The sequence below is a fragment of the Arsenicicoccus bolidensis DSM 15745 genome (assembly GCF_000426385.1).
GTDB lineage: Bacteria > Actinomycetota > Actinomycetes > Actinomycetales > Dermatophilaceae > Arsenicicoccus > Arsenicicoccus bolidensis.
This window is the reverse complement of the sequence record NZ_AUFG01000001.1, coordinates 57,391-114,227: the sequence shown is the minus strand read 5'-3', so window position 1 is coordinate 114,227 and position 56,837 is coordinate 57,391. Positions and strand designations below refer to the sequence as shown.

Genomic DNA, 56,837 nt, shown 5'->3' with positions numbered 1-56,837 from the left:
GCAGGTCTGGTCACCGTCCTGCGCGGCTTCGGTGATGACCGGTCCGGTGAGGCTCTGGTCCTCGCCCCCGAGCCGCTCGAGCAGGTCGTGGGCCACCGGGGAGTTGGCGAGCAGGAGGCTGCGCGCCTCGCGGACCAGGGCGTTGCCGGAGGCGTACTGCTCCCAGCAGCCGCGGTTGCCGCACTCGCACCGGTGGCCGCCGGGCACGACCATCATGTGGCCGTACTCCCCCGCCACGCCGTAGCGACCGCGCTGGACCTGGCCGTCCATCACGAGCGCCCCACCGATGCCGGTGCCGAGCGTGATCATCATGAGGTGGGTCTCGCCGCGCCCGGCGCCGAACCGGTGCTCGGCCCACCCGGCGGCGTTGGCGTCGTTGTCGACGTAGACCGGGACGGGCACCCGGGTCGACAGCCGCTCCTGGAGGGGCTCGTTGCGCCAGGACAGGTGGGGCGCGAACAGGATGGTGGCCCGGTCGGCCGAGACCCAGCCCGCCGCGCCGACCCCCACCGCCACCACGTCCTCGCGGGCCGTCTGGCCCAGCAGGTCCTCGATGACCCCGACGATGGTGTCCTCGACGACGTCCGGGCTCTTGCTGCGGTGCGGGGTGTCGCGGCGCGCTCGGGCCACGATGGCGCCCTGCTCGTCGAGCACGCCCCCGGCGACCTTGGTCCCGCCGATGTCGATCCCGATGGCGAGATCGCTCACGCGTCCGCCCCCGCACCGTCGTAGACCTCGGCGGCGATCGCGGCGGCACCGATCATGCCGGCGTCGTTGCCCAGGGCCGCGGGGACGAACCTGGCCACCGGGCGGTGACCCCGCGCGGTCAGCTGACGGCCGTAGGCATGACGGGCCGGGTCGAGCAGGAGGTCGCCCGCCTCGACGACGCCGCCACCGATCACGATCATGTCGGGGTCGAGGATCGCCGTCATGCTCGCGCAGCCCTCGCCCAGCCAGTGGCCCAGGTCCTCGAGCAGCTCGATGCAGGCCAGGTCGCCCTTCTTGGCGAGCTCGGTGATCGCCTGGCCCTTGAGGTCCTTGGGCCGTCCTCCGCACGCCTCGCGCAGGCGGGCCGCGTGGGGGGTGCCCGAGGACACGAGCTCCTTCGCCGAGCGGAGCAGGGCGCTGCCGCTGGCGTACATCTCCCAGCAGCCGCGGTTGCCGCACCCGCACTGCGGTCCGTCGACCACCACCCGCATGTGGCCGATCTCCGCCGCGAAGCCGTAGGCCCCCCGCAGCAGCCGCTGGTCGACCACGATGCCGCCGCCGATGCCCGTGCCGACGGTGACCAGCAGCATGTCGTCGCTGTCCCGCCCCGCGCCGAACTGGAACTCCCCCCACGCCGCCGCGTTGGCGTCGTTGTCCAGGATGACCGGGTAGTCGATGAGCGACTCCATGCGCTGCTTCATCGGCTCGTCCTGCATGCCCAGGTTGGTGCCGTAGACGACGTGCGCCCCGGACTTGTCCACGAACCCGGCCACCGCCATGCCCACACCCTTGACGTCCTGGTGCTGGGCCAGCTCGCGGACGAGGTCCGCCGACGCGCTCGCGACGGACTCGGCGCTCGGGATCCCCGTCTCGCGGCGGGCTCGAGCGAGGACCTTGCCGTCCTCGTCCACCAGGGCGCCGGCGATCTTGGTGCCGCCGACGTCCAGACCGATCGTGGTCATGCTCGCTCCTCGTCCGTCCGTGCCTGCAGATGCTCGTCAGTATGCCGTCTGGCCGCCGCCGCGACCCCCCGGAGCGATCGCCCCAGCGCCTCCATCCCGCGCCCCACCTCGTCGATCAGCTCCGGCGCCAGGGTGTGGGCGAGGCGGCTGGCCCGGCATACGGGGCAGGTGTCCGCCGCGTGCTGGGGCGAGGTGGTCCGGTGCGGGTGCTCGCCCTCGTCCGCCGGGTCGTCATCGGGGTCGCCGTCGTGCGACCGGTCCCCTTCGCCTTCTCGCTCGTCGTCCCCCGGGTCGTCGTCCGCGTGATCCTGGTCCGCATGGTCGGTCCACTCTGGCTCCGGCCTGGTCGGCGCGCGACCGAGATCCAGGGTGTCCTGCAGCAGCGCCTTGAGCCGCCGCGACTCCTCGTCGACGGAACCGGCGACCTCGTCGGTCACCCCCATCAGCCGCGGACGCGGGCGGCGAGACCCTGCAGCGCGCCCTCGACGATGCGCTTCTCGGCGGCCCGCTTCATGGCGCCCAGCATCGGCACCTTGACGTCCACGCCGAGGGCGTAGGTCACCCTGGTGCCACCGTCCACGGGCTCGAGGACGTAGGACCCGTCCATCGCCTTGAGCACCCCGCCCTCGACGAGGTGCCACGAGACCGTCCCGGCGCCCTCCTCGTCGACGTCCCAGTCGTAGGCGAGGGTGTAGGTGTCCTTGACCGGCCCGGCCTCCAGCGCGAACCGCACCTGCTCGGCCCAGCCGTCGTCCTCGGACAGGATCTGCACCGACCGGATCTCGGGCGTCCACGCGGGATAGGACGCGACGTCGGCGACGACGTCGAGGACGGCTGCCGGCGAGGCGGCGATGACGGTGCTGGACTCGGTGCGCTGGGCCATGCGCCCACCCTAGCCAGGGCCGAGGCGGGATGACGATCGGTGACGACCGCCGTCGGTCGAGGGACTGGCCCCTCCTGCTGAAAGCCGCTGGGACGGCGGTGGGTGCCACGAGCTGGACGTGTGGGTCCGGCCACATCCCGCGCCCCGAGACCGGCACGGTGACTACTCTCCGGTAGGTCCGGCCGCCTGTAGCCTGCATCCGGTCCGACCCGAGCCAAGGAGCAGCACGTGGACGCCACCAGCACGCCCATCATCGTCCCCGCGCCCACCGAGGGGAACCTCGCGGGCCTCGTGACGCGCAACGCGGCGCGGCACCCCGACCGCGTGGTGTTCGGGCGCCAGGTCGGCGATGCCTGGCAGGACGTCACGTCCGCGCAGTGGCGCGACGAGGTCTGGGCGCTCGCCAAGGGCTTCGTGGCCGCGGGCGTCGAGCCGGGCGAGCGGGTCGGGATCCTGTCCAGCACGCGCTACGAGTGGACGCTGACGGACTTCGCGCTCTGGACCGCCGGCGCGGTGGGGGTCCCGGTCTACGAGACCAGCTCCGCCGAGCAGATCGCGTGGATCCTCGAGGACTCCGGCGCCTCGGCGGTCGTCGTCGAGAAGCCTCAGCACACGGCCTCGGTGGCCGCTGTCCGCGACCGGCTTCCCGGTCTGCACCACGTGTGGACGATCGACGACGGCGGGCTCGACGAGCTGGTCGCCGCCGGCCACGAGGTCGCGGACGAGGTCGTCGAGGAGCGTGCGAACCTGGCCGGGCCGTCGGACCTGGCCACGATCATCTACACGTCCGGCACGACAGGCCGCCCCAAGGGCGCCGAGCTCACGCACTCCAACTTCATGGCCCTGTCCGACAACACCCGGCACTACCTCCCGGAGGTCGTCACCGACGACGCCTCGACCATCATGTTCCTGCCCCTCGCGCACGTCTTCGGTCGCCTCATCCAGGTGCTCGTGGTGGACTATGGCCTCCGGATGGGCCACACCGCGTCGATCAAGAACCTCATGGCGGACCTGGCGTCCTTCCGTCCGACCTTCCTGCTCGTCGTGCCCCGCGTCCTTGAGAAGGTCTACGTCGGTGCCGAGAGCAAGGCCGAGGCGGGCAGCACCCACAAGATCTTCCACGCCGCCGCCCGCGTCGCCATCGCCCACAGCCGCGCGACCGACCAGGGCCGCGTCCCCGTCGCCCTGCGCCTCCAGCACGCGCTGTACGACCGCCTCGTCTACGCCAAGCTGCGGGACGCCATGGGCGGCCGGGTCCGGTACGTCGTGTCGGGCGGCGCGCCGCTCGGACCGCGGCTGGCCCACTTCTTCCGCGGCATCGGCGTCACGGTGCTCGAGGGCTACGGCCTCACCGAGACGACGGCGCCCATGAGCGTCAACGACGTGCCCGGCCTCAAGATCGGCACCGTCGGTCGACCCATGCCCGGCGTGGAGTGCCGCGTCGCCGAGGACGGCGAGCTGCTCACCCGCGGCGTCAACGTCTTCCGCGGCTACCACGGCAACCACGAGGCCACGGCCGAGGCCTTCGTCGACGGGTGGTTCCGCACCGGAGACCTCGGATCGATCGACGACAGCGGTCACGTCCGGATCACCGGGCGCAAGAAGGAGATCATCGTCACCGCCGGCGGCAAGAACGTCGTGCCCGGCGTCCTGGAGGACCGGCTGCGGTCCAACCCCGTCGTGTCGCAGTGCGTGGTGGTCGGCGAGAAGCGCCCCTTCGTCGGGGCGCTGGTCACGCTCGACGAGGAGATGTGGCCGGGGTGGGCCGCGCGCCACGGCCTCGGGGAGGTGGACTTCGCCGACGCCCCTGCTCACCCGCGGGTGCGCAAGGAGATCGAGGCCGCCGTCGCGCACGCCAACGAGGCCGTCTCGCGGGCCGAGTCGATCCGGGAGTTCGCCGTGCTCGACCAGGACTTCACGGAGGCGAACGGCTATCTCACCCCGTCGCTCAAGGTGAAGCGCCACCTCGTCCTGCGCGACTTCGCGCCGACGATCGATGCGATGTATGGCGGGCCCGTCTCCGACGAGTGAGCCCAGGCGCACGATCGGCGACAGCCACGCTCGCCAACGCACGCCCATGCATCCAGGATCCCCAGCGCACGCCCCGGCACCAGGCTCGCTCCCCACCACCCTCGCCCGGACCCGCACGCGGCTCAGCGCGCGAGGCGTCGCAGATCCTCCTGCCACCCGGCGAGCAGGGTCGACTCGGTGAGCCCGATCCGCCCCAGGGCGTCGCTCGGCGTGCTCCCGGTCCCCATCTCGCGATACAGCCGGCGCAGCGCGTCCTCTCCTCGGGCGCGGGCCAACCAGTCGACCAGCAACCAGGCCTCGTCGTAGGCCGTACCCGATGCCACGTCGCTGAACCTCTCGTCCTCCGGCAGGCGCGTCGGCAGGGTCCCGCGGGCCACGGCCGCCATCAGCTCGGGCGCCGCCCTGCGGGGATCCACCTGCAGTCCCGCGTAGGACGTGTGCACCGCGTAGCCCTCGCTCAGCCACTCCGGCACGGGGTGGGTGGTCGTGGCCCGCACCGCCAGGTGGGTCAGCTCGTGAGTGAGGACGATCCGTCGTCCCTGACGCGTCGACGACGCCCAGGCGAGAGGATTGACCACGATCTTGTCGCCACGGGCGACGCTGCCGGTCTCGAGCATCCCGTAGGTCACCGCGGCGACCCCCGACGTGTCTTTGCCCACCCGCCCGGTGAGGGCCGCGAACTCCGAGCTCGTCGCGGGCAGCAGGACGGCGGGGAGGTGGGACAGGGCGCCCCAGGCATGCTCCACGTGCTCGCGGGCCGGCGCCAGGTCGACTGCCACCTCGTCGAGCCGCTCCGCGGGGGCGTTGCCCGCCACCACGCCCGCCGGGTTGCGGCGCACCTGCAGGCCGGACAGGTCGAAGGCCTGTCGCACCGTGCCCGGGCCCGCGTCGTCCACCACCACCCACCCGCCGCCGTGACGGCGGACCGTCAGCTCCAGGGTGAACGGGGCGGGCCGGGCATCGACGCCCGGCAGGCGCCAGGCACCGACCACGTCGACCCGGGCAGCCTGGTCACCGACGGAGCCGTCCGGGCGCACGGCGGGGCCCGGCAGGAATCGCTCTGCGCGGAGCGTGAGCTCACGGACCTGCAGGGACCGCAACGCGCTCAGCAGGGCCTGCTGCCGCTGCCTCAGGCCGGCGGCCGAGGGATCCAGGTCGGCCAGCCAGGCCGACTCGTCGCGGGCTCGGGCCGCGGCGGCCCGACGGTCCAGCACCTGCTGCACCCCGGCCAACGGCTCAGACCTCGCCGTCTCGGATCCCGTTGCCGTCTCGGATCCCGTCGCCGTCTCGGATCCCGTCGCCGTCTCGGATCCCGTTGCCGTCACGGATCCCGCCGCGGGCTCGGATCCTGTTGCCGACCGCGACCCTGCCGAGGTCGGACGCGGCACCCGCTCAGGTGCCCCAGCCGGCGCCAGGAGGACCCAGGTCAGGCCGGCGGCCATCACGATGCAGACGGCCACGACGAAACCGAGCACGACGGGCCACCAGCGGGACGTCGGTCCGTGGCTCGTCACGGCGTCACCCTAGTCCGCGGCTCAGCCCGCGCGGGCGCCCGACAGCGGGACCGAGCGGACGGTGGACACCGGCTCGCGCCGCGCGTAGAGCCCTCGAGCCTGGTCACGGCTCACGAGCCCAGCGCCGACGAACTGCGCCACCACGGCGTGCTCGCGCGGGTCCAGCGGCACCGCTGGTCCCTCGACGAGGGCGCTGACCATGCAGTCGCGGCAGGCGTCGCCACGAACGGGGCAGGTGCGGCACTCCAGCAGCATGAGTGACTCCTCGTGTCGGTGGGACCGGAGGGTCCCGATGTCCAGAACGCTAGGTGCCACCACTGACAGACCCCCTGGGGGCCAGCGTGTCGACGGCCCCCCGCGGGGGCTTGTCGGTGGTCGCCCCTAGGGTCGTCGCCATGAGCTCGACCTCCACCCTCCTCGCCGGATCCGCCGTCCAGGGCACCTTCGACGAGCTGGGCCCCACCCTCGCGGACACGACCTTCGTCGTCGTCGACCTCGAGACGACCGGTGGCAGCCCGGCCACCTCCGCGATCACCGAGATCGGCGCGGTCAAGGTCCGCGGCGGGGTGGAGCTGGGCGAGTTCCAGACACTGGTCAACCCCCACGCACACATCCCCGCGTTCATCTCGGTCCTCACCGGCATCACCGACGCCATGGTCGCCGAGGCGCCCGCCATCGGGCAGGTCCTGCCGTCCTTCCTGGAGTTCGCCCGCGGCAGCGTGCTCGTCGCGCACAACGCCCGCTTCGACGTCGGCTTCCTGCGGGCCGCGGCGGAGCGGTCCGGCCTGGACTGGCCGGCCTTCCGCGTGCTCGACACCGTGCACCTGGCCCGCCAGCTGGTGCCCCGCGACGAGGCGCCCAACCACAAGCTCGCCACGCTCGCCGCCCTGTTCTCCTCCCGCACCACCCCCGACCACCGGGCGCTGCACGACGCCAAGGCCACCGTCGACGTGCTGCACGAGCTCGTCGGTCGCGTCGGCAACCAGGGCGTCCACACCCTCGACGAGCTGTTGACCTTCACGTCGCGCGTGTCCCCCGCCCAGCGGCGCAAGCGCCACCTCGCCGAGGGGTTGCCGTCACGACCGGGGGTCTATGTCTTCAAGGACGCCCAGGGCCGGCCCCTCTACGTCGGCACGTCGCAGGACATCCGGTCCCGGGTCCGGTCCTACTTCACCGCGTCCGAGCGACGCACGCGGATGGCGGAGATGGTCGCGATCGCGGAGTCGGTCACGCCCATCGTCTGCGGCACCCGGCTCGAGGCCCAGGTCCGCGAGCTGCGACTGATCGCCTCGCACCAGCCCCGCTACAACCGACGATCGCGCCACCCGGACCGCGGCGTCTGGATCAAGCTGACCGACGAACCCTTCCCCAGGCTGTCCCTCGTGCGGCAGGTGCGCGACGACGGCGCGACCTACTCCGGCCCGTACTCCTCGCGGCTGTCTGCCGAGGCCGCGGTCGCCGCGGTCCACGACGCGGTCCCGCTGCGCCAGTGCACCCCGCGGCTGAGCCTGCGCCCCCGCAGCACGGCGTGCGCCCTGGCCGAGATGGGGCGTTGCGGCGCCCCCTGCACCGGCGCCCAGTCGGTCGACGACTATGCCGCGGTGGCCGGTCGCGTCCGCGACATGCTCGAGGGAGACTGCCGCGCGGTCGTGGGCGCGCTCCACGCCCGCATGGCCGACCTGTCCGGCGAGGACCGCTTCGAGGAGGCGGGGGTCGTCCGTGACCGGCTGCTCGCCCTCGTGCGCGGAGCCGGCAAGGCGCAACGGCTGGCTCCGTTGCGCACCACGCCAGAGCTCGTGGCGGCCCGGCGGGCTCCCGGGGGCGGGTGGGAGGTCGTGTGCATCCGTCACGGCCGGCTGGCCGGGACCGTCGTCACCCCTCCCGGGGCCGATCCGATGCCGCACGTCGAGGCCCTGCGTGCCTCCGCCGAGCACGTCCCCACGCCGACTGTGGGCCACCATGGCGCGGCGACGGCCGAGGAGACCGAGCTGCTCCTGCGCTGGCTCGAGAGCGACGGCGTGCGACTCGTCGCTCTGGACGGGTCGTGGAGCTGCCCCGTCCACGGGGCCCAGCGGGAGCACGCCCGCCTGGAGCCGCTCGTGGCCGCCGCCACCGACCCGGGGTTCGACGCCTGGCCGACTCGGGGCGCGACGTCCCACGGGCACGACCGTCCCGGGGGACGGTCTCCCGCGTCGCCCACTAGGGTGGGCTCGTGATCTCAGCCATCGTCCTCATCAACGCCGACGTCGACCGCATCCCCGAGGTGGCCCAGGCCATCGCGGAGCTGGAGGGAGTCACCGAGGTCTACTCCGTGACCGGGGACGTCGACCTGATCGCCATGGTGCGGGTGCGTCAGCACGACGACTTCGCCGACGTGATCGCCGATCGACTCAACAAGGTCGACGGTGTCGTCGGCACCCAGACCCACATCGCCTTCCGCACCTACTCGCGGCACGACCTCGAGGCTGCCTTCAGCCTCGGGTTCGACGGCTGAGTTCACCCCACGCCTCAGGTCCAGCGGCTGAGCGCTGCCCGTTGCCCAGAAGGGAGGTTCGATCTCAGGCTGAGGTCGAGGTGATCCAGCGCTGCAGCACCCGAGCGGCATGACCCTCGTCGATCGCCCGCCGGGCACGCTCCACCCCGTCAGCCACCAGGGCGACGAACGCGTCGTGGTCCGCCGCGCCACCGCCGTCCCGCGCACCAGCGACCGCCAGCCCCAGGCCGGCGTTGAGCAGGACCGCGTCGCGGACCGGACCGGTCTCGCCCTCCAGGAGGCGGCGCACGACACCAGCGTTGTGCTCGGCGTCGTCGCCGACGAGCGTCGAGAGGTCGTGCAGGTCGAAGCCCAGCTCGCGCGGGTCGAGCGTGCGCTCGACGATCCCGCCGTCCACGACCCACCACACCGAGGTCGTGGTCGACACCGTGACCTCGTCCAGGCCGTCGTCGCCGCGGAACACGGCGGCGTCCGTCCCGCGTCCCGCGAAGACGCCGGCCATGAGGGGCGCCATACGGGCGTCGGCGCAGCCGACCACCGCATAGGTGGGCCGGGCCGGGTTGGTCAGCGGGCCCAGGAAGTTGAATGCCGTCCCGATCCCCAGCTCGCTGCGCGCCACCGCGGCGTGCGCCATCGAGGGGTGGAACGAGCGAGCGAAGCAGAAGGTGATCCCGGCCTCGTCCGCCACCTCGGCGACCCGCTCGGACGGCAGCGTCAGCGCGACCCCCAGCGCCTCCAGGACGTCGGCCGAGCCGGACTTGGAGGAGGCCGCACGGTTGCCGTGCTTGACGACGCGCACACCGGCCCCCGCGATGACCAACGAGGACATCGTCGAGATGTTGACCGTGTTGGCGCGGTCGCCCCCGGTCCCGACGATGTCGAGAGACGGGCCCGGCACGGACAGCGGACGCGCGTGCGCGAGCATCTCGTCCGCGAGGCCGCGGAGCTCCTCGGCGGTCTCGCCCTTGACCCGCAGCGCCATGAGCAGGCCCGCGGTCTGGGCCGGAGTGGCCTCGCCCGACATGATCTGTCCCATCGCCCACCGGGCCTCGCCCAGCGACAGGTGACGCCCCTCGACCAGGCTGCTCAGCACCGTGGGCCAGGTGAGGGATGCGGCGTCCGGCATGATCTCCGTCACGCGGGGGTGCGGTCGCGACGCACCAGCTCGCAGACGCCGGTGGCCAGGGCCAGCGGGTCCAACGGGTGCGGCACGGCGAGGTCGGCCTGGGACCAGGCGGCCAGCCAGCTGTCCTGAGGGCGACCGGTGAGCACGAGGATGGGCGGGCAGCCGTAGATCTCGTTCTTCATCTGCCGGGCCAGGCCCATGCCCCCGACCTTGCCGGCCTCCCCGTCGAGGATCAGCAGGTCGAACTGACCGTTCTCGGTGTCGCGCAGGGCCATCTCGCCGGTCGCCACCTCGTGCCAGGCCTCGATCACGACGTCCTTGGCCGGACGCTTGCCGACCCCCAGGCGGACCTTGTCACGCGTCGTGACGTCGTCGGAGTAGAGCAGGACGCGAAGCCCCCGGGGGGCGTCGGTGCCGCTGGACGAAGCAGTGTGGCTCGCGGTCATGCGGCCGATCTTAGCGGCCCCCGCGAGACCCGCCAGACAGGGTTATCAGGGTGTTCTCACGCTCCCGACTCTCCGGAGATCGCCTGCCGTTGGGCAAGTCCCATGTTTTTGGGGCAAGATAGCGCCGTGTCGACTGCATCCGCTGTGCACCACAGCTCCCCCAGCCATGCCGCGCTCGGCCCGGCGACCCGGCCCAACCTCGCCTCGGTGGGCACCATCGTCTGGCTCTCCAGCGAGCTCATGTTCTTCGCGGGCCTGTTCGCGATGTACTTCACGATCCGCGGGGTCGTCCCGGAGCAGTGGGCCGCGGAGACCCCCAAGCACAACGTGCTGTTCGCGGCGGTCAACACGCTGATCCTCGTGATCTCCTCGGTCTGGTGCCAGCTCGGCGTGTGGAAGGCGGAGGCCGGTCAGCCGGCCCGAACCGGGTCGCTGCTGGACGTCAAGCGCTGGGGCATGCGCGAGTGGTACGTCCTCACCTACATCTTCGGTGCGGTGTTCGTCTCCGGCCAGGCCTGGGAGTACGCCAAGCTGGCCAGCGAGGGCATCACCTTGAACTCCAACGGCTACGGCTCGGTCTTCTACATGACCACCGGGTTCCACGCCATCCACGTCACGGGTGGTCTGATCGCCTTCCTGCTGATCATCGCCCGCAGCTTCACCACGCGGCGCTACACCCACGCGCAGGCCACCGGGGCGATCGTCACCTCCTACTACTGGCACTTCGTCGACGTCGTGTGGATCGCCCTGTTCGCGGTGATCTACATCCTCAAGTGACCACGACCCGCCCCACGCAGACCGACACACCCAGCAGCACCCGCCCCTTGACCGTCGACGACAGGACCCTTTCGTGAACGCGTTGGCCGCCCGGCGCAGGCACCCCGCCACACTGTTCGTGCTCCTCCTGGCCATGCTCCTCGTGGTGGGGACGGCCTACGCCGTCGCCAAGCCGCAGGACGCCACGGCCACGGCCAGCGCCTCCACCGCCCAGGATGTCGAGGAGGGCAAGAAGCTCTTCCTCGCCAACTGCGCCAGCTGCCACGGCCTCAACGCCGAGGGTGGACCCGACGCGCCGACGCTCGCGGGCGTGGGAGCGGCGGCGGTCGACTTCCAGGTCGGCACCGGTCGTATGCCGATGGCGGCCCCCGCGGTCCAGGCCCCCCGCAACACGCCGAAGTTCTCCGAGGAGCAGATCCGCCAGATGAGCGCCTACGTGGCCTCGCTCGGCGCCGGACCCGCGATCCCCTCTGAGGAGTTCACCGAGGGCGGCGGCAACGCGGCCGAGGGCGGCGAGATCTACCGCGTCAACTGCGCCATGTGCCACAACGCCGTGGGCTCCGGCGGTGCCCTGACGCGCGGCAAGTGGGCGCCCACCCTGCGCGGCGTCGAGGGCAAGCACATCTACGAGGCGATGCAGACCGGCCCGCAGTCGATGCCGGTGTTCAACGACGCGAACCTCAGCCCCGAGGCCAAGCGCGACGTCATCACCTTCCTCAAGGCCATGGACGAGGACAAGAACCCTGGCGGCGCCGCCCTGGGCAACCTCGGCCCGGTCCCCGAGGGGCTGCTCGCCTGGACCCTCGGCATCGGCCTGATGATCCTCGCCGCGGTGTGGCTCGGCAAGAAGGCGGCCTGAGCGATGAGCACCAGCGACCAGTCCAACCACTCCGTTCCTGATGGGGCATCGCATCGCATGACTGACTCCAACGACTTCGGCAAGGATGCCGTGCGTCTCGACCAGGGCGACGTCGTCGGCCAGGGCGGGATCCCCGACCGTTTCCAGAACCCCGGACTCCCCCCGCACGTCGAGCGGCTGGCGGACCGGGACCCTGCTGCCGCCCGGCGCGCCGAGCGCCAGGTCGCGACGATGTTCCTGCTGTCGATCCTCGGCACGCTGGCCTTCATCGTGCTGTACTTCGTGATCCCGCAGCACAGCTACGTCGGCATCCCGTTCCTGGGCAACGTGCTCGCGCTCCACCTGGCGCTCGGTCTGACCCTCGCCATCAGCCTCTTCTTCATCGGCGCGGGCGCCGTGCACTGGGCCAAGACGCTCATGCCCGACCACGAGGTCGTCGAGGAGCGTCACGAGCTCCGCAGCTCCCCCGAGGAGCGGGCGGGCTTCGCGCAGGCCCTCACCGAGGGTGGGGAGGCCGCTCAGCTCAACCGTCGTCCGCTGATCAAGGCGACGCTGGGCGGTGCGCTCGGCCTGTTCGCCATCCCCCTGGTCCTCCCCGTGCTCGGTGGCCTCGGCCCCGTCCCGGGCAACGACCTGTCCACGACCTTCTGGGACCAGAAGCACTGGCCCAAGGGCCGTCGGCCGCGCCTGATGCGCGACCCCCAGAACCTCCCCATCCGGGCGGACGAGGTCACGATCGGCTCGGTCTACCACGTGCTCCCCGAGGGCATCGAGAAGTCCGAGCACCCGCTCAACGAGAAGGGCAAGGCCGCGGTCCTGCTCATGCGTCTCGACCCCGACGACATCTTGGTCAAGAAGGAACGTGACTGGGGCTACCAGGGCATCGTGGCGTACTCCAAGATCTGCACCCACGTGGGGTGCCCGGTGGGCCTCTACGAGCAGCAGACCCACCACCTGCTCTGCCCCTGCCACCAGTCGACCTTCGACGTCACGCAGGACTGCAAGGTGATCTTCGGCCCGGCGCACCGCCCGCTGCCGCAGCTCAAGATCACGGTGGACGACGAGGGCTACCTCGTCGCCGACTCTGGATTCGCCGAGGCAGTGGGCCCGAGCTTCTGGGAGCGTGGCTGATGAGCAGCAGCACTCGATCGACCAACGACCTGAGGACCGACGACATCCGCGAGGTCCGCACGGCGCGCAAGCCCGGTGGCCTGGCCGGTGTCGGTGGCTGGGTCGACGACCGCACCGGCGCCGCCAAGGGCGTCCGCTACATGATGAGCAAGGTCTTCCCGGACCACTGGTCGTTCATGCTCGGCGAGGTCGCGATGTACTCCATGATCATCTGCCTGATCACCGGAGTCTTCCTGACCATGTGGTTCGTCCCGAGCGCCGGCCACGTGGAGTACAACGGGTCCTACGTCCCGCTCAAGGGCATCCACATGTCCGAGGCCTACCGCTCGACGCTGGACATCTCGTTCGACGTCCGCGGCGGTCTGCTCATCCGTCAGATCCACCACTGGGCGGCCCTGATCTTCGTGGTCGCGCTGGTCGTCCACATGTTCCGGGTGTTCTTCACCGGCGCCTTCCGCAAGCCGCGTGAGATCAACTGGGTCATCGGCGCGCTCATGGCCATGCTCGCGCTGGTCGAGGGCTTCGCCGGCTACTCCCTCCCCGACGACCTGCTGTCGGGCACGGGTCTGCGCGCCGCGCAGGGCTTCATGCTGACCATCCCGGTCATCGGCTCCTACTTCGTCTACTTCCTCTTCGGCGGCACCTTCCCCGGCGAGGCGATCATCCCCCGGCTCTTCGCCGCCCACGTGCTCCTGCTCCCGGCGATCCTCGTCGGTCTGCTGGCCGCGCACCTGATCCTGGTGATGGTCCACAAGCACACGCAGTACCCCGGGCCGGGCCGCACCAACGACAACGTCGTGGGCTACCCGCTGATGCCGGTCTACACCGCCAAGGCGGGCGGGTTCTTCTTCATCGTCTTCGGCATCACCGCCCTCATCTCGAGCCTGTTCTCGATCAACGCGATCTGGAACTACGGTCCCTACGACCCGACCCAGGTGACCGCGGGCTCGCAGCCTGACTGGTACATGGGCTTCGCCGACGGAGCCCTGCGGCTCATGCCCGGCTGGACCGAGGTCACGATCGGCGGCTACACGCTGACCTACGGCGTGCTCATCGGCTCGCTGCTGCTGCTGCCCCTCGTCTACGTCCTGCTCGGTGCCTACCCGTTCTTCGAGCGCTGGATCACCGGCGACAACCGAGAGCACCACCTGCTGCAGCGTCCCCGCAACGCCCCGACCCGCACGGCGATCGGCATGGCCGCCATCACGGCCTACACCGTCCTGTGGGCGGCCGCGGGCAACGACCTGATCGCTACCCACCTGCATCTGTCGATCAACGACATCACGCGCTTCCTGCAGGCCAGCTTCATCTTCCTGCCCTTCATCGTGTTCTGGGTCACCAAGCGCGTCTGCATCTCGCTGCAGCGCCGCGACCGCGACCTGGTGCTCCACGGACGCGAGACCGGTCGGATCATCCGGGACGCAGACGGCAGGTTCACGGAGAAGCACGAGGACATCGACGAGTACACCCGGTGGAACCTTGTCCAGCACGAGGCGCACCGTCCCCTCGAGCTCGGCGACGCCACCGATGCTCACGGCATCCCGCGGCCGGGAACGACCTCGGACAAGCGTCGCGCACGCCTGTCGCGCTTCTTCTTCGAGGACGACATCCAGCCTGTCACCCCGCGCGACGTCGCCGCCGCGCACCACGACGGGCACGGCCATGAGGCGATCGAGGGTCAGCGCACCGCCGAGGTCGAGCGGCACTGACGCCGGAGCCGTCGTACCGACACCGACGAATCCGTTAGATGGGCGTTCTCCCCCGGGAGGACGCCCATCTCGTCGTCTGGGTCCGCTGAGCCCGTTGGGTCCGCTGAGCCTGCAGGGCAGACCGCTCGCTGCCGGGCGCCTGCGGACGGACCATGCCTGCTCGGGCCGGGAGGCACCAGCCGTCAGGCGGACGTGGGAGGCTGGTGCCATGCCCGTGACCGTGGACGACGCGACCTTCGACGCGGCTGTCGGGGATGCGCTCGACGACGTGCCGCAGGAGCTGATGGCCCTGCTCGACAACGTCGTCTTCCTGGTCGAGGACGAGCCCCCGGAGGACCTCGGCGACCTGCTGGGCCTCTACGAGGGCACGCCGCTGACGGAGCGTGGCTGGGGTCTCGGGGGCATGCTGCCGGACCGGATCTACCTCTACCGCGGGCCGCTTTCCCGCCTGTGCGAGGACCTCGAGGATCTGCGGGACGAGGTCACCGTGACGGTCGTGCACGAGATCGCCCATCACTTCGGCATCGACGACGAGCGTCTCCACGCGATGGGCTGGGGCTGACAGGGGGCGTCGGCCGAGGACATCCAGGCCGTATGCCGGGAGCCCACCCGGCACCTCGGTTCAGCGCAGGGCGCTCTGCTGCTGCCACTGCGGCCAGGAGTACTGCCAGACCCCGATGCCCTCGGTGGGCTTGAACGGGCGGTCCGAGCCGGTGAACTGCACGACGTCGCCCACCATGGAGCTCTCGAACATCCAACGCGCGTCGTCCAGACCCATGTTGGTGCAGCCGTGCGAGACGTTGCGCCTGCCCTGGGCCCACTGCGACCAGGGGGCCGCGTGGAGGAACTCCCCCGTCCACGTGATCCGCATGTTCCACTTCGTGTCGAGCTTGTAGTACTCCGGGTTGCCCTTGGGGATGCCGACGGTGGCGGAGTCCATCGTCATCGCGCCGACCTTCTCCATGATGACCTTGGTCCCCGACCGGGTGATGAAGCCGGGCTTGCCGGTGGTGACGGGGATGTTCTTGACCTGCTGCCCGTCCCGCACGACCGTCATATGATGCGTCTTCATGTCGACCGTGCTCACCTGCGAGCGGCCGATCGTGAAGGTCTTGGTGTCGTTCCTCCCGACATACTTGCCCTCACCCGTCTGCAGCCCGGCGAGCCGGGCGTCCATGGTGACCTTGGTCCCCGGAATCCAGTAGTCCTTGGGCCGCCACATCAGCTGTCGGTCGTCGAGCCATCCCCAGGATCCCTCGACGGCCGGCTCGGTGGTGACCTTCATGCTGCGCTCCACCTCGGCTCGCTGCTGGGGCGTCTTGACCGACGAGGCGAACTGCACGATGGCCGGCATGCCGACGCCGACCGTGTCGTCGGAGGGCAGCAGCGTGTACTTCGCGGTCGTCTCGGGCTTGAGCGTCCGGAAGGACGACGTCGCGGTCTGCGACCGCCCGTCGGCGAGGGTGACGACCGAGCGTACGGAGTAGGCCGAGTCCAGGCCGAGACGGCCGGCAGGCGTCCACACCCCGTCCTTGACCGTGCCGGGAACCTTGGCTCCCTTGTCGTCGGTCACGACGACATCGGTGACGGTGCCACCCGAGGCGGCGACCTTGACGGGGGACCCAGGCTCGATGCCGCGTGCCCGGTCGGCCGGCGTCACCGTCACCGTGGCAGGCGCAGAGCTGGGCCGCGCGGTCGTGGAGGACGCTGCAGGGGTCTGTGAGGCGCTCGGGGTCGCGGACCGTGCCGCGGGACCCCCCGATGCGGTCTGGCCCCCGGAACAGCCCGCCAGGGCCGTCAGTGCCGTCATAGCCGTGGTGACTGCGAGAGCTGTCGTCGCGTTGGCGCGCGTCGTCCGGAACATGCGTGGATCTCCCCCTGAGTGAACGTCCTGGATCCCGGTCCAGGCTAGTCGAACAAATGTGACCGAGAGTGACCAACGGTCACACGGTGGCCGGATCGTGACCGGGACACCGCTGCTGTGCGACCGCTCGACCAGACACATCGAGCGCGCGCACGGGCCCCGAGGACATGACGTCCCCGGGGCCCGGCAGGTTGCACGTGGTCAGACCGCGTGCTCCCCGTGGAAGAACTCGAACACCCAGCCGATGAGGCCGATGATCCCAAGGCCCGCGGCCAGCAGGAAGAACCACCAACCGACGGCGATGCCCATGAACATCAGGGCAGCCGCACCGGCCAGCATGATCGGCCACCAGGACTTGGGCGCGAAGAAGCCGTAGTCACCCTCGGCGTCGGCGATCTCCCCGCGCGGGTTGTCCTCGGGACCGACCGCAGGCAGGCGCTTGGCCGTGGCGTGGATGTAGAAGGCCGACATCCACATCTCGGGCACGAGCAGCAGCAGCGCCACGACCCCCACCGGCTCCGACCAGCTGGTCACGAAGCCGTAGATGATGCCCACCGGCAGGAAGAAGACGCCCAGGATGGTGAAGAGCTTGACGGCGGTGCGCATCAGTGGCGGTCCTCTCGGTGCGCGGCGGTGGAGGTCGAACCATCACGTCGGCCGGAGTCCGCGCCGAGACGCTGCATGGTGGCCGGGTCGGCCTGCGGGTGGGCACCCTCGGAGTCCGGGTGGTGCAGGTCCCACGCGGGACGCTCGGAGCGGATCCGCGGGATGCTGTCGAAGTTGTGCCGCGGCGGCGGGCAGGACGTGGCCCACTCCAGCGAGGCGCCGTAGCCCCACGGGTCGTCGACCAGGACCTTGGGCGCGGTGCGCGCGGTGTGCCAGACGTTGTAGAGGAAGGGCAGCATCGACAGGCTCAGGATGACGGCGAAGACCGTCGAGACCTGGTTGAAGAAGGTGAAGCCGTCCTCGGGCAGGTAGTCCGCGTAGCGGCGCGGCATGCCCTCGACACCCAGCCAGTGCTGGATGAGGAAGGTGCCGTGGAAGCCGATGAAGAGCATCCAGAAGTGGATCTTGCCGAGGCGCTCGTCGAGCATCTTGCCGGTGAACTTGGGCCACCAGAAGTAGAAGCCGGCGAACATCGCGAAGACGACCGTGCCGAACACCGTGTAGTGGAAGTGCGCCACGACGAAGTAGGAGTCCGAGAGGTGGAAGTCCATGGCCGGGCTGGCGAGGATGACGCCGGTCAGGCCGCCGAAGCAGAAGGTGACGATGAAGCCGATCGCCCAGATCATGGGCGTCTCGAAGGTGAGCGAGCCGCCCCACATCGTGCCGATCCAGTTGAAGAACTTCACCCCGGTCGGGACGGCGATGAGCATCGTCATCACCGAGAAGAAGGGCAGCAGGACCTGGCCGGTGACGTACATGTGGTGGGCCCACACCGACATCGAGAGCGCGGCGATGGCCACGGTCGCGAAGATCAGGGTCTTGTAGCCGAAGATCGGCTTGCGCGAGAAGACCGGGATGACCTCGCTGATGATGCCGAAGAACGGCAGGGCGATGATGTAGACCTCGGGGTGGCCGAAGAACCAGAAGAGGTGCTGCCACAGCACGGGGCCGCCGTTGTCCGGCGAGAAGATGAACGAGCCGAACTTGCGGTCCGCGCCGAGCGCGAACAGCGCGGCGGCCAGGACCGGGAAGACCATGATGACCAGCAGCGAGGTCACGAGGATCGTCCACGTGAACACCGACATGCGGAACATCGTCATGCCCGGCGCGCGCATGCACAGGATCGTGGTGATGAAGTTGACGGCACCCAGGATCGTGCCGAAGCCACCGAGCGCCAGGCCGAAGACCCACAGGTCGCCGCCGAGGCCGGGGCTGTAGCTCGCGTCCGACAGCGGCGCGTAGGCGAACCAGCCGAAGGAGGCGGCACCGTTGGGGGTCAGGAAGCCGAACGCCGCGACGAGCCCGCCGAAGAGGTACATCCAGTAGGCCAGGGCGTTGAGCCGCGGGAAGGCGACGTCCGGGGCCCCGATCTGCAGCGGGACCAGCGCGTTGGCGAAGCCGGCGAACAGCGGGGTCGCGAACAGCAGCAGCATGATCGTGCCGTGCATGGTGAAGAGCTGGTTGAACTGCTCCTTGTTGTCCACGATCTGCAGCCCGGGGCCGAACAGCTCGAGGCGGATCAGCAGGGCGAGCAGCCCGCCGATCATGAAGAACGCGACGGACGTCACGAAGTACATGTTGCCGATCAGCTTGTGATCGGTGGTGGTCAGCACGTTGGCGATCTGCGTGCCGATCGACTTTTTGCGTCGCTCGTCACGGATCTGCCGGGGCGTCTGCGGCTCACGGGTCGTGGTTGCGGTAGCCATCAGTTGCTGCTCCCCTGCGTCGTCGGGATCTTGGCCTGCTCGGCCGGCTCGAGCTTCTCGCGGTTGAGACCGTTGGGCAGCTGGCCGGTGCGCCCCGAAGCCTTGAGGTTGGCGATGTGCTTGTCGTAGTCCGCCTGGGAGACGACCTTGACGTTGAACAGCATCTCCGAGTGGTAGGTGCCGCAGAGCTCGGCGCACTTGCCCTTGTAGTCACCGATCCGGTTGGGGACGACCTGGAACTTGTTGACCCGCCCGGGGATCATGTCGAGCTTCTGCTGGAAGGCCGGCACCCAGAACGAGTGGATGACGTCGCGGCTGGTGAGGACGAACTCGACCCGCTTGTCGACGGGCAGGACCAGGGTGGGGAGCGCGGCCTCGGCGCCGGGCTTGCCGTCGAGCTTGGCCTGCTTGCCGGCCTCGTAGGTGTTGGCCTCGACGTAGTTGAAGTCCCAGCTCCACTGCTTGCCCACGACGTTGACCGTGACGTCGGGCTTCTTGCTGGTGTCCAAGAGGGCCGCCTCGTCCCGAGCGGTGTAGAAGAACAGAACGCCCACCATGAGGATCGGCACGACGGTGTAGAAGATCTCCACGGGCACGTTGTAGCGCAGCTGGGCCGGGTAGCCCGTGTCGGTCTTCTTGCGCTTGAAGGCGACCATGCAGTAGATGGTCAGCCCCCACACCACGCAGCCGACGGCCAGGGCGGTGATCCAGGTCCAGACCCACAGGCTCTCGATGCGCTCGGTGGAGACGGTGGCTCCGCGAGGCAGGAAACCGCGCTGCGCGGCCTCGCTGCAGCCGCTCAACAACGTGGTCAGGACCGCGAGACCCAGGCCGCCCGTCAGGAGACGGGAGCGCTTGGTTGCTCGCGATGAGTCATTGTGCCTGCGCAACAGACGCACCTTCCGACATGGTGAAGCACTCATACAGGGGACAGACAACTCGAACCCTACCCTGTGAGTGGCCTAGATCGCCTCCCCGCACACGCCGCGTGGACCCGTTGCTCGGCAACTCGTGATGTGAGTCGCGCCGCACCTGCTCCGACCCCGGATCTCGGGGTGGCTCAGCGCCATACGGCCGGCAGGGGGCTCCGCAGGAGCCGGGGCAGGCGAGCCAGGTAGGCCGCCCGCGGGACCTCCGTGATCCCCAGCCCGGCGAGGTGGGCGGTGCTCCACTGCACGTCGACCAGGCGGTCCCCGCCGGACGCGCGGACGTCGTCCAGGTCGGCGACCAGCAGGTCCACGAGTCCGACGAGAGCGACCTTGGACGCGTCCCTCGTCCGGTGGAACATCGACTCCCCCGCGAACAGGCCCCCGACCGCGATGCCGTACAACCCGCCGACGAGGTCGCCCCCGTCCCACGCCTCGACGCTGTGCGCCCAGCCGAGCCCGTGCAGCTCGGAGTAGGCGCGGGCCACGGCCGGCGTGATCCACCTCCCCGAGCGGGAGGGATCGGCGCAGCCGGCGACGACCTCGTCGAAGGCGGTGTTGACGCGCACCTCGAGGCGCCGGCAGGAACGGCGCAGGGAGCGGCTGACCCGCAGGTCACCCAGCTCGAGGACGCCGCGCGGGTCCGGGGACCACCAGCCGAGCGGCCCTCGCCCGCCCTCCCCCAGACCCATGGGAAAGATGCCGGTGCGGTAGGCAGCAAGGAGCGTCCCGGGGCTCAGGTCGGCGCCGACGCCCACGACGTCCTCCCCCGGCTCGGCGCCGTCCAGCGTGAGGTGCCAGGGGCTCGGCGGCGGCTCGACCGGCGGGGTCACCTCAGCGTGACCGCAGCGGCCAGCTCGTCCGCGGCATCCTGGCCGTAGACGTCCGCCAGCCGGGCGTAGAAGCCCTCGTGGTCGAGGTGGTACTCCTGGGTGCCGGTGGTCTCGAGGACGTGCGTGGCGAGCATGGAGCCCAGCTGGGCCGACCGCTCGTGCCCCAGGCCGGCCGCGACGCCTGCGAGGAAGCCCGCCCGGAAGGCGTCGCCGACGCCGGTGGGGTCGACGACCGTCTCGGTGAGCGCCGCCGCCACCCGCACGGGCTCCTGGCCACGGGCGATGATCTCGGCGCCGTCCTTGCCGCGCGTCGTCACGCGGACACGCACCCGGTCGGTGATCTCGTCGACCGTCCACCCGGTCTTCTGCGCGGCCAGGTGCAGCTCGTACTCGTTGGTGAACAGGTAGTCCGCCCCGTCGATCAGCCCCCGGATGGCGGGGCCGTCCATGAAGGCCAGCTGCTGGGACGGGTCGGCGGCGAAGGGGACGCCGAGCTCGCGGCACTGCTGTGTGTGCCGGGTCATCCGCGCGGGGTCGCTGGGGGCGATGACCACCAGGTCGACCTGCCCGAGCTCGCGGACGACCTGGGCCAGGTCGATGCGGTTTCCCTCGTTCATCGCTCCGGCGTAGAACGTCGCCATCTGGGCCAGGTCGCGGTCGGTCGTGCACACGAAGCGCGCCGTGTGCTGGTCCTGCGAGCGGTGGACGTGGTCGCAGTCGACCCCGTGGTCCACCAGCCAGGTCTGGTAGTCGGCGAAGTCCTTGCCCACCGCGTCGACGAGGACCGGGCGCTGCCCCAGGGCGGCGAGGCCGAAGGAGATGTTGGCACCCACACCTCCGCGCCGGATGTCGAGGCTGTCGGCCAGGAAGGAGACCGAGATCTTGTCCAGCTGCTCCACGAGCAGGGAGTCGGCGAAGCGGCCTTCGAAGGTCATGAGGTGGTCGGTCGCGATGGACCCGGTGACGAGGATCTGCACGCGCCGACCCTACCGGAGCAACGCGAGAGGGGCGGCCCCGCGAGATCGCGGTGCCGCCCCTCTCGGGCGCTCGACGTGCTGGTGGTGCTGTGCCGCTGGTGGTGCTGCGGATCGCGGCTCAGCTGAAGGAGTCGCCGCAGGCGCAGCTGCTGCCCGCGTTGGGGTTGTCGATGGTGAACCCCTGCTTCTCGATCGTGTCGGCGAAGTCGATCGACGCGCCGTCCAGGTAGGGGGCGCTCATCCGGTCCACCACGACGCCGACACCGTCGAAGTCGCGGACGAGGTCACCGTCGAGGGTGCGCTCGTCGAAGTAGAGCTGGTAGATGAGGCCGGAGCAGCCACCGGGCTGCACGCCGACGCGCAGCCGGAGGTCGTCGCGGCCCTCCTGCTCGAGCAGGCTCTTGACCTTGACGGCGGCGACGTCGGTCAGCTGCACCCCGTGCGTGGCAGCGTCGACCGAGTCAGCGCGCGTCTGGGTGTCGTCCTGAAGACTCATGAGCAGTCTCCTCCATGGTTCGGGATCCCCCGCACAGGTCGGCGGGATACGAACAACAACCTTCGCACACGGCTCCGTGTTCCCGGAAATGGCGCGCGGACGAGATGCGGGGGCGCGACGGCGGAGGACTGCCGGGTGTCGGCCGGGCGTCAGCCGGGCGGCGTGGTGCCGGGGGCCGATGCGCTCGGCGGGGCGGGCGACCAGGTGCGGGCCACCCGCTCGGCGCGTGCGGTGAGGCTGCCCGCGGGATCCGCCATCGCCCGGGGGACGGCGGTGATCGAGTCGGCGACGGGATAGATGCCCGTCACGCCGATCGCCGCGCACTCCCGGCGCCCGACCAGGCTCTGACCCGGTATGACGACCACCGGCCGCGCGTGGCGCAGCGCCGTCTCGCCCAGCACGGCGGGCACCCGGCCGCGCAGGCTCGCCCAGTCCAGCCGGCCCTCCCCCGTCACCACCAGGTCGCAGGCGGCCACGGCATCGTCGAGGTCGAGCGCGGCGGCGAGGACCTCGCCCACCGGCTGCACCGTCCCGCCGAGGACGAGCACGGCATAGCCGATCCCCCCGCCCGCACCTGCACCCGCCAGCTTGTCCACACGATGACGTCGGCCGGTGAGCAGGTCGGTCGGGCCCGGGACGACACGTCCGACGGCGTCGACGAGAGCTCCGAGCCTCCGCTCGAGCGCCTGGGCCTGCTCAGGGGTCGCCCCTCGAGACGGTCCCTGCTGGGCCGAGGTGCCCTGGAGCCCGAGCAGGGGCAGCTCGTCCGGCGTGGCCACGACGAGCTCGACCTTGGCCTCGATCAGAGATCGACGGAGGTCGCCGAGCCAGTCCAAACCCTCGACCTCGTGCTGAGGTTCAGCTGGTAGACCATCGTCGGGAGACGGTCGACCGGCGAGGGCGCACCACAGGCCATAGCCACCGTCGTTGCACAGCAGGTCCCGGACACCGATCACCACCGAGGTCGCGCCGGCCGCGATGGCTTCGCGCACGAGCTGCCCCACACCGTGGGACGAGGTGCGCCAGGGGTCACGGCTCTCGGCCGGCAGGAGGGCGGGGCCGCAGGCCTGGGCGGCCTCGACATACGCGACCGTCCCTCTCGGGCCGTCGAGCAGCAGCACGACCCCCGGCACCTCCCCACCCAGCGGGCCCCGCACCGTGGTGGCGAGCGTCCTGGCCCCGGGCAGGCTGCTCAGTACGTCGACGAAGCCCTCGCCGCCGTCCGACAGCGGCAGGGTCTGGACCTGGTCGTGCGGCGCGGCACGACGCCAGCCCTGCGCGATCGCGTCCGCGGCCAGTGCGGCCGTCAGGGTGCCGCGGTAGGCGGTCGGGGCGACGAGGATCCTCACCGGCGCTCGGTCTCCCCGCCCTCCGGGACCGTGACCTGGTCAGACCCCCGGGCCCCCTCCACGATCTCGACGTCGCCGTCGGCGTCCACGTCGTCATGACCGAAGGGATCCGCGTCGACGCCCGGCATCCAGGTCAGTCCGGGGACGTTCCAGCCGTTCGCCTTGAGCATCCGCTTGCCCTTGCGGGCCCAGCGCCCCTCCAGCCGGTCGACGTACAACGTCCCGTTGAGGTGGTCGTACTCGTGCTGCATGCACCGGGCGAACCAGCCGGTCGCGTCCCACTCGAGCCGGTTGCCGTCGACGTCCTGCCCGATGACGTGCGCGCGCAGCGGCCGGACGAGGGGGAAGGACTCGCCGGGGACCGAGAGGCAGCCCTCGGCGTCCTCGTGCGGGTCCGGGTCCTCGGACGGCTTGCCGGAGGTCGTGACCACGGGGTTGACCACCACCCCGCGGTGCGGCACACCGTCGTCGTTGGCCATCTCGTAGGTGAAGATCCGCAGCCCCACACCGATCTGGGGGGCCGCGAGGCCCACGCCGTTGGCGGCGTCCATCGTGGCGTACATGTCCTCGACGAGCTCCCGGAGGGCGTCGTCGAACTCGGTCACCGCCTCCGCGCGACGGTGCAGCACGGGCTCGCCGTAGATGACGACGGGACGGACGGACATGCGAGGACTCCTTCGGCAGGGCGATCGGCAGGTCGAGCCTACCGTCGGGCGAGGGGGCGTCCGTGAGCCGTGCGGCCAGGGGCCTCGTGGGCCGATAGGCTGACCCTCGTGCTAGGACGCAAGAAGACCGAGGCCGCGACCCTCGAGCAGCTCGAGGAGCAGGCCCACACGGACCGCCCCGGGGCCAAGAACCGCCCCACGCCCAAGCGGCGCGAGGCCGAGGCCGCCCGGCGGCGACCGCTGATCGAGACGGACCGCAAGGCCGCCGCGCAGCGCGACCGCGCCGTGTCCCGGGAGGAGCGCGCCAAGCAGCAGCAGGCCATGATGCGCGGCGAGGAGTGGGCCCTGCTCCCCCGCGACCGGGGCGTGGCGCGCCGCTACATGCGCGACTACATCGACGCGCGGTGGAACATCGCGGAGTTCACGATGCCCGCGCTGATCGTGGCGATGATCCTGTCGCTGCTGGTGGGGCAGCTCAAGAACCCCGGCCTCATCACGGCGGTCATGGTCCTGACCTATGGCGTCATCCTGCTGGGCATCGTCGAGCAGACCATCGTGCACTACGCGATGAAGCGGAAGTTCGCGGCGACCCACCCGGGCGAGATCTGGCCCCCGCGCGCCGGTTTCTACTCCGGGATGCGCGCCTTCCAGCTGCGCCCGACGCGCGTGCCCCGTGCGCAGGTCAAGCGGGGCGAGAAGCCCCGGTGACCGAGGCGGGCTTCGGCGCCGGTCGCGACCACTGGCTCGACCGCCAAGGGCTGCTGCGCAACGTCGTGCGCCAGGAGCTCGTCCGCCGCCAGCTCGAGGTTCACCTCGCTATGCCCCCGGCGAGCGTCCTCGACGTGGGCGCCGGCCAGGGGACGCAGGCGATCCACCTCGCCCGCCAGGGCTACGAGGTCGTGGCCGTGGAGCCCGACCCCCAGATGCGCGCTGCCTGCGAGGCTGCCCTCGCCGCCGAGCCGGCGGCCGTCCGCGGCCGGATGGCTGTCCTGGACGGCTCGCTCGAGACCCTGGACACCATGGCGGCCCTCGAGGGCCGCACCTTCGACGCCGTGCTCTGCCACGGCGTCCTCATGTATGTCGATGACCCCAACCCCGCCCTCCGTGCGCTGGGACGCCGGGTCCACGTGGACGGCATCGTGTCCGTGGTCGCGCGCAACGCCGGAGCCATGGCCTGGCGACATGTGCTGCGCGGCGACTTCGCCCAGGCGCGCACGGTGCTGGACGAGGTGGACCGGTCAGGGTGGGACCGGCGCGACCCGCGCTACACCAACGAGCTCGGTGTCGACTGCCGGGCCGACTCGCTGGAGCGGCTCGGCGCGTTCTTCGGCGGGATCCGGTGCTCCTTGGAGTACTGGTACGGCCTCCGGACGTTCACCGATGGCGTGGCGGTCGACACCCCGGTTCCCGAGGACCCGGCCGAGCTCGCCGAGATCCTGGCGGTGGAGGAGCGCCTCGGCCGCACCGAGCCGTATCGCCGGATGGGCACGCTGATGCATCTCGTGGGGCGTCGCGGCGAGGGCCGCGGGCCGGTGCTCTAGACCTGGGCTGGACCTGCTCAGGACCTGGTCAGGACCTGGTCAGGACCGGCGCTGGACCACAGCGAGCATCGCTCGTCGATCCCGCTACCTGCTCTGGAGCTCGGCGAAGGCCAGCGGCTCGCGCGTGACGGCGTAGGTCGCGAAGTAGAGCTTGGTGATCCGTCCGTCGGCGTCGCGGACGAGCTCCAGGCGTTCGCCGCGCTCGCGTCCCTCGACCGCTCGGTAGAGATCGCGGTCGACCTGCTCGTAGCGCGTGTCGTCGAGGGCGCCGCGAGACCCCGGCATCGTGGACCACAGGGCGTCCCCCCGGATCTCGAAGTCCAGGGGCGAGCCCTCGCTCCACCACCGCCCCAGCAGCTCGCCACGCTCGTCGTCCTGCCGCGACGGCGTCCACACGCAGGGCGTGGTGGGCTCGTGGTCCAGCAGGGCGCACAGCAGGTCGGTCGCGAGGCCGAGGGGTGCCGGACCGGACGTCGCGTTGGCGAAGACCACGGCCCCCACCCGGTCGCGGGGCCGGAAGCGCAGGCCGGTCAGGAAGCCGGGCATGGCGCCACCGTGACCGGCAAAGACGCGCTCGCCCCGGCGGAAGAGTCCGAAGCCCAGCCCTTGGCCCGTGGTCCAGTCGTCGGGGTCGGCCATGATCACCGGGCTGCACATCTCGGTGACCGTCTCCGGGTCCAGGACGTCGAACCGCCCCGGGTCGGAGCAGAACGCGGCGTAGCGACCCAGGTCGGCGACGGTGGACCACAGGCCGCCGAGCGGGGCGGTCGAGCGCAGGTCGATCACCGGCTCGAGGGTCGCCGTGCGCGCGTGCGGGTGGATCTGGTAGCCGTGCGCCCGGTCCTGCTCGTCCGGCACGAGACCGGTGCGCGTCATACCGAGCGGGTCGAGCACGACCTCGCGCACGACGTCCTGCCAGGGTCGCTCCTCGACCCGGGCGATCACCTGCCCGAGCAGCGCGTAGGCGAGGTTGGAGTAGTGGAAGGCCCGCTGCGGGGGCAGGACGCGCTCGGCGCGGACCAGGTCACGCAGGAGCCCGTCCTCGTCGGGGGCCTCGAAGGACTCCCACAGGTGGCCGGCGGGCTCGCGCTGCAGGCCGGAGGCGTGGGCAAGCAGCGACCGCAGCGTCAGGTCGCCGAACGGCGTGCCGGGCAGCAGGTCGTCGAGCGTGTCCTCGACCGACAGCCGGCCCCGGTCGCGCAGCGCCATGATGGTGACGGCGCTGAAGGTCTTGGTGACCGACCCGATGAGGTACTGGGTGTCGTCGACGGCGTTGCGCGCGGGGGCGCCCCGATCACCGTCCTCGGCGCCGCGGACGAGCTCCCCGTCCAGCCGGGCCGAGCCCACGTGCGTCGACCACACCAGGCGCCCGTCCCGCACCACCCCGGCGCTCACGCCGGGGCTGCGCCACTCGTGCTGCGCCGTGCCGACCAGGTGCTGCAGGGAGCGGGCCAGGTCGGCGGGCAGCGGGTCGGCCACCGTCACTCCCCCATCGCCTGCAGCGACATGGGTCCGTAGACGACGTCCTCGCCGCGCAGCAGCGTCACCGCGTCGACGCCCGCGGCCTTGACGTCCTCCCACTCCTGGGCGAACCACGCCTCGGCCTCGCCCTGGCTGGGAAAGGTCAGCGCCGGCAGCGCCTCGGAGGTCGTCGGGCGGCCCTCGGCGTCGAGGTAGGACCAGGTGTAGGCGTCGTTGCTCATGGCGCCAACCCTAGTCCGGGCGGTGGCACGGTGGGCGCTCAGGACAGTGCGGCGACGTCTCCGACGACGGTGACCGCCGGGGGCACCAGACCCTCCGGCACACCGTCGGCGGCGAGGGCTGCCAGGGTGGTGCGAACGGTGCGCATCGAGGGCAGCCCGCCGTCCATGACGCAGGCGACGGGCGTCCGGTCGTCACGGCCGGCGGCCAGGAGCGCCACGGCGATCCGCGGCAGCGTCTCCACGCCCATGAGGACGACGATCGTCGTGCCGGCGCGCGCGAGGGCGTCCCAGTCGACGGTGCTGCGCGGGTCGTCGGGGGCCGCGTGCCCGCTGACGACGGTGAAGCCCTGCACCGTCCCGCGGTTGGTGACCGGGATGCCGGCGAGCTCGGGGACGGACACGGCCGACGTGACGCCGGGGACCACCTCGACCGGCACGCCGGCCTCGCGGCAGGCCAGGACCTCCTCGTAGCCGCGCCCGAACACGAACGAGTCCCCACCCTTGAACCGCACCACGCGTCGTCCGCGCAGGGCGTGCTCCACCAGGACGCGGTTGATCTCCTCCTGCGGCGTGAAGCGGCCGCGGGGGATCTTTGACACGTCCACGACCTCGACGTGCGCGGGGAGGTCGGCGAGCAGGCTCACCGGCGCGAGGCGGTCCGTGACGACGACGTCGGCTGCCCAGAGGGCGTCATACCCGCGTCTGGTGAGCAGTCCGGGGTCGCCGGGGCCGCCGCCCACGAGGACCACCGAGCCGGCGCGCTCCCCGGCCTCCTGCCCGGTCGCCTGCCCGTCCGTCTCCAGGCCGTATGCCAGGATGCCCGCCACGGCGGCGAGCTGCAGCACGTCCGGCCCCTCGGACCGCTCCGCGGGGGTGCGGGCGTCGACGACCAGGCGCGAGGCGGCCACGACCTCGGCCTCGGTCACGTCCGCACCGCGCGCGACGAGGCCGCGGTCGACCAGGTCCTCGAGCGCAGGGACGAGCTCGTGCGCGACGACCGTGACGTCGGCGCCCCGCTCGCGCAGCTGGACGACCTCGGCCAAGGCCCCGGCCCCCCCACCGGCCACGAGGACCGGGACGCCGGCGAGCCGCCAGCCCGGTGCGGTCATGCGTGGGCCTCGACGTCCGCCACGTCCCGTCCGGCCTCGGCGTCCTTGCCGCTCACCCCGGCGGACTCGAAGGTCGCGACCTCGGTGAGCATGCGGACGGCGAGCTGGACGTGCGGGACCGCGAGGGCGGCGCCGGTGCCCTCCCCGAGCCGCAGGTCGAGGTCGACGAGGGCCTCGAGCCCGAGGGTCGACAGCGCGGCCAGGATGCCGGGCTCGACGCCGGCGTGCCCCGCGACGAGGTAGTCGACGCAGTCGGGAGCGAGGGCCTGGGCCACCAGCGCGGCGGAGCAGACGATGACGCCGTCGAGGATCACGGGGGTGCGCTGCGCCGCGGCGGCGAGCAGGAAGCCGACGATCGCGGCGTGCTCCAGGCCTCCCACGGCCGCGAGGGCCGCGACGGGGTCCTCGCTGGTCGCGCCGTTGGTGCGGATGGCGCGCTCGACGACGGCGACCTTGGCGGCGCGGCCGGCCTCGTCCAGCCCGGCGCCACGACCGGTGACCTCCTCGGGCGCGCGCCCGGTGAAGACCGAGATCAGCGCGGCGGCCGGGGTCGTGTTGCCGATGCCGACCTCGCCCGCCAGGAGCAGGCGGTTGCCCTGGGCGACCAGGTCGCGGGCGACGTCGATGCCGACCTCGATGGCCTCGTGGACCTGCTCCAGGGTCATGGCCGGGCCCTGCGTCATGTCGGCGGTGCCGCGGGCGACCTTGCGCACGAGCAGGCCGGGCATGGCGGGCAGGTCAGTGGCCAGGCCCACGTCGATCACGTCGACCTCGGCACCGACCTGGCGGGTGGCCGCGTTGCACACCGCCCCGCCGGTCGCGATGTTGGCCGCCATCTGCACGGAGACCTCCTGCGGCCAGGGCGAGACGCTGTGGGCCTGCACCCCGTGGTCGCCGGCGAAGACCGCCAGGGCCACGGGGGACGGCGGTGCCGGAGGCCAGGTGCCGCACGCCGCCGCGACGCGTTCGCCGGTGGACTCCAGCAGCCCCATCGCCCCGGGGGGCTTGGTCAGCTGCGCCTGGCGCTCCTGCGCCCTCGCGAGGACCGCGGCGTCGGCAGGCGTGATGGCGGCGATCGTCTCGTCGAGCAGGGACACGGGAGCTCCTCCGGGAAGGGTGCGGGTGGACCAGTTCTCATCATGCACGGCCCACGCGAGCGGCCGGCGGCGGGCCCAGCCCGTCGTCTGAAGCTCGGGGGCGGGCGGGAACGCGCTGACGTGGCCGACGCACAGGTAGGCCACGACCTCCAGGTGCTCGGGCAGGCCCAGCTCGCGGGCCAGCTCGTGCGGGTCGAAGAAGCTCACCCAGCCCACGCCGAGACCCTCGGCGCGGGCGGCGAGCCAGAAGTTCTGGGCCGCGGTGGCCGTGGAGAAGCTCGTCATCCGGGGGTCGGCGTGGCGTCCGATGGTGTGCGGGCCGCCGCGCGTGGGGTCGCAGGTGATGACGACGTTGAGCGGGGTCTGGCAGATGGCCTCGATCTTGAGCCCGTCGAACATCCGTTGCCGCTCGCTCGGCAGGCTCGCGGCGAACCGGTCGCGCTGCCGCTGGGCGAGGCGCTGGATGCGCCGTCGTCGCTCCTCGTCGCGAACCAGCACGAAGTCCCACGGCTGGCTGAACCCGACGCTCGGCGCCATGTGCGCGGCGGCGAGCACCCGCGTCAGGGCTGCGTCGTCGATCGGGTCCATGGTGAACGTCGAGCGGATGTCCCGTCGCTCGCGGATGACGTCGTAGACGGCGCTGCGTCGCGCGTCGTCGAAGGCGTTGGTGCTCATGGGATCTCCTCCAGGACGGCCCGTATGCCGCCCGCCAGCTCGGACACGGGGCCGGCGTCTCGCGCGGCGAACCGCAGCCAGGTGTCGTCGAGCCCCCGGAAGGTGTCGCCTCGTCGCACGGCGATCCCCTTGGCCCGCAGTCCTTCTCGCAGGGCGGCGGCGCGGGGGTGCTGGGCGAGGACGAACGGTCCGTCGGGATCGACGGGCACGTGCAGACCTCGCGCGCGCAGCGTGTCGGCGAGGTGGGCGGCGTTGCGGCGCAGGCGCTCTCGCTGCGCGTCGCGGAAGTCGCGGCCCTGCGGGGTGCAGACGGCGAGCACGGCGGCGAGGGCGAGCGAGCTCACCGACCAGTGCGGCTGGTGGTCGCGCAGCCGACGGACGACGTCCGGCGAGCTCACGACGTAGCCCGCCCTCAGGCCGGCCAGCCCGTAGGTCTTGGTGAGGCTGCCGGTCACGATGATCGGCCTGGTCCGGTCGCCGCTGGTATGGCCGGAGCTGGTCAGGCCGGCGTTGGTCAGGTCGGCGTTGGAATGGCCGGCGCTGGTCAGGGGGGCGTTGGTCCTGTGGGTGCCGGACGCCGCGTCCCGCACCAGCGTCTGCGTCGGGTCCGTGGCGACGTCGAGGAAGGCCTCGTCCACGAGCAGGACGCGATCGGGCGGGGTGGTGGCGGGATCCACCAGGCGGAGCAGCTCGGCGCGTGGGTGCAGCCGTGAGGTGGGGTTGGTCGGGTTGCCGACGACGACGAGGTCGGGCGCCACCGGGCTCGCTGCGGAGCCGCATCCCGCCTCGATCGCGGCCGGGTCGAGCGCCCAGCGGTCGGCCCGGTCGAGCAGGTGGGCGGTGAACGCCGACCCGGCGTGCAGCAGCGCCTGCCCGGGCTCGGTGAACTGCGGCTCGACGACGAGTGGTGCGCGCCATCGCGTGAGGTGGGCGACGAGGGTGAAGGCCTCGGCGGACCCGTTGGTCAGGAGCACGCACTCGGTGGGCACCCCGAGCTCGGCCGCCAGGGCCGCGGTCGCCGGCGCGGCGTCGGGATAGGCGGCCAGGCGCGGGATCTCGCGGGCGATCGCCTCGGCGAGGAACGCCGGCGGCTGGTCCACGGCCACGTTGACGGCCAGGTCCAGGCGGGCGCCGCGCGCGTCGACGTCGCCGTGATGGCCAGCTGCGGGGTGCGGGGGCTGGTCGGGGGTCGTCATGGTGCGTCCACCAGCGCACCGGTGAGCCGGCCCACGAAGGAGCGGGCCAGGTGCGGCTGCCCGGCCCAGTGGACGTGCAGGTAGGACGCGTGCACGCTCCCCTGCACGACCCCCTCGGCCCGGTGGCCGCCGTCGCGGTCGGCCCACGCCCACGCCGGCGCGTGGTCGGTGTCGCCGGACACGACCTGCGTGCGGTGGAACTCGTGGCCCGTGACCCGGGCGCCGGCCGGTCCGAGGACCGAGTCGGTCAGCGCCACCGCCGACCGGTAGCCGAGCGTGAGACGGTGGCCGAACTCCGCGTGCGTCGGCAGGACGCCGGCCATCCGGTGCCCGTCGAGGGTCTGCCCGAGATAGAGCAGTCCGGCGCACTCGGCGCTCACCGGCGCTCCTGCCTCGGCCAGCTCCCGGATGGACCGCAGCAGAGGCACGTTGGCGGCGAGCTCGAGCGCGTGGACCTCGGGGAAGCCGCCCCCGATGACCAGTCCCGACACGCCAGAGGGCAGCTCGGCGTCCACGAGCGGGTCGAAGACCTCCACCGCCAGCCCGGCGGCGGCGAGGAGCTCGGTGGTCTCGGCATACCCGAAGGTGAAGGCCCGTCCACCGGCGACCGCGACGCGTCCTCGCGACCCGGCCGGCGCGGCCAGGGGGCCGAGCGCGTCGGACGGCGACCAGGGCTCCCCCTCGAGATCCGGTGCGGCACCAGCGATCTCGAGGAAGGCGTCGAGGTCCACGTGCGCGCTCACCATGTCGGCGAGGGCGTCGACGGCGGCCGCGGCCTCCGGCGAACGTTCGGCGGCGGGGACCAGTCCGAGGTGCCGCGACGGGACCACGACCTCGGGGACGCGGGGCACGCAGCCGATGACCGGGATCCCCGTCTCCTCGATGCCGTCCCGCGCCTCGGCCTCGTGACGCGGCGAGGCGATGTTGTTGAGGATGACGCCGGCGATGCGCACCGCGGGGTCGAACCGTGAGTAGCCCAGGACCGTCGCGCCCACCGAGCGCGACGTGTGCGCGCCGTCCACGACGAGGACGACGGGCGAGGCGGTGAGCGTCGCGATGTGGGCCGTCGACGCGAATCCCCGTGCGCCCAGCTGGCCGTCGAAGAGCCCCATGACGCCCTCGACCACCGCCACGTCCGCCAGGGTCGGGACCGTCGCGCCGTGCAGCAGCAGCGGCACCACGCGGTCGACGCCCTGCAGGTGCGGGTCGAGGTTGCGCCCGACCCGACCGCACGCGGCCGCGTGATAGCCCGGGTCGATGTAGTCGGGACCCACCTTGTGCGGCGACACCTGGATCCCCTTGCGGGACAGGGCAGCCAGCATGCCCGTGGTGATCATCGTCTTGCCGCTGCCCGACCCGGGGGCGGCGATCACCACGCGGGGCAGCCGCGTCGACGGGGCTACCACTCGATGCCTCGCTGGCCCTTCTGCCCGGCGTCCATGGGGTGCTTGACCTTGGTCATCTCGGTGACCAGGTCGGCGGCCTCGACGAGCCGGGGGTCGGCGTCGCGACCCGTGATGATGACGTGCTGGTGGCCGGGTCGGTCCCGCAGCGTGGCGACGACCTCGTCGACGTCGACCCAGCCCCACTTCATGGGATAGGTGAACTCGTCGAGGACGTAGACGTCGTGCGCCTCGGCGGCGATGCGACGCTGGATCTCGCGCCAGCCCTCGAGCGCGGCCTGGGCGTGGTCCTCGTCGGAGCCCGCCTTGCGGGTCCAGCTCCAGCCCTCGCCCATCTTGTGCCACTCGACCGGGCCGCCCTCGCCGGTCTGCTCGTGGAGGCGGCCGAGGGCCTTGAGGGCGTTCTCCTCACCGACCTTCCACTTGGCGCTCTTGACGAACTGGAAGACCCCGACCCGCCAGCCCTGGTTCCAGCCGCGCAGTGCGAGCCCGAAGGCCGCGGTGGACTTGCCCTTCATCTCGCCGGTGTGCACGACCACGAGCGGTCGGTTGCGGCGCTGTCTCGTGGTGAGGCCGTCCTGCGGGACGGTGGTGGGGACTCCCTGGGGCATCAGGCCACGCTCCTCGGGGCTCGGGTCACCCTGGTGGAGAGGCGGTCTCGGTGTCGGACGGCGCCGGCCAGCTCCTCGGCCGCCACGCCCTGCAGGTCGATCAGCTCGGCGCGCAGGTGCCCGGCGAGCTCGCGAGCCAGCCCCAGGCGGAAGCCCGCCCGCGTCTGCTCGCAGTCCACGACCACGCTGGCGATCCCCGCGTGGGCGATGCCGTCGGCCACCCGGTGGGCTCGTGGGATCGCCTGGCGCCCACCGGAGCTCGCGCGTCCGTCGGTGAGCACGACCAGCAGCGCACGACGGTGGGGGTCCTTGGCGTGCTCGCGGCGCACCACCTCGTAGGCGCTCTGCAGCCCCTCGGCCAGCGGGGTCCGCCCCCCGGTCGGCACCCGTGCGAGCAGTCGCTCGGCCAGCTCGACGCTCGTGGTCGGGGGCAGCACGAGGTCGGCCCGCGCTCCGGCGAAGGTCACGACCGCCACCTTGTCGCGTCGTTGGTAGGCATCGAGCAGCAGCGACACGCACGCCGTCTTGACCTCGCGGATGCGCTGGGCCGCGCCCATCGAGCCGGACGTGTCGACGACGAAGACGACGAGGTTGCCCTCCTTGCCCCGGCGCACGCTGCGGCGCAGGTCGCTCGGGCGCACCCCCAGCGGGTCGCCCACGGCCCGTGCCGTCGTCGCGCGGGACGCGGCCCTGAGCACCGTCGCGGTCAGCGAGATCCCTTGTCCCCGTGGGTCGTCGGGCGCCACGGCGCGCACGTGGCGCCCGGTCGTCGTGTCGGCCGTCGAGCGTCGGCCTGCCACACCGGTGCCCGCGGTGGGCAGGGTGAGCAGCCTTGCGCGGTATGCCGATCCGGCCCGCTCCCCCGTCGTGCCGCGGCCACGCGCCGGGCCGCCGGACGCGCCGTCGTCGTCTGCCTGCTGGTCCGCTCCCGTGGCGTCACCGCTCGGATCCTGGCGGTTGGGCGGGATGGGGGCGTCGTCGCCGGGCCCGTCATCCGTCGGGACCTGACCGGTCGGCGGAGGGGTCTCGGCGCCGGATCCCCCGTCGAGGTCGCCGTCCCGGGAGCCGTCTCCGTCGGCAGCATCGACCTCGGCACCATCGTCGTCGGCACCATCGTCGTCGGCTCCACCGCCGTCCCCACCACCGTCGCCGCCGCCGTCAGGCCCGTCGTCGTCACCGTCCGGCTCGGGGAGGTTGTCGTCGAGGATGTCCTCGAGGTCGTGGTCCCCACCGTCGTCGAAGGGGTTGCGCCGCTTGCGGTGCGGCAGCGCGAGGCGGGCGGCCACGCGGATGTCCTCCGCGCCGACCTCGTCGTGCCCGCACCAGGCCGCGTGGGCGACCGCCGTGCGCGCCGTGACCAGGTCGCCGCGCATGCCGTCGACGTCGAAGGCCGCGCAGATGGCGGCGATCCGCTCGATGGCCTGGTCCCCGAGACGGACGTGGGGCAGGCGGTCCTGCGCCGCCGCGATCCGGTCGGCGAGGGCGGCCTCGCGGTCGGCATACGTGCCGATGAAGCTCACGGGAGAGTCCTCGTAGGCCATGCGGCGCCGCACGACCTCGACGCGGACGCGGGGGTCGCGCGAGGCGGTGACGTCGACGGCCAGCCCGAAGCGGTCGAGCAGCTGGGGACGCAGCTCGCCCTCCTCGGGGTTCATGGTGCCGACGAGGACGAATCGCGCTGCGTGCGAGACGGACACGCCCTCGCGCTCGATGCGGGCGCGCCCCATCGCGGCCGAGTCCAGGAGGGTGTCGACGAGGTGGTCCGGCAGGAGGTTGACCTCGTCGACGTAGAGCACGCCGCGGTGCGCCTGCGCCAGCAGACCGGGGTCGAAGGCGACCTGGCCGCTCGCGAGGAGGCGGTCGAGGTGCAGCGACCCGACCACCCGGTCCTCGGACGCGCCGACGGGCAGCTCGACCAGGCGGACGGGCCGCGTGATCGCGCCGTCGCCGTGCAGCGCGACGTCCGGGCACCCGGCGTCGGGAGCGGTGGGGTCGCACGAGAACCGGTCGCCCGCAACGACCTTCACGGGGGGCAGCACCGAGGCGAGGGCGCGCACCATGGTGGACTTGGCGGTGCCCTTCTCGCCGCGGACGAGGACGCCGCCGATGGACGGCGAGACGGCGGACAGGCAGAGGGCCAGGCCCATGTCGTCCATCCCGACGACGGCGCTGAACGGGAAGGCCTGGGTGTCGACGGCCGTCATCGCGCGGCCCCGGCCGCGTCCTCGAGGTCACCCTCGGCGTCGAGGTAGGCCGCGCGCAGCTCGGCCAGCACCTCCGGGTCGGGTGACTCCCACAGCCCGCGCTCGACCGCCTCCAGCAGCCGCTCGGTCATGCCGTGCAGCGCCCACGGGTTGGCCTCCGCGAGGAACGCGCGGTTGGTCTCGTCGAGGACGTACTCCTTGGTGAGGCGGTCGTACATCCAGTCGGCAACCACACCGGTCGTGGCGTCGTAGCCGAACAGGTAGTCGACGGTCGCCGCCATCTCGAAGGCGCCCTTGTAGCCGTGCTGCCGCATCGCGGACATCCACTTGGGGTTGACCACGCGGGCGCGGAACACGCGTGAGGTCTCCTCGACCAGGGTGCGCGTCGCGACGTGCTCGGGGCGGGTCGAGTCGCCGATGTAGGCCTCGGGGCTGTCCCCGGTGATGGAACGGACGTGCGCGACCATCCCGCCGTGGAACTGGAAGTAGTCGTCGCTGTCGGCGATGTCGTGCTCGCGGGTGTCGACGTTCTTGGCGGCCACGCGGATCCGGCGATACGCCGAGCGCATCTCGTCGCGCGCCGGGACGCCCTCGAGCTCGCGGCCGTAGGCGTAGCCGCCCCACACCTCGTAGACCTCGGCGAGGTCCGCGTCGGTGCGCCAGTCGCGCGAGTCGATCAGCTGCAGCAGACCGGCGCCGTAGGTCCCCGGGCGCGACCCGAAGATGCGCGTCGTCGCCTTGCGGTGCTCGGTGCCGCTCGCGAGGTCGGCCTGGACGTGCGCGCGCACGTAGTTGTCGCTCTCACCCTCCTCCAGGGACGCGGCCAGCTGCACCGCGTCGTCGAGCAGCCCCACGGCGTGCGGGAAGGCGTCGCGGAAGAACCCGGAGATGCGCAGCGTGACGTCGACGCGGGGGCGTCCGAGCTCCTCGAGCGGGACGGCCTCGAGACCCGTGATGCGGCGCGAGGCGTCGTCCCACACGGGGCGGATCCCCATGAGAGCCATGGCTTCTCCGATGTCGTCGCCGGCGGTGCGCATGGCGGACGTCCCCCACAGGGACAGTCCGACGGAGGCGGGGAACTCGCCCTTGTCCTGCTCGTAGCGCCGCACCAGCGAGTCCGCGAGGGACACCCCGGTCTCGTAGGCGAGACGGCTCGGGATGGCCCGCGGGTCGACGGAGTAGAAGTTGCGGCCGGTCGGCAGCACGTTGACCAGGCCGCGCAGCGGGGACCCTGACGGGCCGCTCGGGATGAACCCGCCGTCCAGGGCATGCAGGACGGCGTCGAGCTCGCCGGCGGTGCCCGCGACCCGCGGCACGACCTCCTCGACGGCAAAGGTCAGGACGGCTCGTATGGCGTCGCGATCGGCCCCCGGGCGCTCCGGCATCTCCGCGAGCACGGCGTCGACGGCGTCCGCGGTCCAGCCGCGAGCCTCCATGCCCTCCACCAGGGCTCGCGCGGCGGCCTCGACGTCGTCGGTCTCGCCGCGCTTCTTGGCGGACTCGTCCAGGCCGAGGGCGGTGCGCAGCCCGGGCAGGTGCTGGTTGCCGCCCCAGATCTGGGTGGCCTGGAGCATGGCGAGGACGAGCGAGACGCGGGCCTCGCCGACGGGCTCCTGCCCGAGGACGTGCAGGCCGCCGCGGATCTGGACGTCCTTGATCTCGCAGAGCCAGCCGTCGACGTGCAGCACGAACTCGTCGAAGGCGTCGGTGTCGTCGAGCTCCGGCCGGTCCGTCAGGCCGAGGTCGTGGTCCAGGCGGGCGGCCTGGATGAGGGTCCAGATCTGCTGGCGCACGGCCGGCGCCTTGGCCGGGTCCATGGCCGAGACGGTGGCGTACTCGTCGAGGAGCTGCTCGAGGCGGGCGATGTCGCCATACGAGTCGGCTCTGGTCATGGGCGGGACCAGGTGGTCGACGAGCGTGGCGTGCCCGCGGCGCTTGGCCTGGGTGCCCTCGCCGGGGTCGTTGACGAGGAAGGGGTAGACGAACGGGAGGTCGCCCAGCACTGCGTCGGGCGCGCAGTCGGCCGACAGGGCCGCGCCCTTGCCGGGCAGCCACTCGAGGTTGCCGTGCTTGCCGACGTGGACGATGGCGTGCGCGCCGAATCCGCCGTCGCTCTGGTCGGCCTCGAGCCAGCGGTAGGCCGCGACGTAGTGGTGGGACGGCGCGAGGTCGGGGTCGTGGTAGATCGCGATCGGGTTCTCCCCGAAGCCGCGCGGAGGCTGGACGAGGACCACGACGTTGCCGGCCTGCAGCCCCGCGTAGACGAGATCCCCCTGGTCCCCGGCGTCGTCGCTGCGCCCCCTGCGAGCGGAGCGCGGTGCGCGCGAGGTGTCGAGGTACATCTCGCCGGGCGCCTCGCCCCACGCCTCGGTCACGGCGGCGCGGAAGTCCTCGTGCAGCCCGGCGAACCAGCGGTGGTAGTCAGAGGCCTTGACGCGCAAGGGGTTCGACGCGAGCTCGTCCTCGGTCAACCAGGCCTGGTCGTAGCCGCCGCGCGCGATGATCGCCTTGATCAGGTCGTCGCCGTTGCCGGACTCGAGACCCGGCAGGGATCCCTCGCGCGCGAGCGGGCCGATGTCCCAACCACCCTCGTGCAGGCGACGCAGCAGGGCCAGCGTCGACGCCGGGGTGTCGAGGCCGACGGCGTTGCCGATGCGGGCGTGCTTGGTGGGATAGGCGGAGAGGACGACGGCGAGCCGCCGCTCCCCCACCGGGACGTGACGCAGGCGGGCGTGGGCGTGGGCGATGCCCGCGACGCGGCGGCAGCGCTCCGGGTCGGCGACGTAGGTGGGCAGGCCATCCTCGTCGATCTCCTTGAAGGAGAACGGGACCGTGATGAGTCGCCCGTCGAACTCCGGCACCGCGACCTGGGTCGCCGCGTCCAGAGGCGTCGTGCCGTCGGCGTTGTCCACCCACTCCGCCCGGCTGCTCGTGAGGCACAGCCCCTGGATCACCGGCACGTCGAGGTCGGCGAGCGCGCCTGCGTGCCAGGCACCTTCGTCGCCGCCGGCCTGGGCCGCGGCCGGGGTGGTCCCACCCGCCGCGAGGACGGTCGTGATGACCGCGTCCGCCTGGCGCAGGGTCCGCATGAGCTCGGGCTCCGGAGCGCGCAGGGAGGCGACATACAGCGGGAGCGGGCGCGAGCCCGCAGCCTCGAGGGCCTCGGCCAGGTCACGCACGAAGGTCGTGTTGCCGCTCGTCTGGTGCGCCCGGTAGTAGAGGACGGCCACGCACGGCCGGTCGTCACCCTCGGGAGCCTCCAGCGCGACGGTGTCGTCGAGCGGCCCCCAGGACGGCGCGGGCTCGGGCTGCGCGAACCCGTGCCCCGTCAGCAGGATCGTGTCCGACAGGAACGAGCCCAGCTCGGCCAGGTTGGTGGCGCCGCCGTGCGCGAGGTAGGCGTGGGCCTGCGCCGCCACCCCGGCGGGGACCGTCGAGGCCGACATGAGCTCGGCGTCGGGGGCCTGCTCACCCGTCAGCACCACGACGGGTCGGGAGCCGGCCAGCAGGTGGTCCAGGCCCTCCTCCCAGGCGCGGCGGCCTCCGAGGAGACGCACGACCACCAGGTCGGTGCCGTCCAGCAGCTCGTCGAGCTCGTGCATCGAGACGCGGTTGGGGTTGGCATAGCGCCAGGTCACGGGGCCGTCGGCCGCTCGTGCGCTCCGCAGGTCGGTGTCCGACGTGGACAGCAACGCCAGCATGGGGTCCTCTCCCGGGTGTCCTCGCCCGTGGGTGGCGGAGACGGCGGGAGTTCCTGGCTCACGGACCGCGGGGAGCACCCGGGTCCGCACACAGTGGCGGGACCGCGCCGGAGTCGCACCGGCTTCCTCCGCTGATGCCGTCAGCGGTGTGGCCGAGACGGTCGTCCCGGCTGGTCCGGAGCCTAGCAGCCCGTATGACGACGCCCGGGGCCCCGCCACCCCGCTCACGGGGCGTGGCTCCCCGGTCACTATGCTCGACGACCATGGTGACCACAGGCTCTGCCGTCCCACCCGTCCTCGAGCGTCACTCCGTGCCGGACAAGTGCCCCGGGGCGCTGCGGATGTTCGAGGCGTCGGACGGAAAGATCGCGCGCGTCCGCCTCGCCGGATCACCCATGACGGTCGAGCAGGCCCGCCTGGTCGGCGAGCTTGCTGACGAGCTCGGCGACGGGCACGTGCTCTTCACCACCCGCGCCAACGTTCAGATGCGCGGTCTCGACGAGGCGCAGGCAGGCGAGTTCCCCTCTCGCGTCGAGCCGGCCGGGCTCCTGCCCTCTCGCACCCACGAGCGGACCCGCAACATCGTCGTCAGCCCGATGACCGGCATCGACGGTCGGGCCGACGTCATCCCGGTCGCCCGCGCGCTCGACCAGGCCATCTGTGCCGCACCGGAGCTCGTCGGCCTGGCCGGTCGCTTCCTCGTCGGTCTGGACGACGGCACCGGGGACGTCGCCTCGCTGCCGCTCGACCTCACGGCCCAGGTCCACCACGACCAGCTCGTCCTCGCCCTGGGCTCGGGCCGCGACGAGAACACCTATGCCGTGGGCCCGCTCGCCGACCCGGCCACCGTGGCAGCCACGCTCGCCGACGTCTGCCGCACCTGGCTGGCGGTGCGCGCTGACCACGGCGAGGAGGTCTGGAACGTCGACGACCTCGGCGCCGACGCTCGCGACGACCTGCACGACCGGGTCGGCGGCACGCTGGGGCACGCGGACCACGCGGTGCGGCGTGCCTCGCAGCAGCCGCGGCTCGCAGGTGCCGTCCCTGACGGCGACGGCGGGGTCGCGGTGCTCGCCAAGGCTCCGATGGCCGCGATCTCCACCGCTGGGTGGCGGGCCGCCTGCGACGTGGCCGAGCACGGCGACGGGCAGCTGCGCGTGACGCCGTGGCACGCGATCGTCATACGAGGTGTGCCTGGTCACGAGGCTCCGTCCCTGCTCGCGGCGCTGGCCGGGACCGGGTGGGCCACCGACCCGACCAACCCCTGGCTGGACGTGCACGCGTGCACCGGCCTGCCGCTGTGCGCCCGGTCGCACGCCGACGTGCAGGCCCGCGCTCGCGACCTCGTCGACTCCCTCGGCACCCAGCCGCTGGACGGCCTGCCCGTGATGTGGTCCGGCTGCGCCCGTCAGTGCGGCCACCCCTCCACGCCGCACCACGCGGTCGTCGCGTCCGAGGCCGACGCCTACGAGCTCTTCCTCCACGACGGCTCCCACGCGCCCCAGGACGGACCCAGTCGTGAGAAGGTCTCCTCCGGCCAGGCCATCGCCCTACTGACGACCGCGGGGAGCATCGCGTGACGCACGACTACATCAAGGACGGCGCCGAGATCTATCGCCAGTCCTTCGCCACGATCCGGCGCGAGGCGCGGCTCGACCAGCTGCCCGAGGACGTCGCCTACGTCGCGGTGCGCATGATCCACGCGAGCGGGCAGGTCGACCTGGTGGACGACATCGCCTACTCCCCCAGCGTGATCCAGCGCGCTCGCACCGCGCTGCAGGCCGGCGCGCCGATCCTGTGCGACGCCCAGATGGTGGCGTCCGGGGTGACGCGCACGAGGCTGCCTGCCGACAACGAGGTGCTCTGCCTCCTGAACGACCCGCGGGTCCCGGGGCTCGCCGCCGATCTCGGCACGACGCGCTCGGCCGCCGCGCTCGAGCTGTGGGGCGACCGCCTCGACGGTGCCGTCGTCGCGATCGGCAACGCTCCTACGGCGCTCTTCCACCTGCTGGACCTGGTGGAGCACAGCGCGATTCGCCCCGCCGCGGTCGTCGGCATCCCGGTCGGCTTCATCGGGGCGGCGGAGTCCAAGGAGGCCCTGGCCACCAACACCCTGGGCCTGGACTACCTCGTCGTGCACGGTCGTCGCGGCGGCTCGGCCATCACCTGCGGGGCGCTCAACGCCATCGCGTCCGAGGTCGAGTGATGCCGGCCGACCTCCCATCCGCCCGTGACACCAGCACCGCCAGCCCCGCCAGCCCCGCCGGTCGGCTGATCGGCGTCGGCCTGGGGCCCGGCGACCCGGAGCTGTTGACGCTCAAGGCGGTTCGCGCGATCGAGAGCGCCGACGTCGTCGTCTACCACTCCGCCCGGCACGGCCGGTCGACGGCTCGGCAGATCGCCGACCCCTACCTGCGCGAGGGCGTCGTCGAGGAGCAGCTCGTCTACCCCGTCACGACGGAGGACTGCGACGACTACGACGCCCAGCTGGCCGCCTTCTACGAGCAGTGCCGCGTCCGCCTCGCGTCCCACCTGGACGCCGGGCGGACCGTCGCCGTGCTGTCCCTCGGCGACCCCCTCACCTACAGCTCCTACCAGCACCTGCACCAGCGGCTGGCTGCGGCATACGACACCACCGTCATCCCCGGCGTCACCTCGATCACCGCAGCGGCCGCGGCCGCGGGCGTGCCGCTCGTCGAGGACACCGAGCTGCTGACCGTCATCCCCGGCACGCTCGCGGACGACTCTCTCGCAGCGGCGATCTCGTCGACCGACGCGGCTGTCGTGATGAAGCTCGGCCGCACCTTCGGCCGCGTCCGTGACGCCCTGGAGCGGGCGGGTCGGCTCGACGACGCGATCTACGTCGAGCGCGCGACGATGACCGGCGAGCGGGCCCTGCCCGCGCGGGACGTGAACCCCGCCGAGGTGCCCTACTTCTCGGTGGTCGTGCTGCCGAGCCGTATGCCGAGAACACCCGCCCCCGTGGCCCCCATCGGCGCCCCGGTGCCGCTCGGATCGGTCACCGTCGTCGGCACGGGGCCGGCCGGCGCCGAGTGGCTCACCCCCGAGGCACGCGGAGTCCTGGCCGCCGCAACGGATCTCGTTGGCTACACGACCTACGTCAAGCGAGTTCCCGTGCGGCCGTGGCAGATCCGTCACGAGTCGGACAACAAGGTCGAGTCGGAGCGCGCCGCCTTCGCCCTGGACCTGGCTCGGCGCGGACGGCACGTCGCCGTCGTGTCCTCCGGAGACCCCGGCGTCTTCGCGATGGCGACCGCGGTGCTCGAGGTGGCCTGCGACGAGCCGTATCTCGACGTCCCGGTGCGTGTCTGCGCGGGGATGACGGCGGCCCACGCCGCAGCCGCGCGGGCGGGTGCACCGCTGGGCCACGACTACGCCACCATCTCGCTGTCGGACCGCCTCAAGCCGTGGTCGGTCATCTCGTCGCGCATACGTGCCGCGCTGTCGGCGGACCTCGTCGTCGCGATCTACAACCCCGCGTCCCGGTCGCGGCGCGAGCAGGTCGTGCAGCTCAAGTCCCTCGCCCTCTCGCTGCGCTCCCCCGACACCCCCGTGGTCGTCGCGCGCGACGTCGGAGGACCCACCGAGCGGGTGCGCGTCCTGAGGCTCGAGGACCTGCCCACCGACGAGATCGACATGCGGACCCTGCTGCTCGTGGGCTCGTCGCAGACGCGGATGGTCACGCGTCGGCCCGGCGGCGAGGCGCAGGTCGTGGCCTGGACGCCACGCCGCTACCCGGACTGATCACGCAGTCAGCCCTACCTCCGGGGCGTGGTGCCCAAGAACGCCATGCGCGCCCTGGCCCGGCCGAGGCGGCCGAGGCGGCCAAGGCGGCCGGGGCGGGTCACGGAACCGGTCGGGCGGCCCGTCATACCGGATCGGTGAACTCGACGGGTGTGCCGGTGGCCTCGGCATAGGCGATCTCCCTGCGCGTGGACTCCCCCACGTAGCCGCCGGGGTTGACGACCAGCACCCGGTCAGCCAGGTCGATCTTGCGCAGGTGCAGGGCGTCCAGGGCGGCCTTCTGCTCGTCCGTGACCACCTCGTCGGCCTCTCCGGGCGCGACGACGATGACGCCGGCGAAGGTCAGGTCGCGGTTGGCCGCGCGCATCTCGGTCACGAAGCGGGTGGAGCCGCAGATGCAGACGATCTCAGGTCGGTCAGGCACGGCGTGGTCCTTGGGTCGGGCGGAGCAGACGGCTCGGACGAGCGACTCTACGCGGCGAGGTAGACAGCACGGTCGCGCGCTGGCGGTCGACACGAGCCGCCCGTCGTCGTGGGTGGTGAGGTCTACACCCCCGGGGGGGAGGGGTGGTCTGTCAGTGGTGGCCTCTAGGGTGAGAAGCACCTGAAGACGTCGCCTCACCCGTGCTGCTGCACGCGTCCCTCACGTCTCACGTGGATCCCGTCCGCCGGGCGGGATCCGTCGATCGACGAGGAGGCGACCATGAGTCCTGAGCTCACGGCCGACGCGGTGCCCATCGGGGGCGCTGCCACGGCCGAGCTGGCACCGGAGGTGCACGACGCGTTCCGCGGCTCGTCCTGGGGCGAGCACCCCGTGCCGGGCACGCTGCCGGACATCCTGCACCTGATCCGCCGGATCGAGGGCGGCGACGACCCTGCCGACGCGGTCGATCAGCTCACCCTGCTGGAGCGGATCCGTCACGCGGCCGGAGCGGCCCAGCTGAGGGTCATGCTCGGGCTCGAGGCGACCCGCCGCGCGGAGCAGGGCACGCCCGAGGACCGGACGCCCGCCGGTCTCGCGGCCGAGGTCGGGCTCGCCACGCGTGCCTCGGCCGGATCCGCGTCACGACGCCTCGGCATCGCCCGCAGCCTCCGCCACCACCTGCCGCGGTGCGGGCTGCTGCACGCGGCCGGCCTGATCGACGAGGGCACGGCCGCTCAGGTGGTGACCGCCTTGGCGCCGCTGAGCCGCGCCGACCGCCTGCGTGCTGACCGGGAGCTGGCGGCCGAGCTGCCTGGACTCACCTGGGCCCAGGCGGGCAAGCGCGCTCGCGCGATCGCCTACGCCCTGGACCCGCAGGCCGCCATGCGGGCAGCGGCCAAGGCCGCCGCCGATCGCTACGTCTCCACCCGCCCCGCCCCGGACTGCATGGTGCAGCTCACCGCCCTGCTCCCGGTCAAGGAGGGGGTCGCCGTGCACGCCGCGTTGATCCGGGCGGCTGACGCGCCGCGCGGCGCCGAGGACCAGCGCACGCGGGCCCAAGTCATGGCCGACACCCTCGTCGAGCTGGTGACCGGGCGGTCCACCGACACGATCGACGTCGAGGTGGGCCTGATCATGACCGATCGCACCCTCCTCGACGGCGATGACGACGCCGCCACCGTCCCGGGCTACGGGCCCATCCCCGGTCCACTGGCCCGAGCCCTGGTCCTCGGCGGCCAGACGAGTGAGGGCGAGCAGGCACAGGGCTGTCACGCCGCCAGCGTGTGGCTGCGCCGGCTCTACGCGGATCCCGAGACGGGCGAGCTGGCCTCCATCGACGCGAAGCGTCGGACCTTCACGGGGGTCGTGCGGCGGCTGGTCGTGTGGCGGGACGGGACCTGTCGGGTCCCCTACTGCGACGCGCCCATCCGCCACATCGACCATGCCGAGCCGTACGCCGAGGGCGGTCCAACCAGCGCCGACAACGCGGTCGGCATGTGCGAGGCGCACAACTACGCGATGGAGGCCCCCGGGTTCGCCCGGCACCTCGACCCGGACGGGGCGCTCACCGTGATCACGCCGACGGGCGGACGGCACACCTCCCCACCACGCCGTGCAACCGGTTGAGCGCATCGGCCAAGATCGAGATCGTCGGTCATGATCCCCGACCCAGGTTGTTGGCGCCCGCGTCGTCCGCACGACTACGGTGCGGGCATGCCTGACACCGCCGTCGTTCCCGAGCGCGCCGATCACCGCAGCGACCCTCCGATGCTGGCGGGCGATCGTGCCGGCCTGGACTCCTGGCTCGAGCTCTATCGTGAGACGGTGCTGCTCAAGGTCGCCGGTCTCGACACCGAGCAGCTGGCCCGGCGCTCGGTCCCACCGTCGACCCTCAGCCTGATCGGCGTCATCCGGCACCTGACCGAGGTCGAGGCCTACTGGCTGCGCAAGGTGCTGCTGGACGAGCCAGGGTTCGAGGACCGCTACACCCGGCCCGGGCAGCCTGATGCCGTGTGCGACGGAGCCGCGACCGCGACGGCTGCGGCGGACGTCGCGGCATACGAGCAGGAGCTGGCGATCACCCGCGCCAACGCCGAGGCTTGGTCCGACCTGGACGCCCCGGTCCGCGGTCTCCGGCATGGCAAGCAGGTCAACCTCCGGTGGATCCTGACCCACCTGATCGAGGAGTACGCCCGCCACCTGGGTCACATGGACCTGCTGCGGGAGGCCGTCGACGGTCGGACGGGCTACTGAGCGGGCGCCCGAACGTGGAGGCCGTTGACACGAAGCACGCGCGGAGCGGCCGTTGACACGAAGCGCCCGCGGAGACCTCTGACCGGAAGACGGGACCCCGCGGGAGGGCGGGGCACAATGGCGCCATGAGCGAGCACGAGGAGCACCACCACCATCCAGCGCCGATGGCGCAGACCGCGGAGGACTGGGACGAGCGCTACTCGGGAGAGCAGGTCTGGAGCGGCAACCCCAACGAGGCGCTCGTCGTCGAGAGCAAGGACCTTGCGCCTGGCCGGGTGCTGGACGTGGGGTGCGGGGAGGGCGCGGACGCGGTGTGGCTCGCGCACCAGGGCTGGGAGGTCACGGCGCTGGACATCTCGTCCCGGGCCGTCGAGCGCACCCTCGCAGCCGGACGACAGGCCGGCATGACGATCACCGGGGTCGCCGCGCCCCTGCTCGAGGCCGATCTGGAGCAGGGGTCCTTCGACCTGGTCAGCGCCATGTATCCCGCCCTGATGAAGGTGCCCACCCACGACGCGGAGCAGCGCCTCGCGGAGCTGGTCGCCCCGGGCGGGACCCTCCTCGTGGTGCACCACGGTGACATCGACCGTGAGCTCTCGCTCTCCCACGGCTTCGACCCGGACGAGTACGTCGCCCCGGCGGACGTCGCCGCCGCGCTGGGCGAGGAGTGGGAGGTCGTCGTGCACGAGCAGCGGGATCGCGACGTCGCCCTCGGCGCAGGGTCCCACCACAAGAGCGACATCGTGCTGCGCGCGACACGGCGGGCTCAGGTCGGCTGATGCGGGCGGCGTGGTACGACCGTCCTGGTCCGGCTGCGGAGGTGCTCGTCGTGGGCGAGCTGCGCGACCCCGAGCCCGGGCCGGGCGAGGTGCGCGTGCGGGTCCGCCTGTCCGGGGTCAACCCGGGCGACACCAAGAAGCGACTCGCCTGGACGGGAGCGGCCATGCCGTGTCCCCGTGTCATCCCGCACAGCGACGGATCCGGGGTGGTCGATGCGGTCGGGCCCGGGGTGGACCCGGCCCGGGTCGGACGACGGGTCTGGGTCCACGGCGCCCAGAGCTATCGAGCGAACGGCACGGCCGCGACCTATGTCGTCCTGCCGCAGCACCTGGCCGTGGATCTGCCGGACGAGGTGAGCGACGAGCTCGGCGCCTGCCTGGGCATTCCCGGCATCACGGCCCACCGCAGCGTCTACGGCGACGGACCGGTGGCGGGGCAGGTGGTGCTCGTCCACGGCGTGCTCGGCGCGGTCTCGCGCATCGCCGCGCAGCTGGCGCGTCGAGGGGGCGCCACGGTGATCGGCAGCGTGCGGCGTTCCGCGGACCTGAACGCCGCGCTCGATGTCGTGGACCACGCCGTCGCCCTGGACGACGACCCCGCGTCGGCGATCCGTGCGATCGCACCCGAGGGCGTCGATTGCGTCGTCGAGGTGGCGTTCTCCGCCAACGTCGCGCTGGACGCCGAGGTGCTGCGGCAGGGCGGCGTGGTCGCGGCCTACGGCACCGTCGAGGCGGAACCGCGAATCCCCTTCTGGCCCATGCTGTTCGACAACCTCACGATCCGCCTGCTGGGCAGCGACGACTTCCCGCCCGAGGCCAGGGCCGACGCCGTCCGAGAGCTCACGGCTGCCGCCGCGGCGGGCGCCCTCACCATCCCCGTCGCCCGCCCACTCCCCCTGGAGCGGATCGCCGCGGCTCACGACCTGGTCGATGCCGGGAGCCGCGAGCGGATCCTGGTCGACCTCGGCTGAGCGCCGGAGCCCGCCCCCGCACCTGGGTCAGCCGCGCTCGGACGGCTTGGTGAACGGGAACGCCAGGGTGGCTCGGATGTTCGCGCCCGTCAGCATCATGACGAGCCGGTCCACCCCGATGCCGAGACCGCCGGTCGGCGGCATGGCGTACTCCAGCGCGGTGAGGAAGCCTTCGTCGATCTCCATCGCCTCCGGGTCGCCGGCGGCGGCCTTGTAGGACTGCTCGGTGAGCCGCTGGCGCTGGTCGACCGGATCGACCAGCTCGCTGTAGGCCGTGCCGATCTCGGCTCCGAACGCCACGAGGTCCCACCGCTCGGAGAGGCGGGGGTCGGTGCGGTGCGTCCGGGTGAGCGGCGACGTCTCGAGCGGGAAGTCCGTGTAGAAGGTCGGGAAGGTCGTCTGGCCCTCGACGAGCTCGTCGTACAGCTCCAGCACGACCTCGCCCGAGGTCATGGCCGGCGTGTAGTGCACGCCGTGCCGGTCGGCGACGGCCCGGGCCTCCTCCACCGTGGAGGCCGAGGTCAGGTTGACCCCGGCCGCCCGCGACACGGCCTCGTGCACGCTGATGACGGGCCACTCGCCGTCGAGGCGGATCCGCTCCACGGTGCCGTCGGCGCCGGGACGCACCGCGACCGGCTCGCCGTGGGTGGCGGTGGCGACCTCGATGATCAGCTCGCGCGTGAGCTCGCGCATCGTGTTGTAGTCACCGTGGGCGGCATACGCCTCGACCGACGTGAACTCGGGGTTGTGGGTGGCGTCGGCGCCCTCGTTGCGGAAGTTGCGGTTGAGCTCGAAGATCCGGTCCATGCCGCCGACGCACAGGTGCTTGAGGAACAGCTCGGGGGCGATGCGCAGGTAGAGCTAGGCGTTGTAGGCATTGACGTGCGTGCGGAAGGGGCGCGCGCTGGCGCCGCCGTGGACGGCCTGCAGCATCGGTGTCTCCACCTCCATGTAGCCGCGCTGAGCGAAGCCGTGGCGGATGGCCGCCACGGCGCGCGAGCGGGCCGGGAGCATGGCGGAGGACTCGGCGTTGACGATGAGGTCGAGATAGCGCTGCCGGGCACGGGCCTCGGGGTTGGTGAACCCGGTGCGGGCGTCCGGGATGGGGCGCAGGCACTTGGAGGCCATGACCCACGACGACACGAGGATCGAGGCCTCGCCGTTGCGGCTGCGGCCGGGGCGCCCGGTGAGCGAGACGTGGTCCCCGATGTCGACCGTGCGCCGCCACAGCGGCACGTCCGGCCCGTTGTCGGCGTCCCGCTCGAGGACGCCCTGGATCCGGGCCCCGTGCTCCTCAAGGATGCAGAACAGCACACCACCGAGGTCTCGTATGGCGCGCACCCGGCCCGTCACGGAGACCACGCCGGGAGAGCCCGCGGCATCCACGAGGGTGAGGGCGTCGGCGACGCTGCACGTCCGGGGCACCCGACGGGATAGGGCTCCATCCCGGCCTCGCGCAGCGTGGTCAGCTTGTCGAGCCGGACCTGCTGCTGCTCGCCGATGCGCCGCGTGGGACGGGGCGGGGTGAGCAGGTCGCGGTCCTGGTCGAGGATCAGGTCCGCGAGCGGTCGGGGCTCTCCCCCGTCGACGACGGTGAGGTCCTCGCCGGTCCGGTCGGGGGTGACGACGCGGCCGGGCAGGAAGCCCTCGGCGGCACCGGCTGCCAGGCCGATCTGCGGCAGGACCCCCACGGTCTCGAAGCACACGAAGCGCGGCTCCCAGCGCGGGAGGTACTTCGCGTTCGCCTCGTAGAGGGACTCGAGCTGCCAGAACCGGCTGGCGACCATGAGGATGCGGTCGGCGATCCGCACGCCGATGCCTGCCCCGACCTTGTCGGCGCCGGAGAACACCGACCGGAACATCGCGAAGTTCAGCGAGACGTGCCGGACCCCGAGGTCCGGTGCGGCCTCGACGAGAGCGGCGACCATGGCCTCGTTGACGCCGTTGGGTGCGGCCGGCGACCGGCGCATGAGGTCGAGGGAGAGCCCGCGGGTCCCCCACGGCACGAAGGACTGCACGGCGCAGATCGCCCCGTCCTTGGCACGCACGATGACGGCCACGCAGCGGCCGTCGGCCCGGTCGCCGAGGCGGTTGAGCGCCATCGAGAAGCCACGGTCGGGCTCGTCCCCGCGCCACTGCTCCGCGAGGCGGACGATCTCGTCGAGGGTGCTGGCGGGCAGGTCCGCGTGCCGCTCGACCGTGATGTCGCAGTCGGCGGCGCGCACGCGGGCCACGGCCCGCTTGACCGGCCGCATGGCCCGCCCCTCGAGGGTGAACCGGTCGACGTCGACGACGGCCTCGTCGCCCAGGTTGCGGGCGCGCAGACCGGCAGCGACGTATGCCGTGGCCCCGTGCTCGGACGCCGACAGGACGCCGGGGTGCCAGGCGTGCAGCCGCGCGTGCTCGAGCCAGGCGTTGATCGCCTTGGGCCAGTCCTCGCTCGGCCCGATGGGGTCGCCGGAGGCCAGGCACACGGGGCCGACCACGCGATAGGCGATGGCGGCGGACCCGTCGGGTGCGAAGACGAGGGACTTGTCACGCCGCGTCGCGAAGTACGCCAGGGAGTCCTGCTCGCCGTTGCTGGCCAGCAGCGCGCGCAGGCGCAGCTCCTCCGCAGCGGTCATCAGCTCCGCGCGCCGCGCGGAGTGGATGAAGCGCCAGATCGCGAGCAGCAGGACACCCGCTGCGAGGACGCCGGCCAGGGTGCCCAGCCACGGGGACGCCTCGTGAGCGCCGGCCTGGGGCCCGAACGGCAGCGACAGGCCCAGCGTGCGCTGGAGGGACCACCACAGCCGCTCACCGGGCCCCGCGAGCGTCCCGGACGCCAGCCAGGACAAGCCGAACGTCAGCGCCAGCACCGCGAGCAGGCCACCGACCAGGGTGAGCAGCGCCTCGCGGAGCGACCCCGCAGGACGCTGCGCGGGGAAGGCGGCACGGCGACGAAGGAAGAGAATGAAGATCACGGTGGTGGCGATCGTGCTGATGACATACCCGCTCAACCCAACGGTGGGCGGGATGTCGCCCCACAGCTCGGCGTCGTTCATCAGCTCGTCGAAGTCGGAGAACACGAACGCCAGCCCGGACAGGAAGGTCAGCGCCGCCAGCCCCTGGAACAGCACGACGATCCACCAGGCCACCCGCAGCCGCCGGTGCAGCGCCTCGCCGACGATGAGCAGCAGCGCCGCGACGAACAGGTTGGGCGACGTGGGGACGGCGATCAGCGAGAACGCCTCGTCCACCCACATCGGCCAGCTGAATCCCTGCAGGAGGATCGAGAGCGCCGACCAGACGGCTCCCCAGGTCACCACGTCCCCGGCGATCTTGGGCAGCCGGCTCGTCGTCCCCAAGCCCCCCCGATTACTCTGCGTCATGTGGGACACCTTAGGAGGCGTAGCGATCATTCGGGTGCATCTCCGTCGCGCGTGGGGGTGATCATCGGCACCGGCGGGCGGCTCGCGTCGATCTGACGCCAGGCTGCCCGGACGGCTCCACGTCGTACGACGCCCCAGCTCCGCCCGTGGTTGGGGACGACCCCGGCTCGCCATACGCGATGGTGGGTCGGAACACTGCAGGTCATGCGCCACAATGTGGCCCATGGGGGATGACCAGCGCAGGTATGCCGCGTCGACCGGTGCCACGTCGAGCGAACGGCTCGAGGTGCTGCGCCGCGAGCTGCGACGACGCGGTCTGCCGCTCGTCCTGGAGAGCGGGGCCCGCCGACGCGGCCTGCTCGCCCGCTGCGCGCCCGCCCTGCTCTGCCTACTCGTCGTCACCGTGTCGATCGGCTATCTCGACACCCTGTTCGTCGGCGTGGGCGACGAGGACCTGTCCGCGGAGGATCCCCGCGCGATCGCGGGCAGCGTCGCCCTGATGTTCGCCGTCGCCAGCCCTCTGGTCTGGTGGATCTCGTCCCTGGTGCTGCGCCGGCTGCCGCGCGTGGTCGGCACGGCGGTGTCCCTGGCCGCCATCGTCGCCCTCGCCACCCAGCACCTGCTGCCGGCGCTGCGCCACGGCCCGGCCGTCCCGGAGCGGCTGGGCATGACCCTGCTCGTGCTGGCGGCGGCGTACTGGGGCATGGGCACCATGCTCCGCCGGGCCGCGCGCCGCGCCTGGCGGGAGCTCGACTCCCTCGGCCCCATGATCAGCCGGGTCATCCCGCTGCTGATGCTGACGATGCTGTTCTTCTTCTACAACGCCGAGATCTGGCAGGTGGCGGCGCAGCTGACCATGCAGCGCACCTGGGCCGCCGTCGCCGTGATCGCCCTGCTGAGCATCTCGCTGGCCGCCGGCAACGCCAACGACGAGCTCGGCCGGATGCTGGAGGACCACGCCAAGGACCCCGAGGCCGAGGCGCACCCCGTCCGCCGCGCCGAGCGGTTCAACGTCCTGCTCGTCAGCGTGCTGGTCACCATGATCCAGGTGACCCTCCTGGCCATCCTGGTCTTCGTGGGCTTCCTCGCCTTCGGTGCGCTGTCGATCACGGAGGGCACCGCCACGCAGTGGATCGGCAAGGCGCCCGCCCAGTTCGAGGGCTTCCTGGCCATCCTCCCCAACACGATCAACCGCCCCATGGTCCAGGTGTGCCTGGTGCTCGCGGGACTCGGCGCCCTCAGCTTCGTCGCCAGCGCGGGGGCCGACCCGGCCTACCGCACGAACTTCGTCGAGCCCGTGCTGCGCGAGATGCGCGAGGGGCTGGACGTCTGCGACGCGTACGTCGCGGCCCGGCACCAGTGCGAGTGCGCCGACCAGCTGGCAGCGGAGCAGCGGGCCGAGCGGCAGCCGTGACCCGCCCGGCCCCCGTCTACGAGCACCCGCCGACCAAGGTCAACGACGGCAGCATCCGGGGCCGGCGCCTCGTCGACCTGATCGAGAACCTCTTCTTCGCGGTCACGACCGGCCTCACCTTCGCCTTCGGCGTCGTGCTGCTGCGCGAGAGCACGACGAGCCTGGTCCACGTGTCCTACCTGGTGCTGTTCTGGGCGGCCATGGCCTACCTGGCGCTCCCCCGCCTGCACCGGATCCTCACCACGATGTACGTCCCCGACTACTTCATCGGGCGGGCCCGCACGACCGATGGGCTCCTCGGAGATCCGGTCAACCTCGCCTTCACCGGCAGCGCCGAGCAGATCCACGCGGCCATGCAGCGGGCCGGCTGGGTGCTCGCCGACCCGGTCGACCTCACCTCCAGCGCCCGGATCGTCTCGTCCTCGCTGAGCCGGCGCAGCTATCCCGAGGCGCCGGTCAGCCCGCTGCTGCTCTTCGGCGAGATCCAGGCCTTCGCCTACCAGCAGGAGGTCGAGGGCAACCCGGCCCAACGGCACCACGTGCGCTTCTGGCCCTGTCCCGAGGGGTGGCTGCTCCCCGGAGGGCACCAGGTCGACTGGCTCGCCGCCGGCACCTACGACCGCTCGGTCGGCCTGTCGCTGTTCACCCTGCAGGTGACCCACAAGATCGACCGCGACATCGACGTGGAGCGCGACTACATCGTCGACACCGTCGCCTACGCCGTTCCCGAGTCGTCCGTCACCGTGATCGAGGACTTCTCCACCGGTTACCACCACCGCAACGGCGGCGGGGACGCGGTCGCCACCGACGGTGACCTGCCCGTCGTGGACGTGTCGCACGTCACGGACCTGCCCGAGGAGCTCGTCCCCGAGCCGCTGGACGCGCTGCACGACGTGGGCCGCCGCCCGTTCTCGATCATCGCGGCCGTGGTGCTCGGCGCCATCGCGCTCGGCGTCACCGTGGGCATCAGCGTGGTCCGGCTCGCGGCCGGCGACGTGTCGGGGGTGCTGGGCGAGGGCGTCACGAGCGACCTGCGCACCACGACGACGGTGGCGCTGCTGGCCTACTACCTCGTCATCGTCGCGACGTTCGCCCTGCTGGCGTGGAAGACCTATCTCGGGCGGCGGTGGGCACGCCTGTGCCTGGTGGTGCTCCTCACCGTCACCCTCATGACCGAGTTCGCCCAGGCCTTCTCGAACCCCAACCAGACGCTCGGCAGCATGCTCAGCCTGTCGGCGGACCTGCTCACGATCTACGCCCTGACGAGCCTGTCCGCCCGCCAGTGGACCAGCCCGCGACGTCACGCCGGCGTCCGATGACGGGCGGTCGGCATACTGGGTCTCCATGGAGCTGAGGACCGACCGGCTGATGCTGCGAGACCCGACCCACGCGGACCTCCCCGACATCCACTCGTGGGCGTCGGACCCGCTGGTGTCGACCTTCGTGGCGTGGGGGCCGAGCACCGAGAAGGACACCCGCGCCTACCTGGCTGACTGCCTCGCCGAGCAGGCCGAGTCCCCGCGCCGTGCCTGGAACCTCGCGGTCGTCCTCGACGACACGGTCGTCGGGTCCGTGGGGCTGACGCGTGGTGGGTGGGACTCCGCCGAGGTGGGCTGTGTCGTGCACCCGGACCACTGGGGCCGAGGGATCGCGACCGAAGCCTTCGCGGCGCTGGTGCGGTTCGGCCTCGACGAGCTGGGGCTGCACCGGCTGACCGCCACCTGCCGGCCCGGCAACGACGCGTCCGCTCGGGTGCTCGAGCGGACCGGGTTCACCCTGGAGGGAAGGCTGCGCGACCACCTGCGGATCCGCGGCGAGTGGCAGGACTCGTTGCTCTACTCACGGCTCCCCGACGACGACACCGCCGCCTCCCCCGTCGAGAACGCCTGGCGCGAACGGGATCTCGGCGCCGGACTCGTGCTGGAGCCGTTGCACCCGCACCACGCGCCTGACTGGTCCCGGCTCGTCACGACCGACCGGGCACACCTCGGACGGTGGATCGCGTGGGTCTGGGAGGACTTCACCGTCGACCGCGCCCAGGCGGACATCGCCCGACAGCGGCGTATGCCGCGCCACCGCCCCGCCGCGCTCCCCTTCGCCGTGGTGCAGGACGGCGAGATGGTCGGCTTCACCAATCTCTTCGACATCCGGACGACGCGCTCGGACGCCGAGATCGGCTATCTCGTCGGGTCGGCCGCGTCCGGGCGGGGCATCGCCACCCGCAGCCTGGACGCGATGTGCCGGCTCGCGTTCGAGGACATCGGGCTGCGCCGCGTCACCCTGCGGACCGCCACCACCAACACCGCCTCTCGCCGGGTCGCCGAGCGAGCCGGCTTCACGCTCGAGGGGGTGCTGCGCGACGCGTGGCAGGTGCGCGGCGAGCGGCAGGACCTCGCGACCTACTCGCGCCTGGTGACGGACCACCCGACCTGAGGACCGCCGCACGTGGGCCGGCCTGTCCGACGGGTGCCTCGCCAGCCCCGCCGCACCGAAGCGCGCGGTCAGCGGTGCCCGATGGCCGCCGGCGCGGGCCCGCGGTCGAGGTAGACGACCTGCGGTGCGACGCCGGGCACCATCACGAAGGCCGGCCTGCCCGGATCCAGCGAGGTCAGCCACGCCTGGTGACCCGCAGGCGCGTAGACCTGGTCGGAGGTGATGTCCCACTCCTTGCCCTGCGGATCCACCAGCCGCACCCCGGACAACGGCCGCTGCGGTGCGACCCGGCACTCGATCAGGGCCGACGCCTCGCCGACCACCTTGCGCCGCCGCCGCAGCGCCGGTAGCTGCGAGAGCACGATCCCGGCGTTGCCGAACGCGAGGACGACCAGCGTCCAGCCGACGCCGTCGGACCGGTCCGCGCCCAGGCGATCCCAGGCCTGCAGGCCGAACGACACGGCGAGCAGGCACCAGAGGGTCACTTGCCACGTCAGCACGCGGCCCCTGCCCTGTCGGCACAACGCAGCGAGGGCCTCGTCGTGCGTCATCGTCGCCATCAAGCTCAACCCTCCGCCGGGCGCGGCCCACGGGGCAGATAGACCACCTCGTCGCTCATTCCCGGCAGCACCAGGAAGCACGGCGTGGACGGCTCGAGCGGGGTGGTCCACACCGGGCGACCGTCCCGGGCGTAGGCGTCCTTCCAGTCGACGTGCCACCTCCGACCGTCCGACCCCACGAGGACGGGCTTATCCCACCGCGTCCCGGAGCGAGCCACCCCCTTCTCGAGCCGGGTGGTGGCCGCGACCAGGGCCCGCTTGCGCCGCCACCGGGGCACGAGCACGGCAGCACCCAGCAGGGTCAGGACCCCTACCAGCACCCCGAGGCCGATGGCGAGCCCCAGCTCTCCGAGCCTGCGGGCCTGGTCGATCTGGAAGGCGGACGTGAAGATCAGATAGGGGATGAAGAAGGAGAGCGCGCGGTCCGTGTCGAGACCCTTGCGGCGCAGCACGGTGAGGGCGACGTCCCCCTGGTGCGACGGCTCGCCAGGGTGCCCGATAGGGCGGGGCGGCCGCGTCGAGCACACCGCACGCACCGGCCCCGGCAGCACGAGGACGTAGGCCGACCCGGTCTCGAGCGGGCTCCCCCACAGACGGGTCCCTTCCGGCAGCCACGCGCCGACCTCGTCGATCTCCCACAGCGAGCCGTCGGACGCCCGCACACGGTGGACCCCGGCGCTGGCCGGTCCGACGACCACCACCTCCTCGAGCCGCGTCACCGTGCGCAGCAGGGCATCCTGACGGCGCAGGCGGGGCCAGGTCAGCGCCGCCGAGCCGGCAGCCAACGAGCCCCACACCAGCGCGGACACGCACCAGGACGACCTGCCCGCCCGCCAGGCGACGACGCCGATGCCGACGAGCACCAGCGTCAGCACGACCAGCACCAGGAAGCGGGAGCGTGCCGGGCTGCGCCGCCGCAGCCGGGACACCGCGGCGAGGGCCTCGTCGTGCGTCATGGTTCGTCTGCCTCCGGGGGACGTGGTGTGGCACGGTGGTGCTCGACCTGAGCGTATGCCGACCGCGCCGACCGGTACGTGCGTTCTCCACAGGCGCGCCCGGCCCCGGCTGGTCCGGCGCCTGACGAGCTCCGACGCCCGACGCGCCTCTGCGGTGCGAGACGACGCGCGTCAGCGTGCCTCGGCCGGCACCCGCGTCGCCCCCTTCGCGACGTAGGCGACCCGGGTCTCGGCCCCCGGCACGACGAGGTAGCACGGCCGCCCCGCCTCCAGCGGGGTCACCCACACCTGCTGGCCCGTCGTCGCGTGCACCCCGGACCACGGCAGGTCCCACACGTCACCGGACGCGCCGACGAGGCGGTGGTGGGTGGTGTGCACCTCCGGAGCCACCGTCATCGTGTGCAGACCATCGGGTGCGGCCGCCAGCCGACGCCGGCGCAGCCAGTCCCTCACCTCCCGCCAGACGGCCACGGCCAGCAGCAGGACGCAGACGAGCCTCAGCCACCAGCCGACCCCCATCTGCTCGTTGCGCCACCCGTCGGCGGCCAG

The 56,837-nt window shown here is 72.3% G+C and carries 51 protein-coding genes, 1 pseudogene and 1 riboswitch (2 of these 53 only partly in view); of the genes and pseudogenes, 20 read left to right on the top strand and 32 right to left on the bottom strand.

Annotation, left to right across the window (positions count from 1 at the left end):
* The 4 genes in view from K313_RS0100520 to K313_RS0100505 are tightly spaced (at most 5 nt apart) and all read right to left on the bottom strand, a layout consistent with a single transcriptional unit that may run on beyond the window.
* Positions 1 to 708 carry the 5' portion of an ROK family glucokinase gene (locus K313_RS0100520; protein ID WP_029209985.1) on the bottom strand. 270 nt of this gene lie to the left of the window's left edge, so only the first 708 of its 978 coding nucleotides appear in the window; its start codon is at positions 706 to 708; the stop codon falls past the left edge of the window.
* Positions 705 to 1,670, bottom strand: a complete 966-nt coding sequence (locus K313_RS0100515; RefSeq protein ID WP_029209984.1) for an ROK family glucokinase — start codon at positions 1,668 to 1,670, stop codon at positions 705 to 707. The genes K313_RS0100520 and K313_RS0100515 overlap by 4 nt, the downstream gene beginning before the upstream one ends.
* The gene (locus K313_RS0100510; RefSeq protein ID WP_156911078.1) at positions 1,667 to 2,107 is read right to left on the bottom strand and encodes a hypothetical protein; all 441 of its coding nucleotides are present in this window, start codon (positions 2,105 to 2,107) and stop codon (positions 1,667 to 1,669) included. The genes K313_RS0100515 and K313_RS0100510 overlap by 4 nt, the downstream gene beginning before the upstream one ends.
* 5 nt (positions 2,108 to 2,112) lie before the next feature.
* The gene (locus K313_RS0100505; RefSeq protein WP_029209982.1) at positions 2,113 to 2,553 is read right to left on the bottom strand and encodes an SRPBCC family protein; all 441 of its coding nucleotides are present in this window, start codon (positions 2,551 to 2,553) and stop codon (positions 2,113 to 2,115) included.
* A gap of 228 nt (positions 2,554 to 2,781) precedes the next feature.
* Between K313_RS0100505 and K313_RS0100500 the strand changes: the two genes are divergently transcribed.
* The gene (locus K313_RS0100500) at positions 2,782 to 4,584 is read left to right on the top strand and encodes an AMP-dependent synthetase/ligase (protein WP_029209981.1); all 1,803 of its coding nucleotides are present in this window, start codon (positions 2,782 to 2,784) and stop codon (positions 4,582 to 4,584) included.
* A gap of 122 nt (positions 4,585 to 4,706) precedes the next feature.
* On the opposite strand, the gene K313_RS0100495 is transcribed toward K313_RS0100500, so the two are convergent.
* Both K313_RS0100495 and K313_RS0100490 read right to left on the bottom strand, forming a co-directional pair.
* Positions 4,707 to 6,098: a peptidase MA family metallohydrolase gene (locus K313_RS0100495; RefSeq protein WP_156911077.1), complete on the bottom strand. Its 1,392-nt coding sequence runs from the start codon at positions 6,096 to 6,098 to the stop codon at positions 4,707 to 4,709.
* Positions 6,099 to 6,119: 21 nt separating this feature from the next.
* Positions 6,120 to 6,353, bottom strand: a complete 234-nt coding sequence (locus K313_RS0100490) for a hypothetical protein (protein ID WP_019287036.1) — start codon at positions 6,351 to 6,353, stop codon at positions 6,120 to 6,122.
* A 140-nt stretch (positions 6,354 to 6,493) separates the two neighbouring features.
* On the opposite strand from K313_RS0100490, the gene K313_RS0100480 reads away from it, so the two are divergent.
* Both K313_RS0100480 and K313_RS0100475 read left to right on the top strand, forming a co-directional pair.
* The gene (locus tag K313_RS0100480; RefSeq protein WP_029209979.1) at positions 6,494 to 8,314 is read left to right on the top strand and encodes a DEDD exonuclease domain-containing protein; all 1,821 of its coding nucleotides are present in this window, start codon (positions 6,494 to 6,496) and stop codon (positions 8,312 to 8,314) included.
* The gene (locus K313_RS0100475; RefSeq protein ID WP_019287032.1) at positions 8,311 to 8,592 is read left to right on the top strand and encodes an Lrp/AsnC family transcriptional regulator; all 282 of its coding nucleotides are present in this window, start codon (positions 8,311 to 8,313) and stop codon (positions 8,590 to 8,592) included. The genes K313_RS0100480 and K313_RS0100475 overlap by 4 nt, the downstream gene beginning before the upstream one ends.
* 64 nt (positions 8,593 to 8,656) lie before the next feature.
* Here the strand turns inward: K313_RS0100475 and trpD are convergent, their stop codons facing one another.
* Both trpD and K313_RS0100465 read right to left on the bottom strand, forming a co-directional pair.
* The gene (gene trpD / locus K313_RS0100470; protein ID WP_034250981.1) at positions 8,657 to 9,718 is read right to left on the bottom strand and encodes an anthranilate phosphoribosyltransferase; all 1,062 of its coding nucleotides are present in this window, start codon (positions 9,716 to 9,718) and stop codon (positions 8,657 to 8,659) included.
* 8 nt (positions 9,719 to 9,726) lie between these two features.
* On the bottom strand, positions 9,727 to 10,164 hold the full coding sequence (locus K313_RS0100465; protein WP_019287030.1) for a response regulator: 438 nt from the start codon (positions 10,162 to 10,164) through the stop codon (positions 9,727 to 9,729).
* A gap of 126 nt (positions 10,165 to 10,290) precedes the next feature.
* Here K313_RS0100465 and ctaE point away from each other — a divergent pair, with 126 nt between their 5' ends.
* The 5 genes from ctaE to K313_RS0100440 all read left to right on the top strand — a co-directional run bounded on the left by ctaE (position 10,291) and on the right by K313_RS0100440 (position 15,202).
* A complete protein-coding gene (gene ctaE / locus K313_RS0100460) occupies positions 10,291 to 10,941 on the top strand; it encodes an aa3-type cytochrome oxidase subunit III (RefSeq protein WP_029209977.1) in 651 nt (216 codons plus the stop codon).
* 73 nt (positions 10,942 to 11,014) lie between these two features.
* The gene (gene qcrC / locus K313_RS0100455; RefSeq protein ID WP_029209976.1) at positions 11,015 to 11,800 is read left to right on the top strand and encodes a cytochrome bc1 complex diheme cytochrome c subunit; all 786 of its coding nucleotides are present in this window, start codon (positions 11,015 to 11,017) and stop codon (positions 11,798 to 11,800) included.
* Between the two features lie 57 nt (positions 11,801 to 11,857).
* Positions 11,858 to 12,931 (top strand): cytochrome bc1 complex Rieske iron-sulfur subunit, encoded by a 1,074-nt coding sequence (gene qcrA, locus K313_RS0100450; protein ID WP_029209975.1) that lies wholly within the window; start codon positions 11,858 to 11,860, stop codon positions 12,929 to 12,931.
* A complete protein-coding gene (qcrB, locus tag K313_RS0100445) occupies positions 12,931 to 14,640 on the top strand; it encodes a cytochrome bc1 complex cytochrome b subunit (RefSeq protein ID WP_029209974.1) in 1,710 nt (569 codons plus the stop codon). The genes qcrA and qcrB overlap by 1 nt, the downstream gene beginning before the upstream one ends.
* Before the next feature lie 208 nt (positions 14,641 to 14,848).
* Positions 14,849 to 15,202, top strand: a complete 354-nt coding sequence (locus K313_RS0100440; protein ID WP_029209973.1) for a metallopeptidase family protein — start codon at positions 14,849 to 14,851, stop codon at positions 15,200 to 15,202.
* Between the two features lie 60 nt (positions 15,203 to 15,262).
* On the opposite strand, the gene K313_RS0100435 is transcribed toward K313_RS0100440, so the two are convergent.
* The 9 genes from K313_RS0100435 to def all read right to left on the bottom strand — a co-directional run bounded on the left by K313_RS0100435 (position 15,263) and on the right by def (position 24,122).
* Entirely contained in the window at positions 15,263 to 16,306 is a 1,044-nt protein-coding gene (locus K313_RS0100435; protein ID WP_051273942.1) for a L,D-transpeptidase, read from the bottom strand.
* A gap of 399 nt (positions 16,307 to 16,705) precedes the next feature.
* Positions 16,706 to 17,110 carry a cytochrome c oxidase subunit 4 gene (locus tag K313_RS0100430; protein WP_029209971.1) on the bottom strand — a complete coding sequence of 135 codons (405 nt, stop codon included), beginning with the start codon at positions 17,108 to 17,110 and terminating at the stop codon, positions 16,706 to 16,708.
* Positions 17,110 to 18,876 carry an aa3-type cytochrome oxidase subunit I gene (gene ctaD / locus K313_RS0100425; protein WP_029209970.1) on the bottom strand — a complete coding sequence of 589 codons (1,767 nt, stop codon included), beginning with the start codon at positions 18,874 to 18,876 and terminating at the stop codon, positions 17,110 to 17,112. Before ctaD ends, K313_RS0100430 begins: the two co-directional genes overlap by 1 nt.
* Positions 18,876 to 19,775 (bottom strand): aa3-type cytochrome oxidase subunit II, encoded by a 900-nt coding sequence (gene ctaC, locus K313_RS0100420; protein WP_420804891.1) that lies wholly within the window; start codon positions 19,773 to 19,775, stop codon positions 18,876 to 18,878. The genes ctaD and ctaC overlap by 1 nt, the downstream gene beginning before the upstream one ends.
* Positions 19,776 to 19,936: 161 nt before the next feature.
* A complete protein-coding gene (aat, locus tag K313_RS0100415; RefSeq protein WP_029209968.1) occupies positions 19,937 to 20,635 on the bottom strand; it encodes a leucyl/phenylalanyl-tRNA--protein transferase in 699 nt (232 codons plus the stop codon).
* The gene (locus K313_RS0100410; protein ID WP_029209967.1) at positions 20,632 to 21,612 is read right to left on the bottom strand and encodes a carbohydrate kinase family protein; all 981 of its coding nucleotides are present in this window, start codon (positions 21,610 to 21,612) and stop codon (positions 20,632 to 20,634) included. Before K313_RS0100410 ends, aat begins: the two co-directional genes overlap by 4 nt.
* Positions 21,613 to 21,730: 118 nt before the next feature.
* Entirely contained in the window at positions 21,731 to 22,108 is a 378-nt protein-coding gene (locus K313_RS0100405; protein WP_019287018.1) for a HesB/IscA family protein, read from the bottom strand.
* A gap of 149 nt (positions 22,109 to 22,257) precedes the next feature.
* Positions 22,258 to 23,457: a glycerate kinase gene (locus K313_RS0100400; protein ID WP_029209966.1), complete on the bottom strand. Its 1,200-nt coding sequence runs from the start codon at positions 23,455 to 23,457 to the stop codon at positions 22,258 to 22,260.
* Complete coding sequence (def, locus tag K313_RS0100395; RefSeq protein ID WP_029209965.1) at positions 23,454 to 24,122, bottom strand: peptide deformylase; 669 nt, start codon at positions 24,120 to 24,122, stop codon at positions 23,454 to 23,456. The genes K313_RS0100400 and def overlap by 4 nt, the downstream gene beginning before the upstream one ends.
* Before the next feature lie 108 nt (positions 24,123 to 24,230).
* Here def and K313_RS0100390 point away from each other — a divergent pair, with 108 nt between their 5' ends.
* Positions 24,231 to 24,830 carry a DUF3043 domain-containing protein gene (locus K313_RS0100390; RefSeq protein WP_029209964.1) on the top strand — a complete coding sequence of 200 codons (600 nt, stop codon included), beginning with the start codon at positions 24,231 to 24,233 and terminating at the stop codon, positions 24,828 to 24,830.
* Positions 24,827 to 25,663, top strand: a complete 837-nt coding sequence (locus tag K313_RS0100385; protein WP_029209963.1) for a methyltransferase domain-containing protein — start codon at positions 24,827 to 24,829, stop codon at positions 25,661 to 25,663. Before K313_RS0100390 ends, K313_RS0100385 begins: the two co-directional genes overlap by 4 nt.
* Before the next feature lie 84 nt (positions 25,664 to 25,747).
* On the opposite strand, the gene K313_RS0100380 is transcribed toward K313_RS0100385, so the two are convergent.
* Genes K313_RS0100380 through cobN form a run of 9 tightly spaced genes read right to left on the bottom strand, consistent with a single transcriptional unit; the run spans position 25,748 to position 39,362 of the window.
* Positions 25,748 to 27,142 (bottom strand): serine hydrolase domain-containing protein, encoded by a 1,395-nt coding sequence (locus K313_RS0100380; protein ID WP_034250868.1) that lies wholly within the window; start codon positions 27,140 to 27,142, stop codon positions 25,748 to 25,750.
* Positions 27,143 to 27,144: 2 nt separating this feature from the next.
* A complete protein-coding gene (locus K313_RS0100375; protein WP_019287012.1) occupies positions 27,145 to 27,366 on the bottom strand; it encodes a hypothetical protein in 222 nt (73 codons plus the stop codon).
* Positions 27,367 to 27,404: 38 nt separating this feature from the next.
* On the bottom strand, positions 27,405 to 28,475 hold the full coding sequence (gene cobA / locus K313_RS0100370; protein ID WP_029209961.1) for a uroporphyrinogen-III C-methyltransferase: 1,071 nt from the start codon (positions 28,473 to 28,475) through the stop codon (positions 27,405 to 27,407).
* A complete protein-coding gene (cobT, locus tag K313_RS19485; RefSeq protein ID WP_051273941.1) occupies positions 28,472 to 30,247 on the bottom strand; it encodes a nicotinate-nucleotide--dimethylbenzimidazole phosphoribosyltransferase in 1,776 nt (591 codons plus the stop codon). Before cobT ends, cobA begins: the two co-directional genes overlap by 4 nt.
* Positions 30,244 to 31,443 (bottom strand): aminotransferase class I/II-fold pyridoxal phosphate-dependent enzyme, encoded by a 1,200-nt coding sequence (locus K313_RS19480; protein ID WP_051273940.1) that lies wholly within the window; start codon positions 31,441 to 31,443, stop codon positions 30,244 to 30,246. Before K313_RS19480 ends, cobT begins: the two co-directional genes overlap by 4 nt.
* The gene (locus tag K313_RS0100355; RefSeq protein WP_240483907.1) at positions 31,440 to 32,819 is read right to left on the bottom strand and encodes a cobyrinic acid a,c-diamide synthase CobB; all 1,380 of its coding nucleotides are present in this window, start codon (positions 32,817 to 32,819) and stop codon (positions 31,440 to 31,442) included. Before K313_RS0100355 ends, K313_RS19480 begins: the two co-directional genes overlap by 4 nt.
* Positions 32,820 to 32,842: 23 nt before the next feature.
* Positions 32,843 to 33,457 (bottom strand): cob(I)yrinic acid a,c-diamide adenosyltransferase, encoded by a 615-nt coding sequence (cobO, locus tag K313_RS23790; RefSeq protein ID WP_029209959.1) that lies wholly within the window; start codon positions 33,455 to 33,457, stop codon positions 32,843 to 32,845.
* Positions 33,457 to 35,661, bottom strand: a complete 2,205-nt coding sequence (locus K313_RS0100345; protein WP_029209958.1) for a VWA domain-containing protein — start codon at positions 35,659 to 35,661, stop codon at positions 33,457 to 33,459. Before K313_RS0100345 ends, cobO begins: the two co-directional genes overlap by 1 nt.
* On the bottom strand, positions 35,658 to 39,362 hold the full coding sequence (gene cobN / locus K313_RS0100340) for a cobaltochelatase subunit CobN (RefSeq protein WP_029209957.1): 3,705 nt from the start codon (positions 39,360 to 39,362) through the stop codon (positions 35,658 to 35,660). The genes K313_RS0100345 and cobN overlap by 4 nt, the downstream gene beginning before the upstream one ends.
* A gap of 47 nt (positions 39,363 to 39,409) precedes the next feature.
* Positions 39,410 to 39,491, bottom strand: a riboswitch (cobalamin riboswitch).
* Between the two features lie 182 nt (positions 39,492 to 39,673).
* Here cobN and K313_RS19475 point away from each other — a divergent pair.
* The 3 genes from K313_RS19475 to cobJ are packed head-to-tail and all read left to right on the top strand — an operon-like array spanning position 39,674 to position 43,127.
* The gene (locus K313_RS19475; RefSeq protein ID WP_169516797.1) at positions 39,674 to 40,942 is read left to right on the top strand and encodes a nitrite/sulfite reductase; all 1,269 of its coding nucleotides are present in this window, start codon (positions 39,674 to 39,676) and stop codon (positions 40,940 to 40,942) included.
* On the top strand, positions 40,939 to 41,568 hold the full coding sequence (locus tag K313_RS0100330; RefSeq protein ID WP_029209955.1) for a precorrin-8X methylmutase: 630 nt from the start codon (positions 40,939 to 40,941) through the stop codon (positions 41,566 to 41,568). Before K313_RS19475 ends, K313_RS0100330 begins: the two co-directional genes overlap by 4 nt.
* The gene (gene cobJ / locus K313_RS0100325; RefSeq protein ID WP_029209954.1) at positions 41,568 to 43,127 is read left to right on the top strand and encodes a precorrin-3B C(17)-methyltransferase; all 1,560 of its coding nucleotides are present in this window, start codon (positions 41,568 to 41,570) and stop codon (positions 43,125 to 43,127) included. Before K313_RS0100330 ends, cobJ begins: the two co-directional genes overlap by 1 nt.
* 124 nt (positions 43,128 to 43,251) lie before the next feature.
* Here the strand turns inward: cobJ and K313_RS0100320 are convergent, their stop codons facing one another.
* Entirely contained in the window at positions 43,252 to 43,551 is a 300-nt protein-coding gene (locus tag K313_RS0100320) for a hypothetical protein (protein WP_019286999.1), read from the bottom strand.
* Positions 43,552 to 43,830: 279 nt separating this feature from the next.
* On the opposite strand from K313_RS0100320, the gene K313_RS19470 reads away from it, so the two are divergent.
* From K313_RS19470 to K313_RS0100295, 4 genes are all read left to right on the top strand, one after another.
* Positions 43,831 to 45,177, top strand: a complete 1,347-nt coding sequence (locus K313_RS19470) for a DUF222 domain-containing protein (RefSeq protein ID WP_019286998.1) — start codon at positions 43,831 to 43,833, stop codon at positions 45,175 to 45,177.
* A gap of 87 nt (positions 45,178 to 45,264) precedes the next feature.
* On the top strand, positions 45,265 to 45,804 hold the full coding sequence (locus tag K313_RS0100305) for a DinB family protein (RefSeq protein ID WP_029210102.1): 540 nt from the start codon (positions 45,265 to 45,267) through the stop codon (positions 45,802 to 45,804).
* Positions 45,805 to 45,929: 125 nt separating this feature from the next.
* Positions 45,930 to 46,583, top strand: coding sequence for a class I SAM-dependent methyltransferase (locus tag K313_RS0100300; protein WP_084412277.1), 654 nt, complete (start codon positions 45,930 to 45,932; stop codon positions 46,581 to 46,583).
* Entirely contained in the window at positions 46,583 to 47,554 is a 972-nt protein-coding gene (locus K313_RS0100295) for an NADPH:quinone reductase (RefSeq protein ID WP_029209952.1), read from the top strand. The genes K313_RS0100300 and K313_RS0100295 overlap by 1 nt, the downstream gene beginning before the upstream one ends.
* Positions 47,555 to 47,581: 27 nt before the next feature.
* On the opposite strand, the pseudogene K313_RS24345 reads toward K313_RS0100295, so the two are convergent.
* Positions 47,582 to 48,868, bottom strand: a pseudogene (locus tag K313_RS24345) (lysine--tRNA ligase).
* Between the two features lie 35 nt (positions 48,869 to 48,903).
* Positions 48,904 to 50,925: a phosphatidylglycerol lysyltransferase domain-containing protein gene (locus tag K313_RS24340; protein ID WP_240483906.1), complete on the bottom strand. Its 2,022-nt coding sequence runs from the start codon at positions 50,923 to 50,925 to the stop codon at positions 48,904 to 48,906.
* A gap of 223 nt (positions 50,926 to 51,148) precedes the next feature.
* Between K313_RS24340 and K313_RS0100285 the strand changes: the two genes are divergently transcribed.
* Genes K313_RS0100285 through K313_RS21865 form a run of 3 tightly spaced genes read left to right on the top strand, consistent with a single transcriptional unit; the run spans position 51,149 to position 54,772 of the window.
* Positions 51,149 to 52,339, top strand: a complete 1,191-nt coding sequence (locus K313_RS0100285) for a hypothetical protein (RefSeq protein ID WP_029209951.1) — start codon at positions 51,149 to 51,151, stop codon at positions 52,337 to 52,339.
* Complete coding sequence (locus K313_RS0100280; RefSeq protein ID WP_029209950.1) at positions 52,336 to 53,658, top strand: LssY C-terminal domain-containing protein; 1,323 nt, start codon at positions 52,336 to 52,338, stop codon at positions 53,656 to 53,658. The genes K313_RS0100285 and K313_RS0100280 overlap by 4 nt, the downstream gene beginning before the upstream one ends.
* Before the next feature lie 25 nt (positions 53,659 to 53,683).
* Positions 53,684 to 54,772: a GNAT family N-acetyltransferase gene (locus tag K313_RS21865; protein WP_029209949.1), complete on the top strand. Its 1,089-nt coding sequence runs from the start codon at positions 53,684 to 53,686 to the stop codon at positions 54,770 to 54,772.
* Positions 54,773 to 54,840: 68 nt separating this feature from the next.
* Here the strand turns inward: K313_RS21865 and K313_RS0100270 are convergent, their stop codons facing one another.
* From K313_RS0100270 to K313_RS0100260, 3 genes are all read right to left on the bottom strand, one after another.
* The gene (locus tag K313_RS0100270; RefSeq protein WP_029209948.1) at positions 54,841 to 55,257 is read right to left on the bottom strand and encodes a hypothetical protein; all 417 of its coding nucleotides are present in this window, start codon (positions 55,255 to 55,257) and stop codon (positions 54,841 to 54,843) included.
* An 80-nt stretch (positions 55,258 to 55,337) separates the two neighbouring features.
* Positions 55,338 to 56,288: a hypothetical protein gene (locus K313_RS0100265; protein ID WP_029209947.1), complete on the bottom strand. Its 951-nt coding sequence runs from the start codon at positions 56,286 to 56,288 to the stop codon at positions 55,338 to 55,340.
* 171 nt (positions 56,289 to 56,459) lie between these two features.
* Positions 56,460 to 56,837, bottom strand: partial view of a hypothetical protein gene (locus K313_RS0100260; RefSeq protein ID WP_029209946.1) — the 3' portion only. 114 nt of this gene lie beyond the right edge of the window; the window shows 378 of its 492 coding nt (coding positions 115-492); its start codon lies beyond the right edge, outside the window; the stop codon is at positions 56,460 to 56,462.

Excerpts from the sequence above, each read along its gene's own strand:
- K313_RS0100515 (WP_029209984.1), bottom strand. The coding sequence starts at position 1,670 with ATGACCACGATCGGTCTGGACGTCGGCGGCACCAAGATCGCCGGCGCC.
- K313_RS0100505 (WP_029209982.1), bottom strand. The coding sequence starts at position 2,553 with ATGGCCCAGCGCACCGAGTCCAGCACCGTCATCGCCGCCTCGCCGGCA.
- K313_RS0100490 (WP_019287036.1), bottom strand. The coding sequence starts at position 6,353 with ATGCTGCTGGAGTGCCGCACCTGCCCCGTTCGTGGCGACGCCTGCCGC.
- K313_RS0100480 (WP_029209979.1), top strand. The coding sequence starts at position 6,494 with ATGAGCTCGACCTCCACCCTCCTCGCCGGATCCGCCGTCCAGGGCACC.
- trpD (WP_034250981.1), bottom strand. The coding sequence starts at position 9,718 with ATGCCGGACGCCGCATCCCTCACCTGGCCCACGGTGCTGAGCAGCCTG.
- K313_RS0100465 (WP_019287030.1), bottom strand. The coding sequence starts at position 10,164 with ATGACCGCGAGCCACACTGCTTCGTCCAGCGGCACCGACGCCCCCCGG.
- qcrA (WP_029209975.1), top strand. The coding sequence starts at position 11,858 with ATGACTGACTCCAACGACTTCGGCAAGGATGCCGTGCGTCTCGACCAG.
- qcrB (WP_029209974.1), top strand. The coding sequence starts at position 12,931 with ATGAGCAGCAGCACTCGATCGACCAACGACCTGAGGACCGACGACATC.
- K313_RS0100440 (WP_029209973.1), top strand. The coding sequence starts at position 14,849 with ATGCCCGTGACCGTGGACGACGCGACCTTCGACGCGGCTGTCGGGGAT.
- K313_RS0100430 (WP_029209971.1), bottom strand. The coding sequence starts at position 17,110 with ATGCGCACCGCCGTCAAGCTCTTCACCATCCTGGGCGTCTTCTTCCTG.
- ctaD (WP_029209970.1), bottom strand. The coding sequence starts at position 18,876 with ATGGCTACCGCAACCACGACCCGTGAGCCGCAGACGCCCCGGCAGATC.
- K313_RS0100405 (WP_019287018.1), bottom strand. The coding sequence starts at position 22,108 with ATGAGTCTTCAGGACGACACCCAGACGCGCGCTGACTCGGTCGACGCT.
- def (WP_029209965.1), bottom strand. The coding sequence starts at position 24,122 with ATGTCCGTCCGTCCCGTCGTCATCTACGGCGAGCCCGTGCTGCACCGT.
- K313_RS0100375 (WP_019287012.1), bottom strand. The coding sequence starts at position 27,366 with ATGAGCAACGACGCCTACACCTGGTCCTACCTCGACGCCGAGGGCCGC.
- cobA (WP_029209961.1), bottom strand. The coding sequence starts at position 28,475 with ATGACCGCACCGGGCTGGCGGCTCGCCGGCGTCCCGGTCCTCGTGGCC.
- cobT (WP_051273941.1), bottom strand. The coding sequence starts at position 30,247 with ATGAGCACCAACGCCTTCGACGACGCGCGACGCAGCGCCGTCTACGAC.
- K313_RS19480 (WP_051273940.1), bottom strand. The coding sequence starts at position 31,443 with ATGACGACCCCCGACCAGCCCCCGCACCCCGCAGCTGGCCATCACGGC.
- cobO (WP_029209959.1), bottom strand. The coding sequence starts at position 33,457 with ATGCCCCAGGGAGTCCCCACCACCGTCCCGCAGGACGGCCTCACCACG.
- K313_RS0100345 (WP_029209958.1), bottom strand. The coding sequence starts at position 35,661 with ATGACGGCCGTCGACACCCAGGCCTTCCCGTTCAGCGCCGTCGTCGGG.
- cobN (WP_029209957.1), bottom strand. The coding sequence starts at position 39,362 with ATGCTGGCGTTGCTGTCCACGTCGGACACCGACCTGCGGAGCGCACGA.
- cobJ (WP_029209954.1), top strand. The coding sequence starts at position 41,568 with ATGCCGGCCGACCTCCCATCCGCCCGTGACACCAGCACCGCCAGCCCC.
- K313_RS19470 (WP_019286998.1), top strand. The coding sequence starts at position 43,831 with ATGAGTCCTGAGCTCACGGCCGACGCGGTGCCCATCGGGGGCGCTGCC.
- K313_RS0100305 (WP_029210102.1), top strand. The coding sequence starts at position 45,265 with ATGCCTGACACCGCCGTCGTTCCCGAGCGCGCCGATCACCGCAGCGAC.
- K313_RS0100300 (WP_084412277.1), top strand. The coding sequence starts at position 45,930 with ATGAGCGAGCACGAGGAGCACCACCACCATCCAGCGCCGATGGCGCAG.
- K313_RS0100295 (WP_029209952.1), top strand. The coding sequence starts at position 46,583 with ATGCGGGCGGCGTGGTACGACCGTCCTGGTCCGGCTGCGGAGGTGCTC.
- K313_RS24340 (WP_240483906.1), bottom strand. The coding sequence starts at position 50,925 with ATGACGCAGAGTAATCGGGGGGGCTTGGGGACGACGAGCCGGCTGCCC.
- K313_RS0100285 (WP_029209951.1), top strand. The coding sequence starts at position 51,149 with ATGGGGGATGACCAGCGCAGGTATGCCGCGTCGACCGGTGCCACGTCG.
- K313_RS21865 (WP_029209949.1), top strand. The coding sequence starts at position 53,684 with ATGGAGCTGAGGACCGACCGGCTGATGCTGCGAGACCCGACCCACGCG.
- K313_RS0100265 (WP_029209947.1), bottom strand. The coding sequence starts at position 56,288 with ATGACGCACGACGAGGCCCTCGCCGCGGTGTCCCGGCTGCGGCGGCGC.